The sequence below is a fragment of the Amycolatopsis sp. GA6-003 genome, from assembly GCF_046267895.1.
Taxonomy (GTDB): domain Bacteria; phylum Actinomycetota; class Actinomycetes; order Mycobacteriales; family Pseudonocardiaceae; genus Amycolatopsis.
In genome coordinates this window covers 57672-113563 of record NZ_CP176499.1, presented here as the reverse complement: position 1 = coordinate 113563, position 55892 = coordinate 57672, and the positions used below count along the sequence as shown (strand labels likewise).

General features: G+C 71.4%; 52 protein-coding genes and 1 pseudogene (1 of these 53 only partly in view). 27 read left to right on the top strand and 26 right to left on the bottom strand.

Annotated elements, in window-relative coordinates:
• Window positions 1-63: 63 nt before the first annotated feature.
• A complete protein-coding gene (locus F9C12_RS00525) occupies window positions 64-1341 on the bottom strand; it encodes a threonine/serine exporter family protein (RefSeq protein ID WP_409464295.1) in 1278 nt (425 codons plus the stop codon).
• A 265-nt stretch (window positions 1342-1606) separates the two neighbouring features.
• Between F9C12_RS00525 and F9C12_RS00520 the strand changes: the two genes are divergently transcribed.
• From F9C12_RS00520 to F9C12_RS00510, 3 genes are all read left to right on the top strand, one after another.
• Window positions 1607-3664, top strand: coding sequence for a hypothetical protein (locus F9C12_RS00520; RefSeq protein ID WP_409464294.1), 2058 nt, complete (start codon window positions 1607-1609; stop codon window positions 3662-3664).
• Between the two features lie 26 nt (window positions 3665-3690).
• Entirely contained in the window at window positions 3691-5322 is a 1632-nt protein-coding gene (locus tag F9C12_RS00515) for an ABC transporter substrate-binding protein (protein WP_409464293.1), read from the top strand.
• Window positions 5323-5469: 147 nt separating this feature from the next.
• Complete coding sequence (locus F9C12_RS00510; protein ID WP_409464292.1) at window positions 5470-6042, top strand: hypothetical protein; 573 nt, start codon at window positions 5470-5472, stop codon at window positions 6040-6042.
• Window positions 6043-6140: 98 nt separating this feature from the next.
• Here F9C12_RS00510 and F9C12_RS00505 read toward each other — a convergent pair whose 3' ends face one another.
• The 3 genes from F9C12_RS00505 to cysD all read right to left on the bottom strand — a co-directional run bounded on the left by F9C12_RS00505 (window position 6141) and on the right by cysD (window position 9570).
• Complete coding sequence (locus F9C12_RS00505; RefSeq protein ID WP_409464291.1) at window positions 6141-6734, bottom strand: hypothetical protein; 594 nt, start codon at window positions 6732-6734, stop codon at window positions 6141-6143.
• A gap of 80 nt (window positions 6735-6814) precedes the next feature.
• Window positions 6815-8653 carry an adenylyl-sulfate kinase gene (gene cysC, locus F9C12_RS00500; protein ID WP_409464290.1) on the bottom strand — a complete coding sequence of 613 codons (1839 nt, stop codon included), beginning with the start codon at window positions 8651-8653 and terminating at the stop codon, window positions 6815-6817.
• Window positions 8653-9570, bottom strand: a complete 918-nt coding sequence (gene cysD, locus F9C12_RS00495) for a sulfate adenylyltransferase subunit CysD (RefSeq protein ID WP_409464289.1) — start codon at window positions 9568-9570, stop codon at window positions 8653-8655. The genes cysC and cysD overlap by 1 nt, the downstream gene beginning before the upstream one ends.
• Window positions 9571-9652: 82 nt before the next feature.
• Between cysD and F9C12_RS00490 the strand changes: the two genes are divergently transcribed.
• On the top strand, window positions 9653-10138 hold the full coding sequence (locus F9C12_RS00490; protein WP_409464288.1) for a nuclear transport factor 2 family protein: 486 nt from the start codon (window positions 9653-9655) through the stop codon (window positions 10136-10138).
• Between the two features lie 27 nt (window positions 10139-10165).
• On the opposite strand, the gene F9C12_RS00485 is transcribed toward F9C12_RS00490, so the two are convergent.
• Window positions 10166-11080, bottom strand: coding sequence for a helix-turn-helix domain-containing protein (locus F9C12_RS00485; protein ID WP_409464287.1), 915 nt, complete (start codon window positions 11078-11080; stop codon window positions 10166-10168).
• An 87-nt stretch (window positions 11081-11167) separates the two neighbouring features.
• Between F9C12_RS00485 and F9C12_RS00480 the strand changes: the two genes are divergently transcribed.
• The 4 genes from F9C12_RS00480 to F9C12_RS00465 all read left to right on the top strand — a co-directional run bounded on the left by F9C12_RS00480 (window position 11168) and on the right by F9C12_RS00465 (window position 14933).
• The gene (locus F9C12_RS00480; RefSeq protein ID WP_409464286.1) at window positions 11168-12337 is read left to right on the top strand and encodes a hypothetical protein; all 1170 of its coding nucleotides are present in this window, start codon (window positions 11168-11170) and stop codon (window positions 12335-12337) included.
• Between the two features lie 4 nt (window positions 12338-12341).
• The gene (locus F9C12_RS00475; protein ID WP_409180023.1) at window positions 12342-13121 is read left to right on the top strand and encodes an SDR family oxidoreductase; all 780 of its coding nucleotides are present in this window, start codon (window positions 12342-12344) and stop codon (window positions 13119-13121) included.
• Between the two features lie 10 nt (window positions 13122-13131).
• Window positions 13132-14292 (top strand): sulfotransferase family protein, encoded by a 1161-nt coding sequence (locus F9C12_RS00470; RefSeq protein ID WP_409464285.1) that lies wholly within the window; start codon window positions 13132-13134, stop codon window positions 14290-14292.
• 95 nt (window positions 14293-14387) lie between these two features.
• Window positions 14388-14933 carry a hypothetical protein gene (locus F9C12_RS00465; RefSeq protein WP_409464284.1) on the top strand — a complete coding sequence of 182 codons (546 nt, stop codon included), beginning with the start codon at window positions 14388-14390 and terminating at the stop codon, window positions 14931-14933.
• Window positions 14934-15090: 157 nt separating this feature from the next.
• On the opposite strand, the gene F9C12_RS00460 is transcribed toward F9C12_RS00465, so the two are convergent.
• Complete coding sequence (locus F9C12_RS00460; RefSeq protein ID WP_409464283.1) at window positions 15091-15873, bottom strand: BPL-N domain-containing protein; 783 nt, start codon at window positions 15871-15873, stop codon at window positions 15091-15093.
• Window positions 15874-15956: 83 nt separating this feature from the next.
• On the opposite strand from F9C12_RS00460, the gene F9C12_RS00455 reads away from it, so the two are divergent.
• Window positions 15957-16643, top strand: coding sequence for an endonuclease V (locus F9C12_RS00455; RefSeq protein ID WP_409464282.1), 687 nt, complete (start codon window positions 15957-15959; stop codon window positions 16641-16643).
• Here F9C12_RS00455 and F9C12_RS00450 read toward each other — a convergent pair.
• From F9C12_RS00450 to F9C12_RS00430, 5 genes are all read right to left on the bottom strand, one after another.
• Complete coding sequence (locus F9C12_RS00450) at window positions 16640-16813, bottom strand: hypothetical protein (protein WP_409464281.1); 174 nt, start codon at window positions 16811-16813, stop codon at window positions 16640-16642. The two genes, F9C12_RS00455 and F9C12_RS00450, sit on opposite strands and share 4 nt — an antisense overlap.
• Window positions 16814-16891: 78 nt before the next feature.
• Window positions 16892-17752, bottom strand: a complete 861-nt coding sequence (locus F9C12_RS00445; RefSeq protein ID WP_409464280.1) for an alpha/beta fold hydrolase — start codon at window positions 17750-17752, stop codon at window positions 16892-16894.
• 134 nt (window positions 17753-17886) lie between these two features.
• Entirely contained in the window at window positions 17887-19476 is a 1590-nt protein-coding gene (locus F9C12_RS00440) for a hydantoinase B/oxoprolinase family protein (RefSeq protein ID WP_409180017.1), read from the bottom strand.
• Entirely contained in the window at window positions 19473-21530 is a 2058-nt protein-coding gene (locus F9C12_RS00435; RefSeq protein ID WP_409464279.1) for a hydantoinase/oxoprolinase family protein, read from the bottom strand. Before F9C12_RS00435 ends, F9C12_RS00440 begins: the two co-directional genes overlap by 4 nt.
• A 27-nt stretch (window positions 21531-21557) precedes the next feature.
• The gene (locus tag F9C12_RS00430) at window positions 21558-22895 is read right to left on the bottom strand and encodes an MFS transporter (protein ID WP_409464278.1); all 1338 of its coding nucleotides are present in this window, start codon (window positions 22893-22895) and stop codon (window positions 21558-21560) included.
• A 138-nt stretch (window positions 22896-23033) separates the two neighbouring features.
• Between F9C12_RS00430 and F9C12_RS00425 the strand changes: the two genes are divergently transcribed.
• Window positions 23034-24059, top strand: a complete 1026-nt coding sequence (locus F9C12_RS00425; protein ID WP_409464277.1) for a LacI family DNA-binding transcriptional regulator — start codon at window positions 23034-23036, stop codon at window positions 24057-24059.
• Between the two features lie 146 nt (window positions 24060-24205).
• Here F9C12_RS00425 and F9C12_RS00420 read toward each other — a convergent pair whose 3' ends face one another.
• The 3 genes from F9C12_RS00420 to F9C12_RS00410 form a co-directional block, all read right to left on the bottom strand.
• Window positions 24206-24532: a putative quinol monooxygenase gene (locus F9C12_RS00420; RefSeq protein WP_409180013.1), complete on the bottom strand. Its 327-nt coding sequence runs from the start codon at window positions 24530-24532 to the stop codon at window positions 24206-24208.
• Window positions 24533-24574: 42 nt separating this feature from the next.
• Window positions 24575-25900, bottom strand: coding sequence for an FtsX-like permease family protein (locus F9C12_RS00415; protein WP_409464276.1), 1326 nt, complete (start codon window positions 25898-25900; stop codon window positions 24575-24577).
• 79 nt (window positions 25901-25979) lie between these two features.
• Window positions 25980-26741, bottom strand: a complete 762-nt coding sequence (locus tag F9C12_RS00410) for an ABC transporter ATP-binding protein (protein ID WP_409464275.1) — start codon at window positions 26739-26741, stop codon at window positions 25980-25982.
• Window positions 26742-26806: 65 nt separating this feature from the next.
• Here F9C12_RS00410 and F9C12_RS00405 point away from each other — a divergent pair, with 65 nt between their 5' ends.
• The 11 genes from F9C12_RS00405 to F9C12_RS00355 all read left to right on the top strand — a co-directional run bounded on the left by F9C12_RS00405 (window position 26807) and on the right by F9C12_RS00355 (window position 39102).
• Entirely contained in the window at window positions 26807-27358 is a 552-nt protein-coding gene (locus F9C12_RS00405; protein ID WP_409464274.1) for a TetR/AcrR family transcriptional regulator, read from the top strand.
• A 189-nt stretch (window positions 27359-27547) separates the two neighbouring features.
• Window positions 27548-28573 carry a LacI family DNA-binding transcriptional regulator gene (locus tag F9C12_RS00400; protein WP_409180009.1) on the top strand — a complete coding sequence of 342 codons (1026 nt, stop codon included), beginning with the start codon at window positions 27548-27550 and terminating at the stop codon, window positions 28571-28573.
• Window positions 28570-29523: a carbohydrate ABC transporter permease gene (locus F9C12_RS00395; protein ID WP_409180008.1), complete on the top strand. Its 954-nt coding sequence runs from the start codon at window positions 28570-28572 to the stop codon at window positions 29521-29523. Before F9C12_RS00400 ends, F9C12_RS00395 begins: the two co-directional genes overlap by 4 nt.
• Window positions 29524-29526: 3 nt before the next feature.
• Complete coding sequence (locus tag F9C12_RS00390) at window positions 29527-30354, top strand: carbohydrate ABC transporter permease (RefSeq protein ID WP_409180007.1); 828 nt, start codon at window positions 29527-29529, stop codon at window positions 30352-30354.
• A gap of 38 nt (window positions 30355-30392) precedes the next feature.
• Window positions 30393-31676, top strand: coding sequence for an ABC transporter substrate-binding protein (locus F9C12_RS00385; protein WP_409464273.1), 1284 nt, complete (start codon window positions 30393-30395; stop codon window positions 31674-31676).
• 87 nt (window positions 31677-31763) lie between these two features.
• Window positions 31764-32924, top strand: coding sequence for an ADP-ribosylglycohydrolase family protein (locus F9C12_RS00380; protein ID WP_409180005.1), 1161 nt, complete (start codon window positions 31764-31766; stop codon window positions 32922-32924).
• Entirely contained in the window at window positions 32921-34240 is a 1320-nt protein-coding gene (locus F9C12_RS00375) for an ADP-ribosylglycohydrolase family protein (RefSeq protein ID WP_409464272.1), read from the top strand. The genes F9C12_RS00380 and F9C12_RS00375 overlap by 4 nt, the downstream gene beginning before the upstream one ends.
• A complete protein-coding gene (locus F9C12_RS00370) occupies window positions 34237-35130 on the top strand; it encodes a ribokinase (protein WP_409464271.1) in 894 nt (297 codons plus the stop codon). The genes F9C12_RS00375 and F9C12_RS00370 overlap by 4 nt, the downstream gene beginning before the upstream one ends.
• Complete coding sequence (locus F9C12_RS00365; RefSeq protein ID WP_409464270.1) at window positions 35127-37076, top strand: SUMF1/EgtB/PvdO family nonheme iron enzyme; 1950 nt, start codon at window positions 35127-35129, stop codon at window positions 37074-37076. Before F9C12_RS00370 ends, F9C12_RS00365 begins: the two co-directional genes overlap by 4 nt.
• Window positions 37073-38281 carry a CaiB/BaiF CoA transferase family protein gene (locus F9C12_RS00360; RefSeq protein WP_409180001.1) on the top strand — a complete coding sequence of 403 codons (1209 nt, stop codon included), beginning with the start codon at window positions 37073-37075 and terminating at the stop codon, window positions 38279-38281. The genes F9C12_RS00365 and F9C12_RS00360 overlap by 4 nt, the downstream gene beginning before the upstream one ends.
• On the top strand, window positions 38278-39102 hold the full coding sequence (locus F9C12_RS00355) for an HpcH/HpaI aldolase/citrate lyase family protein (protein WP_409464269.1): 825 nt from the start codon (window positions 38278-38280) through the stop codon (window positions 39100-39102). Before F9C12_RS00360 ends, F9C12_RS00355 begins: the two co-directional genes overlap by 4 nt.
• Here F9C12_RS00355 and F9C12_RS00350 read toward each other — a convergent pair.
• Complete coding sequence (locus tag F9C12_RS00350) at window positions 39099-41045, bottom strand: DHA2 family efflux MFS transporter permease subunit (protein WP_409464268.1); 1947 nt, start codon at window positions 41043-41045, stop codon at window positions 39099-39101. The two genes, F9C12_RS00355 and F9C12_RS00350, sit on opposite strands and share 4 nt — an antisense overlap.
• Window positions 41046-41100: 55 nt before the next feature.
• Between F9C12_RS00350 and F9C12_RS00345 the strand changes: the two genes are divergently transcribed.
• Window positions 41101-41610 (top strand): MarR family winged helix-turn-helix transcriptional regulator, encoded by a 510-nt coding sequence (locus F9C12_RS00345; RefSeq protein WP_409179998.1) that lies wholly within the window; start codon window positions 41101-41103, stop codon window positions 41608-41610.
• 768 nt (window positions 41611-42378) lie between these two features.
• On the opposite strand, the gene F9C12_RS00340 is transcribed toward F9C12_RS00345, so the two are convergent.
• The 6 genes and pseudogenes from F9C12_RS00340 to F9C12_RS00315 all read right to left on the bottom strand — a co-directional run bounded on the left by F9C12_RS00340 (window position 42379) and on the right by F9C12_RS00315 (window position 47669).
• Window positions 42379-42906 (bottom strand): pyridoxamine 5'-phosphate oxidase family protein, encoded by a 528-nt coding sequence (locus F9C12_RS00340; RefSeq protein WP_409467163.1) that lies wholly within the window; start codon window positions 42904-42906, stop codon window positions 42379-42381.
• A 53-nt stretch (window positions 42907-42959) separates the two neighbouring features.
• Complete coding sequence (locus F9C12_RS00335; protein WP_409464267.1) at window positions 42960-43814, bottom strand: MBL fold metallo-hydrolase; 855 nt, start codon at window positions 43812-43814, stop codon at window positions 42960-42962.
• Window positions 43811-44218, bottom strand: coding sequence for a RidA family protein (locus F9C12_RS00330; RefSeq protein ID WP_409464266.1), 408 nt, complete (start codon window positions 44216-44218; stop codon window positions 43811-43813). The genes F9C12_RS00335 and F9C12_RS00330 overlap by 4 nt, the downstream gene beginning before the upstream one ends.
• A 71-nt stretch (window positions 44219-44289) precedes the next feature.
• A pseudogene (locus F9C12_RS00325) lies at window positions 44290-45272 on the bottom strand (zinc-binding dehydrogenase).
• A gap of 120 nt (window positions 45273-45392) precedes the next feature.
• Window positions 45393-46706, bottom strand: a complete 1314-nt coding sequence (locus tag F9C12_RS00320; RefSeq protein ID WP_409464265.1) for an FAD-binding oxidoreductase — start codon at window positions 46704-46706, stop codon at window positions 45393-45395.
• Window positions 46707-46778: 72 nt separating this feature from the next.
• Window positions 46779-47669, bottom strand: coding sequence for a LysR substrate-binding domain-containing protein (locus tag F9C12_RS00315; RefSeq protein ID WP_409186980.1), 891 nt, complete (start codon window positions 47667-47669; stop codon window positions 46779-46781).
• A 92-nt stretch (window positions 47670-47761) separates the two neighbouring features.
• Between F9C12_RS00315 and F9C12_RS00310 the strand changes: the two genes are divergently transcribed.
• On the top strand, window positions 47762-48760 hold the full coding sequence (locus F9C12_RS00310; protein WP_409179993.1) for a DMT family transporter: 999 nt from the start codon (window positions 47762-47764) through the stop codon (window positions 48758-48760).
• Here F9C12_RS00310 and F9C12_RS00305 read toward each other — a convergent pair.
• Together F9C12_RS00305 and F9C12_RS00300 are read right to left on the bottom strand one after the other, a co-directional pair.
• Window positions 48685-49809 carry a hypothetical protein gene (locus tag F9C12_RS00305; RefSeq protein ID WP_409464264.1) on the bottom strand — a complete coding sequence of 375 codons (1125 nt, stop codon included), beginning with the start codon at window positions 49807-49809 and terminating at the stop codon, window positions 48685-48687. The two genes, F9C12_RS00310 and F9C12_RS00305, sit on opposite strands and share 76 nt — an antisense overlap.
• Window positions 49800-50627, bottom strand: coding sequence for an alpha/beta fold hydrolase (locus F9C12_RS00300; protein ID WP_409464263.1), 828 nt, complete (start codon window positions 50625-50627; stop codon window positions 49800-49802). Before F9C12_RS00300 ends, F9C12_RS00305 begins: the two co-directional genes overlap by 10 nt.
• A 96-nt stretch (window positions 50628-50723) precedes the next feature.
• Here F9C12_RS00300 and F9C12_RS00295 point away from each other — a divergent pair, with 96 nt between their 5' ends.
• From F9C12_RS00295 to F9C12_RS00285, 3 genes are all read left to right on the top strand, one after another.
• A complete protein-coding gene (locus tag F9C12_RS00295; RefSeq protein ID WP_409464262.1) occupies window positions 50724-51095 on the top strand; it encodes a winged helix-turn-helix transcriptional regulator in 372 nt (123 codons plus the stop codon).
• Window positions 51096-51226: 131 nt separating this feature from the next.
• Window positions 51227-52435 carry a putative lipid II flippase FtsW gene (gene ftsW / locus F9C12_RS00290; protein ID WP_409464261.1) on the top strand — a complete coding sequence of 403 codons (1209 nt, stop codon included), beginning with the start codon at window positions 51227-51229 and terminating at the stop codon, window positions 52433-52435.
• 173 nt (window positions 52436-52608) lie between these two features.
• Complete coding sequence (locus tag F9C12_RS00285; RefSeq protein WP_409464260.1) at window positions 52609-53910, top strand: phosphatase PAP2 family protein; 1302 nt, start codon at window positions 52609-52611, stop codon at window positions 53908-53910.
• Here F9C12_RS00285 and F9C12_RS00280 read toward each other — a convergent pair.
• From F9C12_RS00280 to F9C12_RS00270, 3 genes are all read right to left on the bottom strand, one after another.
• Window positions 53822-54466 (bottom strand): phosphate signaling complex PhoU family protein, encoded by a 645-nt coding sequence (locus F9C12_RS00280; RefSeq protein ID WP_409464259.1) that lies wholly within the window; start codon window positions 54464-54466, stop codon window positions 53822-53824. The genes F9C12_RS00285 and F9C12_RS00280 overlap by 89 nt on opposite strands.
• A gap of 11 nt (window positions 54467-54477) precedes the next feature.
• Complete coding sequence (locus F9C12_RS00275; protein WP_409179986.1) at window positions 54478-54834, bottom strand: hypothetical protein; 357 nt, start codon at window positions 54832-54834, stop codon at window positions 54478-54480.
• A gap of 88 nt (window positions 54835-54922) precedes the next feature.
• Window positions 54923-55666, bottom strand: coding sequence for a dienelactone hydrolase family protein (locus F9C12_RS00270; protein ID WP_409464258.1), 744 nt, complete (start codon window positions 55664-55666; stop codon window positions 54923-54925).
• 201 nt (window positions 55667-55867) lie between these two features.
• Here F9C12_RS00270 and F9C12_RS00265 point away from each other — a divergent pair, with 201 nt between their 5' ends.
• Window positions 55868-55892 carry the 5' end (the start) of a glycoside hydrolase family 3 protein gene (locus F9C12_RS00265; protein WP_409464257.1) on the top strand. 2612 nt of this gene lie beyond the right edge of the window, so 25 of the gene's 2637 nt are visible here — the first part of the coding sequence; its start codon is at window positions 55868-55870; its stop codon lies beyond the right edge, outside the window.

Genomic DNA, 55892 nt, shown 5'->3' with positions numbered 1-55892 from the left:
GCTAGGTATCGCAGAGCTTTTACCGCAGCGGGCAGTGACGAAGGTCCGGATCCCCGGTGCCAGTCAAACAAGCGGAGCCCCCGGAATCGCCGCCGCAGGTCGCCGCAGCGCCGCGAGTTGCAGCCCGAGCACCACGCCCACTCCGATCGCCGCGGTCGAAGCTATTGCTTCCGCCACCGCGTCCCAGGAACCCGGGACCCGCGCGAAAACCTGCGACAGGCTCAGGTACATCGCGGGCCCGGGCAGTACCGCGCCGGTCAGGCCTGGGATCGTCACCACGGCGGTCGGCACGGCGAGCGTCCGCGCCGCAGCCCCGGCCAGCAGGCCGAGCACTGTGGTGGCGAGGAAAATCGACACCGGAGCCGTCAGGCCGAGCACTGCCCGTCCCGCCCAATTCGCCAGCGACGTAACGATCCCGGCCCCGCAGGCGAGCAGCCACCAGCGCGCCGGGGTGCCCATCAGGATCGCGTTGCCCAGTGCGCCGACCAGCGCGGTCACCGGCACCAAAGCGAGCGGCAGCGCGGCGAGTTGCACCCGGCTGGCCGCGCCGAGGATGTCGAGGCCGTTCGCCACCGACACCACCACCATGACCCCGGTCGCGATCGCGCCGGTCAGCAGCAGCACCGTCACGATCCTCGCCGCCGCCATCAGGTGAAAATCTCCGACCGCGTCTTCCACCAGCGACACCAGCGACAGAATCGGCAGCAGCACCACGAGATTCGCCGCCGACAGGCTCGCCGCCTCGTGCCCGGTGAGCACCCCGAGCGACAGCAACGAAACCGCCACCGCCAGCACAGTGCTCGCCTTGGCCGCGACCTGGAAGAACTCCGCGATGCCGACCGTGCTCAACGCCCACCCGACGCGGTTGGCGGCCACGAACAACCCGGCGGACACCAGCGCGGCGAGCACGGTCCCGTTGGCCTGCAGGCAAATCATCGCCGCGAGCAGGCGCCCGCCGAGCAAACTCACGTACCACGGCCAGGTTGGCCCCGCTTGAGCGAGGATTCCGGCGTCTCGCTCGGCTTCGGCGGGCGAAATCGTACCGGCGGCCGCGCGGACCGCGAGCGCCTCCAGATCTCCCATCCGGCCGATGTCGCGAGCATCGTTCGCCCGCACGCTGCCGAACAACACCAGCGGTTCCCCGCCGCCGGGGCAGCACTGCAGATGAATCGCCCGCACCCCCACCGAAATCCGCGGCTCCTCCACGCCGCCCGCGGACGCCAGCCCGCGGACTGTGCGCACGACGACGGCAGTTTCGATGCCCTGCCGGAACATCTGCATCGCCACCTCGAGCGCGAAGCTCAGCACCCGTCGCGCCCGTTCGCGCTCGTCCACTGCCATGGCCCGCACTTTAAGCAACCGCCCCGACAAGAAAGCGCCCGCGAACGCGGCGCCCGCCAGCCTTCGCCCGATCGTGGCGCCGCCCAGCGCCGCCCGGAGCAGAAGAGCCCGGACAGCCGCTTGCGCGAGCGAGCCCGAGGGTCACACTTTGGAGTGAACCGCCGCGCTCCCTGTGACGCGGCCCACACCTGAACCGATACACCTGCTGCCGCGCCGCCGAGCGCAGCGAGCCGACCAGCGTGTCCAAGACCGGGGGGAACCGCACGTGCTGACCGCCGCAGAACTCTTTGTCCGGCAAGCGTTCCGGCGCCCGGCCGAGGGAACCGCCGTGCCGGAGCCGGTGGTCGCGCTGCTCGGGCCGAAGGGGTCGGGCAAGAGCACCGCGCTGAAAGCGATCGCCGGGGCCTGCGGCGGCACGCTCGTGCACGCCCGGCTCGATTTCCAGGACTCCAAGGTCGCCGACCCGATCGCCGCGGTCGCCTACGTGTCGTTCCTGCTGGCCCGGCACTGGGACAACCTGCCCCGCGACCCGACGTTCCACCGGGTGGGGCTTTCCTTGCTGGCATTGAACGAAACCCTGCCGCAGGACCGGGATCCGGCCCGTGCGCACGTGCTCAAGCTCATCGAAAGCTACCTGCACCAGGACCACGATCAGCAGGTCGCGGACCTGGCCGGCGCGGCGGTCAAGTTCGCGCTGTCGCTGTCCGGCATCGGGACGCAGGTGCCCGGTCCCGCTGTCCAGCACGCGGTCAGCAGCGGGATCGGCGCGCTGCTGCGTCTCGCGAACCGGCGGCGCCGCAGCGTGCGGCAGGCGCTGAAGTGGTTCAGCGGCTTGCTCGAGGGCGCGGACACGATCGACTCGCTGATCGAGCTGAGCCAGCGCAGCACCGATCCGCTGCCGCACGTGATGAACGCGTTCCTGGCCGATCTGTCGCGCAACGCCGACCAGTGGACGACACCGGTGCGGCGGTGCCGGTGCCTGACCCCGCACGGACAGGACGGACCGCACGAGCACGCCTGGGCCCTGTTGATCGACAACGTCGACGCCGCCCCCGCGGGCCGCGAATTCCTCACCGCGTTCGTGCGCGCACGGCAGAATCGGTTGCCCGAGCGCGATCCGCTGCTGATCGTGGCGGCGATGGACCGGTGGTCGTCCGCCTGGGGAACCTGGTGGCGGGAACCGTGGCGGACGAAAGCGGACTGCCCGGACCGGCGGCCGGTCCCGCTGCTGTCCCAGGCCGATTTCAAGCAGTGGACCCAGCATCTGGCCGCCGCCGGCGGGAAGGGCGCGGCTCCGACGCGAGCCTGGTATCCGGTCTGGCTGGACCCGCCCGGCCCGGGAGTGCTGCGCGAACTCGCGCCGGCCCCTCCGGACGGCTGGGAACCGGCCGTCTTCGACGAGTTCGTCCGGCGGCTTTCCGGCGGGCTTCCCGCCGCCGCGCGGGAAATCGGCCGGAGGGCGGGCGAACCGCCGGCCGACGCCGCACCGCCCGCCCGTTCGCTGCTGTTCCGCTCGCACAACGGAATCCCGCTGTGGGAACGCGCGCTGACCTCCTTCCTGCCGAGGTCGCTGCTGACCGACCCGCTGCCGGTCGTCGTTCCGCAGGCGGTCGCGGTGGCGGTCCGGCTCCGCCAGCCCGGGCGGTCGGCCGAGCTGAACCCCGTCGCCTTCCCCGACGCCAACCACATCCTGAGCGCGCTGCGGGAAAACCTGTGGGTCAGCACCTTCGCCGCCCGCCCGTCGCGGCTGTGGCCGGTCGTCGCCGGCGAGGAGGAGCATCCGGCGGTCCTGCACCCGTGGCTGCTCGCCTGCCTGCTGGCGGGCCTGCACGCGCAAAGCGCCGCCGACCGGCATTCGGTGGCCATGACGTGGGCCGACGTGTTCAGCGCGATGGCGGCCGCCTGCGCCGAACCGAGCGGCGACGCGGACCTGGCCCGCCGGCTGTACTACCAGCTCGCCTGCGACAGATTCGACCAGGTCGTCAAGGAGCTGGTGCGGGAGTTCGCCGCCGCCGAGCACGCGGACTGGGTCCGGCTGGTGGACCAGGCGACCGCGGCGCCGTGCCGGTGGCCCGCCCTCGAGCCGGCGGACGAGATCGTCGCGCGGCTCGTCCCGGACGAACGGCCGGGCCGGGAATCGGCCGAGGCCGCGGTCAGCTGCATCGCCGCCCTGCTCTGGATCCACCACGACGCGCACGCCGTGCCGGACCCGGTGCGGGACCGGCGGATCCGCCGGAATTTCGAGCGGCTGGCCGGCAACCATTCGTCCCGGGTGGACACCGACTCGCTGACCGAGGCCGCCGCCCGGTTCGACAGCCAGTAAGCCGCCTCTTCCCCGACAGGAGCGCGATGAGCCGCTTTGAACGATTCCTGCGCTGGTTCACCCACAAGTTCCCGCGCACGGCGAACTGGGTGCTGCGGCGTCCGGTGCTGGCCGCCGGCTCCGCCACGGCGGCGGTCGTGGCGCTCGTCGCCGCGGGCTTCGTCGTGCCCCCGCTGTTCGCCCGGTGCGGGCAGGGCATGTCCCCGGACCCGAGCGGCGCCTGCGTCGGCATCGACCTGGACAGCTCGCAGTTCCGGCAGAACGAACCGCAGCGGATGCGGGAGCTGGAAGCGGCGGTCCGGGCCAACAACGAGGCGGTGACCGGAGACTACGTGTCCGTGGTGCTGTTCCAGGACATGTCGCCGACCGAGGGCGTCGACACCCGGCTCTACCCCGACCTGTATCCGGACATCGAGGGGGCGGTCGCCGGGGTGTGGCGGGCCAACCACACCGCCGCGTTCCAGGGCAGCGTGCCGAAGGTGAAGCTGTTCCTGGCGAACATGGGCAGCCAGTACGCGAGCTGGTCCGAGGCCGTGGACCGGATCGCCGAACACGCCGCCGCCCACCACGTGGTCTCGGTGCTCGGTCTCGGGCAGAGCATGGACAACACCCGCGCGGCGGCGGCGAAACTGACCGGCCAGGCGCATCTGCCGGTGATCGGCGCGACGGTCACCGGGGACACCATGAACCTCACTCCCGAGGGCAAGCTCAACACCGGGTTCTTCCGCACCTCGCCCACCAACACCCATTCCGTGGCCGCCTCCGCCCGCTACATCGCGAGCATCGAACCGGACCAGTCGCGGGTCGCGATCGTGCAGGACAACATCCCCGGCGACGACTACACCCAGACCCTCGGCTCGAGAGCGGTGAAGGAAATGCCCGCCGCGCACCGGTTCCCGTTCACCTCGCCCGGCGCGCTGCCCCCGGGCGGCTCCCGCAGCGACCCGCTGCTCACCCAGTTCGCCTACCTGAACCAGAATCTCTGCTCGGTCGCGCCGACAGTCGTCTACTTCACCGGCCGCGGCACCGACCTCGGGGCGTTCGTGCAATCCTGGACGCAGGGGAACACCCCGTGCGCCAACGGGAAGCTGACCGTGGTCACCGGCGACGACGGCGGTTCCGCGATCAACGAGGCCAATCTCCGCGACGCCGTCCGCGGCGGGCACGTCCGGGTGCTGTTCACCTCGCTGGCCAGCCCGGACGAATGGGGCCCGTGCAACGGCACCGCGGAGCAGGCCGCCTACAACACCTTCCAGGCGGTGTTCACCGGCAAACCCGGCGCCTGCGACGGCCAGCCGGTCCGCGCGGACGACGGCGCGGCGCCGCTGAACTTTTCCGTCTCCGAACTGGGCAGCGGCGAAGGCATCCTCACCCACGACGCGGTGATGGTCGCCGTCACCGCCGCCCGCCGCGCCGCGAACGGCAACGCCGAGACGGTCGTGCGCTCGCCGCTGTCCCAGATCGGCCTCATCGAGGAAATGCGGTGCCAGAACGCCGTTCCTGGCGCGAGCGGGACCATCCAGTTCAGCCCGGATCAGGCGCAGTACGGCAACCCGGTGGAAAAACCGTTCCCGGTCGTGGAAATCAGGGCCGACGGGTCGACCGCGACGGTGTGGAACAAGGCGGTCCCGTCCGCGGCGCCGAAAACGTCCTGCTGAAAACCCGCGCCGCGTAGCGCGAATGCCGCGACGCCTTAGGCTCATAGGCTGATTGTGCTCGCCCGTCCCCGCGCGCAACGATACCCGGACCGCTTCGCGAGGCGCACCACAAAGCGATTATTCCGGACAGAAACGGACGGATTTCCGATGAAACAATCACGGTTCAGATCGCTGCTGGCCGCGCTGGGCGGCGCGGTGCTCGCAGTTTCGCTCATTTCTCCCGCCGCGTCCGCTTCGCCCGCCTCGCCGGCCACCGTCGGCGACCTCGGCGGCATGCTGCTGCGCGAATTCTGCCAGGCCAACGGCTTCGCCGACGTCACGCGCCGCTCCGACGTCTGGTTCTGCGTCGGCAACCACAAAATCGACACGGCCGTGCCGCTGACCGCCGCGTGCCGGTGGCAATTTTCCGACCTGGTGGCGGCCGGTTTCACCGTGACCAACAACGGCGGCCGGTGCTGGGCGAATCCGTCCGCGTACTCCGATGTCAGCGGGATCGCGGTCAACCAGTACTGCAACTCGCTCGGCTATTCCGACGCCACCGTCGGCGACAATGTCGCGTCCTGGCGGTGCGCCGGGCACGGCACCTCGGTTCCGATCGACTTCCACGCCGCCTGCCGCTGGCAAAACCCGGTGTGGGTCGGCAAAGGCTTCATCCTGGTTCCGTATTTCAACAATTACGGAGACCGGTTCGGAATCCGGTGCCTGGCCCTGCTGCGCTAGGGTCGCGGCGACCCCGCCCGGTGCTGTTCGCCCCGCGCGCCGGGCGGGTGCCTCGTCAGGCGGCGTCTCTCTTTCCGGCCGGCCCGCGCCGGACGCCGTCACGCGCCGCGATGCGCCGCCCCGTTGACCCGTTCGACGAGTTCGTCGCGGTATTCCCGCGCCGCCTGGTACTCCGGTTCATCGCCGGTCGCCCGCTTCAGCGCGCCTTCCAGGATCTTCAGCCCCTGGCGTTCGTCGCCGTGCGAATCCGCCTGTCTCGCCGCGTTTTCCATGGCTTTCGCCAGCTTCGTCCGCGCTTCGGGCTCCTTGGCGGCCTGGTTGATCCGGATCCAGTTGCCGCCCGGATCCACGACGGTGAACCCGGTGTAGCGGTCGTTGCGCAGCCGCGGCCGGGTCATCCGCGGGATGCCGGAGACGAGCAGCTTTCCGTGCACGGCCCGCATCCCCGCCGCGAAGGCCTCGAACAGTTCGCTGGTGTCCTCCACGACGACCAGGCAGGTGCTGTACGACTGCGCAGGGTCGTAGCCGTCCATCCCGAAGAAGTGCAGGTTGAAATCTTCCCGCCGCACCGCGAGATGCGAGTACGGGCGGTCCTGCCGCGAGGTGATCTCGAAGCCGAGCATCTCGTAGAACGGCGCGATCTCGTCGATGGAGCGGCAGGGCAGCAGCGGAATGGTCAATTCGTTCGCCATGGCCTGAACGTAAGCGCATCTCCGCCGGGACGGCACATAGGTATTTGCTCGTGCGAACAGCTCCCGTGCCGCTCGGACCCTCACTCCAGGGCGGCGAGAACCAGCGCGGCCATCGCCGCCGGGTCGCCGTTTTCCGGGCGCAGCACCAGGTCCGGGGACCCGGGCCGTTCGTACGGCGCGTCCACCCCGGTGAATCCGGTGATCTCCCCTGAACGCGCTTTCGCGTACAGGCCCTTCGGGTCGCGGTCCTCGCACACTTCGAGCGGAGTGTCGACGAAAACCTCCGAAAACGGCAGCCCCGCCGTTTCGTGCACCGTGCGCGCGAGTTCGCGGTCTGCCTGGTACGGGCTGATCAGCGACACCACCGCCACGACGCCGGCGTCGGCGAACAGCTTGGCGACCTCCGCCACGCGGCGGATGTTCTCGGCCCGGTCCGCCGGGGCGAAGCCGAGGTCGGCGTTGAGCCCGTGCCGCAGGTTGTCGCCGTCCAGCAGGTAGGCGGGACGGCCCGAAGCGACCAGCCTGCGCTCCAGTTCGACGGCCACGCTCGACTTCCCCGACGCGGACAGGCCGGTGAGCCAGATCGTGCGGCCGCGAGTCGCGCGCTCGTCCCGCGACACCGCGGCCGGATGCCAGACGACGTTCGGCGCGGTCGTGCTCGGGCCGGTGATCATGCCCGCGCCGACGGTGTCTCCGGTGTGTTCGTCGACCAGGAGGAAACCGCCGGTCGGCCGGTTGCGCAGGTACGGGTCGAACAGCAGCGGCTGCCGCGTCCGCAGCCGGATCCGGCCGATCTCGTTGAGCGACAACGACTCCGCGGTCTCGTCGCGGTGCAGCGTGGTGACGTCGAGCCGGTAGTCGAGCGCGCGGACCTCGGCCCTCGTCTCGCGGGTGGTGTGCCGGACGAGGTAGTTCGCGCCCGGGACGAGCGCGGCCTGTTCGGAGAACCAGCACACCATCGCGTCGATCTCCTGGCCCACGTGCGGCCGGTTGCCCGGCCGGCAGATCAGGTCGCCGCGGCCGAGGTCCAGTTCGTCGGCCAGTTCGATGGCGACCGCCAGCGACGCGAACGCCTCGGACACCTCGACCCCGCCGGGTCCCCAGATCGCGCGCACGGTCGTGGTGAACCCGGATGGCAGCACCGTGACCTCGTCGCCGGGCTTGAACACGCCTCCGGCGACCGTCCCGGCATAGCCGCGGAAATCGCGGCTGTGCTCGCGAATCACGTATTGCACCGGAAAACGCGCGTCGACCAGATTGCGATCCGAAGCGACGTGCACCTGTTCGAGGTGATGCAGCAGCGAAGTGCCTTCGTACCAAGGCATGCTCGCGCCCCGGTGCACCACGTTGTCGCCGTGCAGCGCGGACATCGGCACGAACGTCAGGTCCGGGGTGTGCAGTTTCATCGCGAACCGGCGGAAGTCCTCGCGGATTTCCTCGAACCGTTCCTGCGACCAGCCGACCAGGTCCATTTTGTTCACGCACACCACCAGATGCCGGATGCCCAGCAGGCTGGCGAGGAACGCGTGCCGGCGCGACTGTTCGAGCACGCCCTTGCGCGCGTCCACCAGGATCAGCGCGACGTCCGAAGTGGACGCTCCGGTGACCATGTTCCGGGTGTACTGCACGTGTCCCGGCGTGTCGGCGATGATGAACTTCCGCTTGGGCGTGGCGAAATACCGGTGCGCGACGTCGATGGTGATGCCCTGTTCGCGTTCCGCGCGCAGGCCGTCGGTGAGCAGGGCGAGATTCGGGTACGCCTCGCCGCGGTCCCGGCTGGTGCGCTCGATCGCTTCGAGCTGGTCGGCGAACACCGTCTTCGAATCGAAGAGCAACCGGCCGATCAGCGTCGATTTGCCGTCGTCCACGCTGCCCGCGGTGGCGAGCCGCACCGTCGTGACCCGGTCTCGCGCGCTCATCAGAAGTAGCCTTCCTTTTTGCGGTCTTCCATCCCCGCCTCGGAAATCCGGTCGTCGGCCCGGGTCGCGCCGCGTTCGGTGACCCGCGTCGCGGCCACCTCGGCCACCACTTCCGCGGGCGAGGAGGCGGTCGACTCGACGCAGCCGGTGCAGGTCGCGTCGCCGATCGTGCGGAAGCGAACCGTTGCCGGACAAGGAACCTCGCCCTCGGCCAGGGTGAGGAACCGGGTGTCCGCGAGCAGCATCCCGTCGCGCTGGACCACTGGTCGGCGATGCGCGTAGTACAGCGACGGCAGAGGCACGTTCTCGGCTTCGACGTACTGCCAGATGTCCAGCTCGGTCCAATTCGACAACGGGAACACCCGGATGTGCTCGCCCTTGCGATGCCTGCCGTTGTAGAGATTCCACAGTTCCGGACGCTGCCGCCGGGGATCCCACTGGCCGAATTCGTCGCGGAAGCTGAACACGCGTTCCTTGGCGCGGGCTTTCTCCTCGTCGCGCCGTGCGCCGCCGAACACCGCGTCGAAGCCGTTCTCGCGGATGCCGCGCAGCAAAGTCGTGGTCTGGAGCCGGTTCCGGCCCGCCTTCGGGTCTTCGACAACTCGGCCCGCGTCGATGTCGTCCTGGACGCTCGTGACCAGCAGCCGCAACCCGTAGCGCTCGACGGTTTCGTCCCGGAACCGGATCACCTCGTCGAAATTGTGCCCGGTGTCGACGTGCAGGACCGGGAACGGCACCGGCGCGGGCCAGAACGCTTTCGCCGCGACGTGCAGCATCACCATCGAGTCTTTGCCGCCGGAGAACAGCAGCACCGGCCGTTCGAAGGTCGCCGCGACCTCGCGGAAGACGTGCACTGCTTCGGCTTCGAGCGCACCGAGGTGGCTCAGCTCGTAGGCCGGGGGTGCCTGGGTCGCCATCGGATCCGCCCTTCCGGGGTTCGAGGACAGAAAAGTAGAACAGGTTCTTGCACTCGGTCAAGCGGCGGGGGAGGCTGAACGGATGGACCTCGTCGCACTCGAAGAAATCCGCCGGGTGAAATTCCGCTATCTGCGCTGCCTCGATCTGAAGCGCTGGGACGAGATGGCCGAGACGCTGACGGCCGACGCCCGCGTGCACTACGGGACGCCCTCCTACGGCGAACCGCTGAACTTCGACAACCGCGACGCGCTGATGGAGTTCCTGCGCACCGCCGTCGGCCCCGGCATCACGACGATGCACTTCGCCGGGCATCCGGAAATCGAGATCGACGGCGACCTCGCGACCGGCCGGTGGCTGTTCCAGGACAAAGTGATCGTCGCCGAGCACCGGGTGGTCATCGAGGGAGCCGCGTACTACGAGGACACCTACCGGCGCGAGAACGGCGAATGGCGGATCAGCAGCACCGGGTACGAACGGCTGTACGAAACGCTGGTCTCGATGAAGGACCAGCCGGGGTGGAAGCTGACAGCGAACCGGTGGGGCCAGTCCTCGGTTTCGGGTCCGTGACGGGAATCCTGAAGGACTCAGCTTTCTTCAGGATTCCCCGCACAGACGGCAAGCCTGCGCCCAGCCGGGACGGACGCCGCCCGCCTCTGCCGTGACCGCGTCCGCGACGGCCGCCAAAGCCGCGCCCCGCCGGGCGATTTCGGCACCCGTGATCGGTTCCCCGACCGACAGCGTCAGCACCAGTTCCTGCCGCCCCGACGCGTCGAAGGTCGGGGCGGCCAGCAGGCTCACCGCGTGCTTCTTCCGCGGTTCGAGGTCCGCGCCGAGGTAGACCCGCTCCCCCAGGCTCGACACCAGCTCGCCGACCAGCCCGCGCACCTCGGGCGGCAGATCTCCCGCCGCCACGCCGGCCATCAGCGTGTAGAGCCGGCGGCCCGCGGACGTCAGGCTTTCCACCAGATACCCGTGTTCGCGGCACTCGGCGACCACCCGGCGGAGGTACGCCTCGTCCAGCCGGACCGGGACCGCGGGCGGCGTGGCGAGCCAGGCGTCGAAGGCGGAATCCGTGTCCCACAGCACGTACATCAGCCCGACCGGCGGCGCGAACGGGTACGTCTCGCCGAGCCGCACCTTCCCCGGCCCGGCGCTCTGCAGCATCAGGATCCGCCCGTCCACCACCGCCGACGCGGTGCACGTCGCCTGGTACCGGGCGCTGACGTCTTCCAGGTGCGCGCGGGCGATTTCGCTGGCGCCGAAGCCTTCCGCCGCCGCGCGCCCGGCCGCGATCATCGCCGGACCCAGGCGGTAGGTCGTGGTCCGGGGATCGCGGACCACGTACCCGGCCGCGGTCAGCTCGGTGAGGATGCCGAGGCAGGTCGGCTTGCTCAGGCCCAGTTCGCGGGCCAGCGCGGAAAGCCCGAAGCGCCGGCCCGGCCGGGCCGAGAAATAGTCCAGCAGCCGCACGACCCGTTCGGTCGGCGGCGAGCGCCGGGCAACCGCCATTGACCCATCCTTAGAACGCGTTCTAGTCTCAACCGACACCGAACGTACCACTCCGGTACGGATTTGGACCAGCGTGAGGAGTCTCCGGTGCTGACCGAACCGCTCGCCGGCGCGATCGCCGAAGCCGAAAAGATCATCGCCGAGGCCCCGCACGTCCGGACCGAACAGGACCTGATCGAGGGCTACGACTACCTCGCGGGCAGCATCCGCGCCTCGGTCCAGGCGGCGTGGGCCTACGACCGGGACTTCCCGTACTTCACCCTCTCCACCGGCCCGTACACGAAAATGGGCCTGGACAACCCGGACACCCTGTATTTCAACGCGAACATCCGCGAGGACCGCGAATACGTCGTCACCGGAACCCGCGGCACCACCGCCGACCTGAGCTTCCAAGTCCTCAACGGCGACTACACGCCGGTCGAGGTGCCCGACAGCGTGACCGCGTTCGACGACCGCGACATCCCGATCGCCGCCGACGGTTCCTTCGAGATCCGCTTCGGCCCGGCGAAACCCGATCCCGAACCCGGCTATTTCGTGCTCGGCCCGGGTTCGTCGATGCTCGTCGTGCGCGAGGTCTACAGCGACTGGGCGACCGAACGGCGCGGGACGATCCAGCTCCGCTGCGCCGACACCACCGGCCAGGCCCCGCCCGCCCCGACCCGCACGGCGATGGAGAAACGGTACGGCGTCACCGGGAAGATCCTGCTCAGCCGGCTGCGGACGTTCCTCGCCTTCCCGAAGTGGTTCTACCTGAACCTCCCGGTGAACACGATGACCGAACCGCGCAGCACGCCCGGCGGCCTGCCCACGCAGTACTCCTCGGCCGGGCACTACGAACTCGCCGACGACGAGGCCATGATCGTCACCGTGCCCCGTTCCGACGCGCCGTACCAGGGCATCCAGCTCGGCAGCACCTGGTATGTCTCGCTCGACTACGTGCACCACCAGACCAGCCTCACCGCCGACCAGGCCCGGGCCGACCCGGACGGCAAGCTGCGGTTCGTGATCAGCGAACGCGACCCCGGCCTCGCGAACTGGCTCGAACGCACCGGGCACGACCGCGGCTACGTCCAGATCCGCTGGCAGCGGCTTTCCCGGGAGCTGACCGCGGCCGACGGGCCGGAGGTCGAGGTCGTGAAGTTCGCCGAACTCCCCGACCGGCTGCCCTACCACTCGCGGGCCCGCGTGACCCCCGGGGAATGGGCACAGCGGATCGCCGCGCGACAGGCCGCGGTGGCGGCCAGGATGCTGGGCTGAGGCCATGGACCTGCTGACCGGCAAAGTCGTTCTCGTGTCCGGAATCGGCCCGGGGCTGGGCCGCTCCCTCGCGCTGCGGTCGGCGGCGGCCGGGGCCGACGTCGTCCTCGCCGCGCGCACCGAATCCCGGCTCGCCGAAGTCGCCGCCGAGGTCGAAGCGCTCGGCCGACGCGCCGTTTCGGTGCCCACCGACATCACCGACGACGCCTCGGCGACCAAGCTTGTCGAGACCGCGCTCAGCGAGTTCGGGCGACTGGACACCTTGGTGCACAACGCTTTCGCGATCCCGCCGATCACCGACCTCGCCGAAGTCGATCTCGACGCGGTGCGCGCGGGCTTCGAAACCAACGTGCTCGCCGCGCTCCGGCTCACCCGGCTCTGCACCTCCGCGCTCGCCGAAAGCGCCGGTTCGGTCGTGATGATCAACTCGGCGGTGCTGCGGCATTCACGGCGCACTTTCGGCGCGTACAAAATGGCCAAGGCGAGTTTGCTCGCGCTCGCGCAAAGCCTCGCTTCGGAACTCGGCCCGCGCGGAATCCGGGTCAATTCCATTGCCCCGGGCTACATCTGGGCGGACTCGCTCAAGTGGTATTTCGCTTACCTGGCCAAGGAACGCGGCGTGCCCGCCGAGCAGGTGTACGCGGAAACGGCGGAGACGATCGACCTGCGCCGCCTCCCGGAACCGGACGAGATCGCCGACACCGTCGTGTTCCTCGCGTCCGCGCTCGCTCGCTGCGTCACCGGGCAATGCCTCGACGTCAACGCCGGCGAATACCACCACTGAGGGGAAGAGCATGCGTCCAGGACGAGACAGCGTCGGCACGGTCGAGGACCTCCACGCGTCCGCCACGAAACTCACCGGCCTCGACGATTTCGGCGACGGCGAATACCTCGAAGGCTTGCGCGTCCTGCTCGATTCCTACGCCGCCGAAGCCGATTTGACTCCGTATGGCAACAAAGTCCACCGTGCGTTCCTGCGCGGGGCTCTGGTCGCGCGGCTGCTGAGCGAAGCCGCGTGGAAGCGGAATCCGCAGTACGCCGACGTCCCCGTCGAGCGGCCGATTTTCGTCACCGGCCTGCCGCGCACCGGAACCACGGCACTGCACCGGCTGCTCACCGAAGACCCGGCGCACCAGGGTCTCGAAGTGTGGCTGACCGAAGTGCCGCAGCCGCGCCCGCCGCGCGAAACGTGGGCGGACAACCCGGTCTTCCAAGCGATTCAGGCCGGATACGAACAGCACCACGTCGAGCATCCGGAATTCATGGGCCTGCACCACATGTCGGCGGACCAGGTCGAAGAATGCTGGCAGCTGCTGCGGCAGTCGATGAAATCCGTGTCGTACGAATGCCTCGCGCACGTGCCCGGCTACTCGCGCTGGCTCGACGGGCAGGACTGGACCGGCGCCTACCGCAGGCACCGGCGCAATCTGCAGCTCATCGGCCTGCCCGACGCCGGCCGCCGCTGGGTGCTCAAGAACCCGAGCCATCTGTTCGCCCTCGACGCGCTGCTGGAGGTCTACCCGGACGCGCTGGTCGTGCAGACGCATCGCGCGCCCAGCACCGTCATCGCGTCGGTGTGCAGCCTGACCGAGCAGGCTTCGGAAGGCTGGTCGGACACCTTCCGCGGCGAGATCGTCGGACGCAGCCAGCTCGACCTCTGGGCGCGCGGTGCGGAGCAGTTCGCGGCCGCCCGCGCGCGGCACGACCCCGCGCAGTTCTGCGACGTCCGGTACGAGGACTTCGTCGCCGACCCGATCGGCACCGTCGAAGGCGTCTACCAGCACTTCGGCCTCGACCTCGGTCCGCGGGCGCGCGAAGCGATGACCGCGTTGCACCAGCGGAGCCGTACCGGGGCCGCGAAACCGAGGCACCGCTACGACCTCGCCGATTTCGGCCTGACCGCCGGGGAGGTCGACGAGCGGTTCGCCGGATACCGCGCCGCGCCGCGAAGTTGAGGCCGTTTCGAGACCGGCATCTTCGGCGAACCGGGCACGCGGCCGCGGGCCGCCCCCTAGGATCTGCCTGACTTTTCCTTGAGCGGAGAGCAGGTATGACGACCCTCACCAACACGATCCTCGAGATTCTCCCGCTGGCGTTGCTGCTCATCGTGGGGCTGTTCGGCCTGATCCTCTCGATCGGCCGGCGCTCGCGCGGCGGCTCCGGGATGATGGTGGCCGCCTTCGTGGTCATGCTCGTCACCACGGGGCTGAACATCGCCTGGCGGCTCATGCTGACGAACGTCGCGTCCTGGATGGCTGCGGACCACCTGAGCAGCGACGAGATGTCGACGATCTTCCTGGCCGTGGGCATCCCGCTCGGCCTTCTCGAAGTGCTGTCGTGGCTGCTGGTCGTGCTCGCGGTGGCGAAGGGCGGCCGCGCTCCCCAGCCCGGGTTCGCGCCCGGCGGGTACCCGATGGGCGGGCAGCCGGGGTATCCGCAGGCCGGGTACGGCCAGCCCGGGTATCCGCAAGCCGGGTACGCGCAGCAGGGGTACCCGCAGCCGGGGTATCCGCAGACCGATCCCGGTCAGCAGTCCGGGTACTCCCAGCCGCCGCAGCCCAACCCGGGCGAAGGCCCGCAGCAGCCGCCGAACTGACGCGGTCAGACCGCCGCGGTTGGGCCGCCAGCGATTTTCAGTTTCGCTGAAGAGCCCGAGCGGCGTGCCGGTCGCCGGTCTTGATCTCCGCCGGGGTCGCGGTCTTCGTGATCTTCAACGCGGGCAGCGGTGGAAACAGCGGCGCGTTTCCCTTTCGCTACCGCGAGACAGTGGCCTGAATCAGGTCGTACGCGAGGTCCATCCGGATGCCGTCCGGATTGGTGAGCCCCTTCTCGTCGTACCAGGAGGCGTCGGCTTCCGGATGCGGCCCGCTGACGCCCACGCGCCCCTTGCCGTACGGAGCCACGACCACCGCGGCCGCGCCGTTCGAGTACGTCGCCAGCACCGTCGCGTCGGCCCCGTCGTCGAGCCGGAACGCGGGCCCGTCCTGGAAATACAGGTGCCGCGGCTTCCCGCGCCAGCTGACCTCGATGACGGTGTCGCGCTCGTCCGGGACCGTCGAGCCGGGGGAACCCGCGTACCCGTGCGAGTCGCCGGGCAGCAGGCCGAAGCCCGGATCGCGGCCCGCCAGATAGCCGCCGAAGCACAGTCCGAGGTAGCTGCCGCCGCCCCGGACCCAGTCGCGCATCGCGGCGGCGGACGCGTCCAGATCCTGCCAAGTCCGGTCGAGGTCCTGCCCGCCGCCCGGCTGGACGTACAACTGCGCCTGGGCCAGCACGGCCGCGGTGAGCGGCTTCCCCGTGCCCGGCCCCACGTACTCGACCCGGTAATGCTGCGGCGCCCGGCGCAGCAGATCAGCCACCGCGGGCCCGCACTCCGCGCATCCCTGCGGCCCGTTGTACACCAGCGCGAGCGGCGCTTCCGCACTCCGCACCGGCGGTTCCGGCTCGGCTTCCGGCCGCCCGCACCCCACCGCCAGCAGCGCGGCGGCGAGAAGCCCGCACAGCACCCGACGCCGCTTCCCGGCAGCACCGGACATCGTTCCCCCCTGTGCCGACCCGTCCCTGTCCGTTAGCTTCCCATAGGGTTTCCCCTCCGAGCACCGCATCCCCGAGGACCTCCATGCCCGCCTGGCCCGCCACCGAGGCCGCCGCCGTCGCCGAACAACACCGGCTGCGCGCCCTCGTATACCCGACCGGCCCGGCCCCCGCCGACGGTGCCCTAGTCGCGGGTGTCGACGTCGCTTATGACGACGAACGGGACGTCGTTGTCGCAGCCGCCGTGCTCGTCGATTTCGGCACTCTGGAAACGGTGGAGGAAACGACCGCGACCGGACCGGTCAGCTTCCCGTACGTGCCGGGTCTGCTCGCCTTCCGCGAACTCCCGCCGGTCCTGGACGCCCTGGCCGCCCTCCGCCGCCGCCCGGACCTGGTCCTCTGCGACGGCTACGGTCTGGCCCACCCGCGCCGCCTCGGTCTGGCCAGCCACCTGGGCGTCCTGACCGGCCTCCGGACGGCCGGGGTCGCCAAAACGCCGTTCACCTTCACGCACGAGGCACCCGGCCCGGCGCGCGGTGACTGGTCCCCGCTGCTCGACGGCGCGGAGGTGGTCGGCCGCGCTTTGCGTACGCAGACCGGGGTCAAGCCGGTCTTCGTGTCAGTGGGCCATCGGATCGGCTTGGCCGAAGCCTGCGAGGCGACGCTGGCGCTGACACCGGACTACCGGCTGCCGGAGACGACCCGCCGAGCGGATTCCCTCTGCCGACGGACGTTGGCGGAAGCTGGTCCGCATACCGAAGCCCGGAGCTAGCCGCCGCACAGCCAGCGGCTGACGACCGCGAAAACCTCCTCGCCGAGCCCACACATCGGCTCGACGCGGTGCAGCAGCACTACCTCCCGGGCAGCAAACGCGAACCCGGCGAGACCGATCCCCAGACCCTCGTCCGCGAAATCCGCGCCGAAATCCTGCTGTTCGCACACGAGAACGCATCGGCAGCCGTGACGCTGGCACACGGCTGCAGCACGGAGCCCGCAATCGACCACAGTGGACAGCGCCGATCAGGGCTGCGAAGCCGCCAAAGCCGCAGTCCGCTCGATAATGCCAGCCAAGACCGCCGCCGCCTCTTCCGGAACCCAGTGGCTGACCCCGGACAGGATCTCCAGCCGGTAGGCACCCTCGACGTACTCCCCGGCCAGTTCCGCGCTCCGGCGCGACAGTGCCTGGTCCCCGTCGCTCCACACGTGCGTCGTCGGGGCCGTCACCCGGGCCCGGAGGCTCGACGGGTTCAGCAGGAGCATCGCGCGGTACCAGTTCAGGCCGCCGGTCAGTGCGCCGCCGAGCAGGATTTCGCGGTGCACGTCGGCGATCTGCGCCGGGGTCATCCCGGTCGCGGCGAGGGCGCGGTCCAGCAGCCGCGGACGGCGGCGCAGAACGAATTCGGGCAGCCACGGCAGCTGGAAGAAGAGCATGTAGGACGAACGGACGAGCTGGTCGCTGGTCAGCATCGCGCGCAGGAACGCGCCGGAATGCGGCACCGACACCGTCGTCAGCGACCGGACCAGCTCCGGGTGCCGCGCCGCGGTCGACCAGGCCGCGTTGGCTCCCCAGTCGTGCCCGGCCAGATGCACCGGACCGGCCCCGGCGGCGGCGATCAGCGCGGCCGTGTCGGCCACGAGGCGGCTCGACCGGTACGCGAAGCGGCCCCGGGGACGCGCACGCCGCGAGTAGCCCCGCTGATCCGGCACGAGCGTGCGGAATCCGCGCTCGTTGAGCAGCGCCGCGACCTCCGACCACGACGTGCCGGTCTGCGGGAACCCGTGCAGCAGGACGACCGGCTCGCCGTCCAGCGGGCCGGTGTCGCGGACGTCGAAGGTCAATCCGTCGTGGTCGAAAGAGCCGACGCGGCTGGCGGTGGGCACGACGGGCCTCCACGCGGCGAACAGCGACCGTCAGGGCGGGGCCGCCGGCCGTCCGGACGAGCGTAACTAACTCCGAGTAAGTTGCCGAAGAGTCAACCAGCTGTCCAGCGCCCGCCCGGCGGCCCCGGATCCCGTTACGCCCCAGCGGTTTCCGGAACCCCGTAGCCCCCTCCCCCGCCGGACTCGCACCGCAGCACGTCCCCCCGCCGCACCCGCAGGCTGTTCACCTTCAGCATCTCCCGGGCCTCCGGCGTCCCGGGGTTCAGCACCACCCGCGGCGGCGCGCCCGCCGACCCGCCGAAAAGCCCCCACGCGGGCGTCACCGAGCGTTCCCACCACAGCGACAGGTCTTGATCCGCCTCCATCACGTACTCCCGGATCACCCCGTCTCCCCCGCGCCAGCGCCCCGCGCCGCCCGAACCCGCGCGGATGCGGTATTCGTTCACCCGCACCGGATACAGCGTTTCGACCACCTCGACCGGCAGGTCCCGCAGCGAACCGTTGACGTTGTTGATCAGCGCCGTCTCCCCGTCGCCGCCCTTCCAGGCGCCCCAGCCGCCGACGGTCGCCTCCAGCGTCACGAACGGCTCCCCCGTCCGCGGATGCTCGCCGGCGAACTGCACGATCATCGAATCGCCGTAGCTGGCCGCCGCGACGCGGTCCGGCATCGCGGGCGCGAGCGCGGCCACCACGAGATCGATGAGCATGCCGAGGCTCGAGTAGTAGTACTGGCACGCCGCCGGCTCCCGCGCGCCGAGCATCGACCCGTCGCGGACCTGCACGTCCAGCGGCGCGAACGAACCGCCGTTCAGGCTCACCTGCGGCGAGATCAGCAGCTTGTACCCGACCCGCGCGGCCGAAATCGCCTGGGAGCGGCCGCAGTTGACCGGGCCGGTGGCCTGGTCCGCGCAGTCGGTGAGGTCGATCGTCATCGATTCGCCCTCGACGATGACCCGCACGCGCACCTTCAGCGGCGTGTCCGGGTCGATCGCGTCGTTGTCCAGATACCCAGTCGCCTCGTACTCGCCGTCCGGGATCGCCGCGATGCGTTCGCGCTCCAGCCGTTCGGTCTGGGCGAAGATCTGCTCGCGCGCGGCGTCGACGGTTTCCGCGCCGTAGCGGGCGAACAGCTCGCCCAGCCGCCGCACCCCCATCCGGGCGCAGGCGATCTGCGCGCGCATGTCGCCGAGGGTCACGTACGGGAAGCGCACGTTCGTCTCGATCAGCCGGAGGATGTCGGCGCATTCGACGCCGCCCGCGACGATCCGCGTCGGCCCCATCCGGAGACCCTCTTGGTAGATGTTCGTGGAATCCATCGAACCGCCGGGATCCTTGGAACCCATGTCGATCCAATGCGCCCGCGAAGCCGCGAAGCCGACCAGTTCCTCGCCGACGAAAATCGGCGCGTACACCGTGCAGTCGTTGAGGTGGGTGCCGCCGATGTAGGAGTCGTTGAGCACCCACACATCGCCGGGCTGCCAGACGTCCGCGCCGAAGAGCTCCTCGGTGTGGCTGGTGCAGATCTCCAGGTTCCCGAGGAAAATCGGCAGCCCGGACGACTGGCCGAGCACGCGGTGGTTCCGGTCCAGCAGCGCCACGGCGCAGTCCTTGCCCTCGTAGATCGTCGGCGTGTACGACGACCGGATGAGGGTCATGTTCATGTCCTCGGCCGCCTGGATCAGCGCCGAGCGGATGATTTCGGTGGTGACAGGGCTGATGCTCACGCGTGCTCCTCCTGCAGGTGGTCGGCGGCCGCGAGGGTGACGACCAGGAAGCCGTGGTCGTCCACGGCTAGTTCGGCGTCCGGCGGGACGACCGTGGTGGCGGTTTCCTCGTGCACGATCGCGGGTCCGGACAACCGGCTGCCGGGAGCGAGCGACGAACGCGCCACGATCGCGGTGGGCACCGGCTTTCCGGCGAACACGACGTCGCGGACCACCGGCTCCGGTCGTCCGGCACTCGTTTCGGCGGACGCGGCGGAACGGTCGACCACGCCGTGGCCGGTGGTGCGCAGCGCGACGAACTGCACCGGCGCGCCGGGGGTGGCGTGGCCGTAGCGCTGGTGGTGGATCTCGGCGAACCGCGCCTCAATGGCGGGCAGGAATTCCGGGCTGTCGACCGGATCGTCGTCCAGGATCGGCACGGTCAAGGTGTAGTCCTGGCTTTCGTACCGCATGTCGACGCCGTGCGTCACCGACCGCCGTTCCTCGGGAATTCCCTGTTCCCGCAACGCTTCCAGGGCCTGCTCGCGCAGCGAGTCGAGAGCGGTGCGCAACGCGCGGGTGTCGAGCTCGCTTCCGTTGGCGAAGAACTGCATGGTGAAGTCCCGCCGGACATCGGCTTCGAGCATGCCCCACGCGGAGAACGCTCCGGGGAACCGCGGCACGATCACCTCGGTGATGCCGATTTCCCGCGCGATGAACGCCGCGTGCATCGGTCCCGCGCCGCCGAACGCGAGCAGCGCGAACTGGCCCGGCTCGCGGCCGTGCTCGACGGTCAGGGTGCGGATCGCCTGCGCCATCTTGGCGTTTCCGACGTCGCAGATCCCGGACGCCAGCTCGACCGGGTCCATGCTGAGCTGCTGTGCCAGCGTCGCGACCGCCTTACGCGCGGCGTCGAGGTCGAGCGGCATGCCGCCGCCGGCGAACGACTCCGGATCGACCCGGCCCAGCACGCAGTTCGCGTCGGTGACGGTCGCCTGCGTGCCGCCGCGGCCATAGCACGCCGGACCGGGCACTGCGCCCGCCGATTCGGGGCCGACGCGCAACGCGTCGCCCTCGGCGTAGGCGAGCGAACCGCCGCCGGCGCCGACGGTGTGCAGGTTGACGAGCGGCATCAGCAGCGGGAAACCCTCCGCCTCGCCGTCCGGCGAAACGTCGGCCGCGTAGTCCATCACGAGCGAGACGTCGAACGAGGTCCCGCCCATGTCCACGCAGATCAGGTCCGGACGGCCGAGCAGCTTCGCCGCCGCGACGCCGCCCATCGTGCCGCCGACCGGGCCGGACAGCAGCGTCTGCAGCGGATGCCGCCGCGCGAACCCGGCGTTGACCAGCCCGCCGGAGGACTGCATGACGTGCACCGGGACGTGCAGGCCCTTCTCGGTGAACCGCGCCTCGATGCGGTCGAGGTAGCGATGCACCGACGGGCCGGTGTAGGCCTCCAGCACCGCCGTCGACGTCCGCTCGTACTCCCGCCATTCCGGCGCGACCTCGTGGGAAAGCACGACCAGCGCGTCGTCGCCGAGTTCGGCGCGCAGGATCTCCCCCGCGCGGCGCTCGTGCCCGGAATCCAGATAGGAGAACAGGAAACACACCGCGACGGCCTCGAAACCCTCTTCGCGCACGCGTTTCGCGACCAGCCGCACGGCGTCCTCGTCGAGCGGTTCGAGTTCCGCGCCGGTCGCGTCGAGCCGTCCGGCGACCTCCGCGACCGCTTCCGGGCCGACGAGCGGCTCGGGCTTGCGGTAGTGCAGGTCGAACAGCCGGTTCCGGTTGCCGCGCGCGATCCGGTAGACGTCGCCGATCCCCTTCGTGGTCAGGATCAGCACCTTCGCGCCGCGCCGTTCGAGCAGCGCGTTCAGGCCTTGCGTGGTGCCGTGCACGAAGAACTCGATCTCGGCGAACGGCAGGTCGAATCCTTCGAGCGCGCCGAAAACGCCGCGCGCGAGGTCGTCGGGGGTGGTGAGCACCTTGCCCGCGCGCAGCCGCTGCGTCGCGCCGTCGTGGACGACCACGTCGGTGAAGGTGCCGCCGATGTCCATGGCGACCCGGTAGGTCATGAGAACTCCTTGTCGGATAAGGGAAACTCAGGTGAGCGCGCGGCCCTCGGTCTCGGGCAGCGGAAGGACGGCGAGAAGCGCGACGACGAGGAAGGCCACGATCGACGCGACGGTCAGCGAGGACGCGACGCCGTGGTCCATCATCGCGCCGATCACCGGCACGGAAACCGTGTTGGCCAGCAGAATCGCCGAGGTGGACCAGGAGTAGCCGACGCCGCGCAGCCCGGTCGGCAGCACCTCGGCGGACCAGGTGTTCCAGATGCCCCACGCGCCGAGCGAGAAGAACGCGAGGATCAGGTTGCCCGCGTACAGCTGCGTGGAACCGGTGGCGAGGCCGAACAGCACGCCGCCGATCGCCGAGGCCAGCGCGAACAGCAGGAAGATCCGCTTGCGCCCGTGCCGTCGGGTCAGCCACGCGGCGAGCAGGTAGCCGGGCACGGACACGACCTGGGTCACCGCGACGAACCACACCGCGCCGGACACGCTCAGCCCGCGGTTCTGCAGCAGCACCGGCAGCCACGTCTGCAGACCCCAGTAGCCCCAGCTGAACGTGAACGACGTGAGCAGCATCGGCAGGAACCGCCGCCGCACCGGCGAGCGGAACAGGTTGCGCACCGCGCCCGCCTTGCGGTCGGCGTCCTCGACGGAAAACGTGGTGTCCGCCGGGATTTTCGCACCGAGACCGCGCAGCACGGCGGTGGCTTCCGCGTGCCGGCCGCGCCGCGCGAGCCAGTACGGCGATTCCGGCACCCACCGCAGCACCGCGAACGCCCACAGCCCGGCCAGCGCGGCGACCACGGCGACCGCGCGCCAGCTGACCGTGCCGAGCGACTGGCTCACGCCGATGCACAGCAGCGTGCCGATCGGAAATCCGATGCTGAGCGCGACCGCGCCCTGGCCGCGCCGGGCGGTCGGCAGCAGTTCGAGGAAATACGGGAACGTGACCGCGTAGACCCCGCCGAACGCCACGCCGGACAGGAACCGCAGCACGACGAACGGCCAGAACGCCGGCGAAAGCCCGGCGGCCAGCGCGAGCACCGCGTAGATCAGCAGGCTCGCCACCGTCACGCGGCGGCGGCCGAGCCGGTCGATCAGCCCGCCCCACAGCAGCGCGCCGGGCACCATGCCGAACGCGACCGCGGACAGCGCCCAGCCGAGTTTCGTGTTGTCCACGCCGAATTCGTCCGCGATCCCGTTCGACACGTAGACCAGCCCGACCTGTTCCCAGGCCTCGACCACGAACGCGAAGAACAGCACCGATCCGGCGAGCCAATGCCGTCGGGTCAGCCCCATCCCGGTGCAGACGTCGCCGACGGTCGGCGCGGCGGCGGTAGTGGGCGGGGCGGGCTCGTGCGGGGCGGCCATGGCGCCTCCTATCATCATCAAAACGTTTTGATGAGCTTTCGCGGCATCAAACCCGCGCGCCGGTGCGGTGTCAAGCCCTCGCCGGCCGGGCGGTGGGCGATACTGGGCCGTCCGGAGGCAGGGCGGAGGGGAACCAGAGTGGACACCGACGGCGGCAAACGGCCGGTGACGATCCGGGAGGTCGCCGAACGCGCCGGGGTCTCGATCAGCACGGTTTCGCACGCGCTTTCCGGGCGCCGGCCGATTTCGGCGGCGACCAAGGCGCGGGTGCGCGAGGCCGCCGCGGAGCTGGGCTACGACCCGAACCCGAACGCGCGCTCGCTGCGCACCGGCCGGTCCGGGCTGGTCGGGCTCATCCTGCGGCCGCGCTACGCGGTGGCTGGCACGCCGGACCGCGCCGAAACGTTCAACCGGCTCGTCGGGTCGGTCGCGACCGAGATGCTGCGGCGCAAAACCGGGCTGATCCACGTGCCCGACCTGCACGATCCGGCGGTGGCGAGCGTGCCGATGGACGGCTGCATCGTGGCCCACCCCTACGGCGGCGACACCGCGCTGGCCGAACTGCTCGGCCGCGGCCTGCCGGTGGTGACGGTCGAGGAGGATCCGGAGCAGCCGGATTTGCCGTGGGCCGTGCGGCTGGACTACCCGCCGGTGGTCGAAGCCCTGCTGGACCACCTCTACGACCAGGGCGCGCGGGACGTGCTGCTGCTGTCGGGCACCGAGGACAACGCCTGGAACCGGCGGCCGCGCGAAACCTATCTGGCGTGGTGCGAGCGGCGCGCGCTGCCGCCGCGGACCGCCTTGCTCAGCGAAGGCCTGACCCCGGGGGACGTGCCCGAACTGGTGCAGCCCTTGCTGTCCGGCGCGGACCGGCCGGACGCGATCGTGGTCGCGACGAGCGATTTCGCCCCGCTCATCGCCGACGCCGCCGCCGCGCTGGGCCTGCGCGTCCCGGACGATCTGCTGCTGGCCGCGCTGACCGACAGCGAACACGCCCGCACGAGCACGCCGCCGATCACCGCGATGGACCTGACCCACGAAGCCTTGGCCGAACGCGCCGTGGAGCTGATGCTGGCCCGGCTGTCCGGGGCGGAAACGCCCGCGGGGCCGGTGTTCCGGACTCCGGAACTGCGGCTGCGGGAATCAACCCGGCGCCGGGGATGACGCCGGGTTTCCAGACGGAGGTGCCGCCCACGCAAAACACCCGGCTGGGACACCCCAGCCGAGCGTCTCGCTGAACTCCTCCCCGTTCCGGACAACCGCCCGCGGGGCAACCGCCCCGCGAATCCACCCCGAGCCGGGGTTCGCCGCTAGTCGACCGGGGTGACCTCGGCCATTTCCGACCAGGCCGCGCCGTCGAGGTTCTGGTAGTTGATCTCGGGCTTCTTCGCCACGACCGTCGACATGAACGGGAAGAACTCCTGCGCGTGCCGGGTGGCGACGTGCGCGTCCCCGGCGGCGCTGTCCGCGAAGACCTCGACCAGGACGAATTCGTTCTCGTTCTTGCCGTTCTGGTAGTAGTCGAACGAGACGTTGCCCGGTTCGCCGCGCACCTGCTCGGTGTAGCGCTCGATGCCTTCCAGCCATTCGGCGCGTTTCTCGGGGCGGATCTGTGCTTTGAGGACGATCAAGATCATGGGCCCGAGTATCGCAGGAACCCGCCGGGGGGCGCAGATCCGCTACGCGGCCACCGCGGCGGAACGGATCGCCCGCGCGCCGGCCACCGCCGTCACCAGCAGCACCACTCCTCCCCCGAAAACGGCGCTCCCCGCGAACGGCCAGACGCTGAACGCCGCCGCCGCGCCGCCGGTTTTGACGATCGAGAACGGCAGCACGCACAGCACCGAACCCGCCACCGCGACCGCGATCGCCAGCAGTGCCGCGGCGGCGGTTTCGCGCAGGAGCATCCCGCGGACCTGCCGGACGGTCGAGCCGATCAGCGACAGCGTCGCGAATTCCGTGCGGCGGTCGCCGATCGCGGCCACCAGGTTGTTGGTCAGCGCGATCGCCATGAACAGCGAGATCAGGACGACCACCAGGTAGTTGATCGACGCCAGCACGTCGGCAGTGCTGCCGGGGACGCTGTGCCGGTTTTCGATGCCCTGCATGGCCAACGTGCCGGCGGAGACGCCGACCAGCAGCGTCAGGAAGGTGACGATCGGGCGCGCTCGCTCCGGAGCGGCGCTCAGGTTCACGCCCGCCAGATGCGCCTCGGCGTTCTTCGCCCCGCGTGAAAGACGGCCGGTGATCCGGTTGGCCGCGGCGATCAGTTCCGGGGCCAGAATCGCGAAGCCGATCGAGCACAGCACCACGGCGGGACCGGTCAGCCCGGTCGTCGCGATGGTGTCCGCAGGCAGCGCGAGCACCGAACTCGCCGAACCGAAACCCGCGGCCAGCAAGGCGATCGCGGCGATCCGCCGGGGCCGCGCCGACCGGACCCGGCGCGGGCCGGACTCTTCTTCCACCGGGCTGCGCCGGGCCGGGCCGCGGCTGCCGATCCACGCCGCGAGAACCGCGGCCAGCAGCACCACCGCGACCCCGAGCAGCGGCAGCACGATGCCGGGCGCGAAGGAGGTGCCCGGCGCGGTGAGCCCGGTGGACCGCACGCCGGTCAGCAGCAGGAGCCCGAGCAGGTAGCCGAGTCCGAGGCCGGGCAACGCGGCCACGAGGGCGATCGCGAGGGTTTCCGTCGAAACGAGCACGCGGATTTGCCGGGGCGCCGCGCCGATCAACCGCAAGCCGCCGATCTCGCCGGACCGCGCGGCGAGCGTGACGCTGATCGTCGACACCATCGCGAACACGACGATCGCCACCACCCAGCCGCCCAGGATGAGCGGGAACTGGGTGAGGAATCCCCGGTCGGCCGGGGCCGTGCTCTCGGCGAGCCCGGTGCCGAGCAGGGCCGTCATCGCGACCACGAGCGCCATCCCGACGAGTGCGACGAGACCGGTGGCCACTGCGGCGGCGCGGTGGTGGCCGAAGAGCCGCAAGGCGAGTCTCAGCATGTCAATCCTCCTTTGGATGCGTTGCCAGCAAACAGAATCTCGCCAGTCACGATGGTTGCCGCTGGATTTCCGCGCCGGGTCACCGAGCACCCACCGCGTTCGCCGCCCGCTCGGCGGACTCGACCAGCACCGCCATCCGGTTCGCCACCGCCGCCGCGGTCGGCCGGGACAACTGGTCGACCACCAGGCCGTCGGCCAGGAACAGCACCGCGTCGGCATAGGACGCGGCCACCGGGTCGTGCGTCACCATCACGGTCGTCTGCCCTCGGTCGGCCAGCTGCCGCAGCAGGCCCAGCACTTCCCGCGCGCTGCGGATGTCCAGCGCGCCAGTCGGTTCGTCGGCGAACACCACCTCCGGACCGGTCACCAGCGCCCGCGCCACGGCCACGCGCTGCTGCTGCCCGCCGGAAAGCTGGCCCGGCCGGTGTCCCCCGCGCTGCGCCAGGCCGACCTGCGCGAGCAACGCCGCGGTGCGCTGCGGGTCCGGTCCGCGACCGTCCAATCGCAACGGAAGCTCGATGTTCTCCTCCGCGGTCAGCGCGGGCAGCAGATTGAACTGCTGGAAGACGAAGCCGATCCGTTGCCGCCGCAGTGCGGCCAGCTGCGGTTCCTCCAAAGCGGACAGATCGGTGCCGTCCAGTTCGACGGTGCCTTCCGTCGGCGTGCGCAGGCCGGCCGCGCAGTGCAGCAAGGTCGTTTTCCCGGAGCCCGACGGGCCCATGATCGCGGCGAAGGCGCCGCGCGGGACGTCCAGGTCTACGCCCCGCAGTGCGTCGACCGGGCCGCCTTCCCCTTCGAAGCGGCAGCGCAGCCGCCGGATGCGGATCGCGGGTGCGGTCATCTCGAGTCCTCCCAGAGTGATGAACGGTCGTTTAAAACGAACGTTTACCTGATACGGTAGCACGCGTGGGACACCGCGAGAACCTGATCACCGCCGCCCGGGAATGCCTCCTCAAAGCCGGTTACGCGCGCACTACGGTGCGCGACCTCGTCGCCGCCTCCGGGGCCAACCAGGCGTCGATCAACTACCATTTCGGCTCGAAGGAACAGCTGCTCACGCAGGCGCTGTCCGGCTTGAACACCGAATGGGGCGAGATGCTGTTCGCCGTCCTCTCCGACCCGGCCGACGAGAACGCCGGGCCGGAGCGGCGCTGGGCGCGGATCATCGAGTCCATTCAGGAGCACCGCGAGCTGTGGTTCGTGAACTTCGAGAGCGTCAGCTACCTCCAGCACGACGAGAAGGTGCGGAAGATCAACGCCGAAGGCCAGCAGCTGGCTCGCGTCGCGCTCGCGCGCGCCTTCGGCGATCTCGGACCGGACGCCGAGCCGAAGGACGTCCACGCGGTCGGCGCGCACTACTACTCGCTGCTGGTCGGGACTGCCCTGCAGTGGCTGACCGATCCGGACCATGCCCCCTCGGCGGCCGACGTCGTCCGCGCCGACCGCCGATCCCGCTGAACCGCCGCTAAAACCCGCGCACGTCACGCTGACGTCACAGATCCCCGCGGCCCGCAGCAGCTCCGTTGACACGTCCGCCATCCGGGTGACATGATCCGGGCACCGCTTGGAAACGTTTCCAGGCCATTGAGAACGTAGCTTGGAAACGTTTCCAACAGCGGTTTCCGCGATGTCCGACCGGGAGGGACGATGACGTCAACCCGAGCCACGCTGATCCAGGTGGCCGAGCGCGCCGGCGTGTCGCTGGCTTCGACCTCGCGCGCGCTGCACGGGACCGGCGCGAGCAAAGCGATGGTCGAGCGCGTGCGCGCCGCCGCTGCCGAGCTCGGGTACAGCGCGGACGCGATCGGGCGGTCGTTGCGGCTGAAGAAGACTTCGCAGATCGCGTTCGCGGTGGCGGACATCGGCAACCCGGTCTACGTCGAGATCATGCGCGGCATCCACGAAGTCCTCGCCCCGCACGGGTACCGGGTCGTGGTGATGTCCACCGGGGACACCGCGGCGTCGACCGCCGAGCTGATGCGGAGCCTGCACGGCGGGTTCGTCGACGGCATGATCGTGATCCCGCTGCGCACCGACGACGAGCTGATCGAGCAGATCGGCCGCGCCCCGGTTCCGGTCGTGGTGATCGGCCGGGCGATGAGCGACCGCGGGATCAGCTCGGTCTCCACCGATTCCGCGGCCGGGATCGGCGCGGCGGTGCAGCACGTGGTTTCGCTGGGCCGCCGCCGGATCGGATTCCTCAACGGGCCGCTCGACACCACGCCGGGCTCCTCGCGGCAGCGCGGGTTCGACGAGGCAGTGTCCGCGAAGGGCTTCGCCGCGGAGACGGCCGTCGAGGTCGCGGCCGATTTCACTGTCGCGGCGGGGATCGAAGCCGCCCGGAAGCTCCTCGACCGTCCGCAGCGGCCGGACGCCATCGTGGCGGCGAACGACCTGCTCGCCATCGGCGCCATCCGCGCCGCCCGCGAACGGGGGCTGGGCATTCCGCGCGACGTCGCCGTCACCGGGATGGACGACACCGAACTCGGGCAGGTTTTCCTGCCCCGGCTGACCAGCGTGTCCCTCGGCTCGGCCGAGCGCGGGCGCGCCGCCGCCCGGCTGATGCTCGGGCTCGCCGAGGACGCGGACGCCCCGGCGCGGCAGATCTCGGTCGGGACCGAGCTGTTCGTCCGGGAGTCCACTGTGGACCAGAACGTGGAGGACGCGGAATGACCACCGCGATCGAGCCGCGGCGAGCGGCCCCCGCTCCCCCGCCGCGCCCGAAGAAGACCACCCAGGCGCGCACCCGGCGACGCGAGGCGATCGCGCTGGTGATGCCTTCGCTGATCCCGATCCTGGTGCTGTCGGTGGCCCCGCTGGTGATCGGCATCGTGCTGGCCTTCACCGACACCCGGCTGGTGCGGCATCCGGACTTCGGCTTCGCCGGGATCGACAACTTCGTCCGGCTCGGCGGCAACTCGCTGTTCTGGGACTCGCTGCGGATCGGTCTGATTTGGACGGTCGGCGTGACGGTCCTGCAGCTGGCCGCGGCGATGGGTCTCGCACTGCTGCTGAACTCCGGGCTCAAACTGCAGGGCCTCACGAGGGTGCTCGCGCTCATTCCGTGGGCAATGCCGCCGGTAGTCGTCGCGATTATGTGGCAGATGATTTATTCGGCCAACGGCGGTCCGCTCAACGCGTTCCTCGGCAGCATCGGCCTGCCGGACGGAATCAACTGGCTCGGCGATTTCACCACCGCATTGCCCGCGGTGATCGTGGTCGGAGTCTGGGTCGGCATGCCGCAGACCACCGTGACGCTTCTGGCTGGCCTGCAACAGATCCCGGCCGAACTGCACGAGGCGGCCGCCGTGGACGGAGCCGGGGCGTGGCGGCGCTTCACCGCGGTGACCTGGCCGAGCATGCGCCCGATCGTCAGTTCCATCACTTCCCTGAATTTTATCTGGAATTTCAATTCGTTTTCGCTCGTTTACGTGCTCACCGCGGGCGGCCCGGGCGGCAAAACGATGGTTCCCGTGCTGTTCGTGTACCTCGAAGCGTTCAAGAACCGCGAAATCGGCTACGCCGCCGCGATGGGGCTGGTCCTCGTCCTCGTGGTCGTCGCGCTGCTCGCGATCTACCTGCGGTCGCAGTTCCGCGGCGACCGCCCGGAAAGGGGGCGGTGATCGATGCGCTGGTCCGTGCGCCCCGCGCAGTACCTGGCTCTCGTGCTGTACCTGTTGTTCCTCGGCTTTCCTTTGCTGTGGCTGATTTCCGCGTCGGTGAAGTCGTCGGCGGAGCTGAACTCGCTGTCGGTCAACCTGATCCCGAGCGAGTGGCATTGGGACAACTACGGCGAAGCGCTCTCCCGTCAGGGCCTGCTGCATTCGGCGTTCAACAGCCTGCTGGTCGCGCTGGCCAGCACCGTGCTGGCGATCCTGATCTCAGTGCCCGCCGCCTACGTGCTGGCCCGGCTCAAGGGCAAGCTGCGGATCGCGGGCGTCACCTGGATCCTGGTCAGCCAGGTGTTCCCGGTGGTGCTGGTGATCCTGCCGCTGTTCCTCGTGCTGCGGACGCTCGGCCTGGCCGACAGCCTGGTCGGGCTGACGCTCGTGCACACCACCTACATCCTCCCGTTCGCGCTGTGGATGCTGCAGGGCTACGTCGCGGCGATCCCGGTGGAGCTGGAGGAGGCCGGGGCGATGGACGGCGCGAACCGGTTCACCGTGCTGCGCACCATCGTGTTCCCGCTGCTGGCCCCGGGCGTGGTCGCGACCGCGATGTTCAGCTTCGTGTCGTCGTGGAACGAGTTCTTCTTCGCGCTGGTGCTGCTGCAGACGCCGGAGAACTACACGCTGCCGATCACGCTCACCATGTTCATCGGCGGCGAGGGCAAGGTCGCCCTCGGCCCGCTGGCCGCGGGCGCGGTGCTCGCGGCGATCCCGAGCATCGCCTTCTTCAGCCTCCTGCGGAAGAGACTCACCGGCGGCCTCATGGCCGGGGCGGTGAAGGGATGAGCCCCACCCCATCGGAAACCCCTTCGAAAGGTCGGTCGATGAAGACACGACGCGCGGCAGCCGCCGCCAGCCTCGCCCTCGCCAGCCTGCTCGCCGCCGCGTGCGGCAGCGGCGCGGACAGCGGCGGCGGGGACGGCGGCCCGGTCACCCTCACCTTCCAGTCCCTGTCGGACCAGCCCGCCGCGATCGCCGCCACGAACAAGATCGTCGGGGCGTGGAACCAGGCGCATCCGGACACGCAGGTGAAGGTCGTCCAGGCCGGCTGGGACAGCGCCTACGACAAGCTGATCACCCAGTTCAACGCGGGCACCGCGCCGGACATCGTGCACTACGAGGCCGCCGGGATCGGCCCGTTCGCGACCGACGGCTACCTCGCCGACCTCTCCCCCTATCTGTCCGAGCAGAAGCGCGCGGACATCCCGAAGGGCGTGCTCGACTCGGTGACGGTCGACGGCAAGGTCGTCGCCTACCCGACCGAGCTGCAGTCCTATGTGGTCTTCGCGAACAAGAAGCTGCTGGAGCAGTCCGGCGCGCAGCTCCCGGCCGGCGAGACGATGACGTGGGACCAGCTGCGCCAGCTGGCCAAGGCCGCCACGAAGGACGGCAAGTACGGCCTCGGCTGGGGCCTGTCGAGCCCGACCGCGACGTTCGTGGCGATGGCCCCTGGCTTCGGCGGCAAGTACTTCGAGGGCACCGGCGACCAGGCGCAGATCAGCGTCGGCCAGGGCGAAATGGCGCTGCCGCAGCTGGTGCACGACATGAACGCGATCGACCACTCGATCCTGCCGGTGACGCTGACGCAGTCCGGCGGCAAGGCGCTCGCGCCGTTCTACGCCGGCCAGGTCGCGATGACCGTGCAGGGCTCGTACCAGGCGGCGAACATCGAGAAGGACGCGCCGAAGGACCTCGACTGGATCGCGCTGCCGCCGATCGCCGGCCCGGCCGGACCGGCGCAGGCGGCGAACCCGCAGACGCTGTCGGTCAACAAGGACTCCAAGCACGTCGAGCAGGCCGCGAAGTTCCTGGAGTACTTCACCAGCACGGAGAACCTCGCCGCGCTCAACGAGGCGGACACGCTCATCCCGGCGAGCAACTCCGCTCGGGAAGCGCTGGACAAGAAGCTCGGCGCGAAGAAGGGCTGGAGCACCATCCTCGCCTCGGGCAAGTACCTGACCTCGGCGCCGTATCTGTTCGCCGGCAAGTACGCGCAGTGGAAGGACACTGTCGCGACGCCCGCCTACCAGCGTTTCCTGGCGAACCAGATCGACGCGAACACGCTGGCCCAGCAGCTGAAGGACGGCTGGAAGAGCGTCGGCAAGTGACGACCGCGCCGGGGTCCTCGGTGACCCCGGCGCACCACAGGCGCGGGCAGGAACCGCCCGCGCCGGGCAACGAAGGGACGCAAGCCGGTGACCTGGCTGGAGGACCGCGCGGTGGCAGTGATCACCGGCGCGGCAGTGGGGGACGCGCTCGGCGGCGCGACCGAAGGGTGGACGCCCGAGCAGATCGAGGAGCGCCACGGCGGCCGGGTGGCCGGGATCGTTCCGCCGTGGTATCCGAACTGGCGGGACGCGCGCCCGATCGCGCCGTACCACAAGGGCGACGGGCACATCACCGACGACACCTTGATGACCCGCGCGCTCGTGGAGGTCTACGCGAAGCGGCGCGCGCATCTCGACGCGTACGCGATGGCCGAGGACCTGGTGCCGCTGATGATCGGCGAACCGCGCTGGGTTCCGGAGCTGGAGTCGACGGCGCTGTTGCTGCAGCGGGTGTTCCTCGCCGAGAAGTGGATTGTCGCGAAGCTGCACTACGGCCACGCGGACCCGCGCGAGGCGGGCGTCGGCAACATCGTGAACTGCGGTGCGGCGATGTACATCGCGCCGGTCGGGGTGGTGAACCCGGGCGATCCGCAGGCCGCGTACGCGGAGGCGATCGACCTGACCGCGCCGCATCAGTCGAGCTACGGCCGGGAAGCCGCCGGGGTGCTGGCCGCGATGGTCGCCGCTTCGGTCGCGCCGGGCGCCTCGATCGGCGACGTCGTGCAGGCCGCGCTCGCGGTGTCGCACGACGGGACTTTGGCGGCGCTGCAGGCGGTGGTCGAAGCCTTCCAGGGGTGGAACGCCGCGCCCAAGACCGACGACGAAGAGCGGGCGCTCGCCCGGAAGATCCGCGAGGTGGTCGCGCCGTTCGATTCGGTCGGGCCGGAGTACCGGCAGATGTCGATGGACGCGCGGCGGCCGTCGCGGACCAAGGCGATCGAGGAGCTGCCTGCCGCGCTGGGCTTCGTGCTGGGCCACCAGGGCGATTACCGCGGCGCGGTGCTGGCCTCGGTGAACTACGGCCGGGACGCGGATTCGATCGCGTCGATGGCGGGTGCGCTCTGCGCCGGGCTCGGCGGCGCGGCCTCGGTGCCGGACGAGTGGATCGACCCGATCGGCGAGGCCAGCAGGATGGATCTGCGCGAGACCGGGCGGCTGCTCGCCTCGGCCGCGGCGGACATCGTCAAGGCCGACCGGGCTCGGGCCCAGGCTCGGCTCGCCGCCCTCGACGCGCTGGCCGCGGCATGAGGCTGACCTGGGCTCAACCCGAAGACCTGCTCGCGCACGAGTTCGTCCAGTCCGCTGTGGAGGGCAAGGACGTGGCCTCGGTGCGGGAGCGCTGGGTCGCCGCCGGCGGCGACCCGGTGCCCGCGGCGAGCGGGGCAGGACCGCGGCCGGCGCCCCCAGCGTTGCGGGCGCTGGCCCGGACGCTGCTGGACGAGCTGTCCGCGCTTCCGGCGGCTCCGGCGCCGGGGGAACCGGACGGCTGGGACGAGATCGTCGCGCTGCTTCCGGCCGCGCCGGTCCTCCCCGAGGTTGCGGCTGATCGCACGCTCGGCGCGTGGACCGGCCGGGCGGCCGGGTGCCTGCTCGGAAAGCCGGTGGAGAAGATCCCGCGCGAGGGCATCGAGGAGATCCTGCGCGCGACCGGACGCTGGCCGCTGGACCGGTGGTTCACCGCGGTCGGGCTGCCGGACGACGTCGCCGCGCGCTGGCCGTGGAACCGCCGGTCGGCACCGACTTCCCTGGAGGAGAACATCTCCGGGATGCCGGAGGACGACGACCTCAACTACCCGATCCTCGCTCTGACGCTGCTGGAACGGCACGGCCGCGAGTTCGCCACCGACGACGTCGCGCAGCTCTGGCTCGAGCAACTGCCGGCCGGGCGGGTGTTCACCGCCGAACGCGCCGCGTACCGGAACCTGCTGGACGCGCGCCCGGTGCCGGAGACCGCGACGCACCTCAATCCCTTCCGCGAGTGGATCGGCGCGCTGATCCGGACTGACGTCTTCGGCTGGGTCTCCCCCGGCGACGTCCGCGAAGCCGCGCGGCTCGCTTGGGTCGACGCGCGGCTCAGCCACACCCGCAACGGCATTTACGGCGCGATGTGGGCGGCTGCGCTGGCGTCGGCGGCGATGGTGTGCGATTCCGTCCACAGTGTCCTGGACGCGGCGGAAACCGTTCTGCCCCCGGGCAGTCGGCTTGCCTCGGCGGTCCGGTTCGGCCGAGAGGCCGCTGCTTACGAGGACGGGCTGGACCGGTTGCACGCTCGATACGGCGAGCTGCATTGGGTGCACGTGCTCAACAACGCGGCGGTGATCGCGTACGCGCTGGCCCGCGGCGACGGCGACTTCGGGCGGAGCATCTCGCTCGCGGTCACGGCTGGCTGGGACACGGACTCCGCGGCGGCGACGGTCGGCGGCGTGGTCGGTGCGCTGGCGGGCGTGGACGGGATCGGCGAGCAGTGGACGAAGCCGCTCGACAACCGGATCGCGACGTCGCTGCCCGGAGGCGAGCAGCGGATCACCGACCTTGCCGCGCGAACGGCCGGGGTGGCGCGGTGACCGGGCGAGTTGTCGTGGTCGGGTCGGCGAACGTCGATCTGGTGGTCGACGTGCCGCGGCAGCCGGGCGGCGGCGAAACCGTGCTGGGCGGCGATCTTCGGCGCAGCCCAGGCGGCAAAGGGGCCAACCAGGCTGTCGCGGCGGCACTCGCGGGCGGGGCGGAGACGACGTTTCTCGGCGCTTTCGGCACCGACGACGGCGCGGAATTTCTGTTGGCATCGTTGAATAAGGCCGGAGTGCGGACCGATCTGGTGTCGCGTGTGGACAGTGCGACCGGGACCGCGTTCATCATGGTGTCGCCGGACGGCGAGAACTCCATTGTGGTCGCTCCCGGGGCCAACTCGCGGCTCTCTCTCGGGGAGGCGCAGCTGGAGCGGATCGCCGCGGCGGACGTCGTGCTCGCGCAGCTGGAGATTCCGCTCGAGGCCGTGGCCGCTGCGGCTGCGGCCCGGCGGTCTGGTGCGCGGATGGTGCTCAACGCCGCGCCGTCCCGGCCGCTGCCGGAGCTTGATCTGGACGTGCTGATCGTCAACGAGCACGAAGCCGCCGACCTGACCGGGGTCTCCGCGGCGCCGGAGGAATTGGCTCGGATTCTGCGGCAGCGCGCGCCCTCGGTGGTGATCACGCTCGGGGCGGCCGGGTGCGTCGTCGCTGAGCGGGAAATCGTGCAGCTGCCCGGTTTTCCGGTGTCCCCGGTGGACACCACGGGCGCTGGAGACACGTTCTGCGGCGTGCTCGCGGCAGCGCTCGCCGAGGGTCGTCCGCTCCGCGAAGCCGCCGAACGCGCCGGGGCCGCCGCTGCGCTCGCGGTCACCCGGCCCGGCGCGCAGTCCGCCGTGCCGACCGTCGCAGAGGTGACCGAGTTCGCTGCCGGAGGAAAAGCCCGATGACGTACGTGTTCGACCCGCTCGTCCCGCGCCCGATCGACCGGCCGGCCGAGGTCCCGCTCGGCGCGCCGCTCTCCCCCGAGCAGCTCGCGGCACTGGACGAGGCCAAGATTTTCGTCGGCCCGGCGGACCCCGCCGACCGCGAGGAATGGCGGGCGCGGCTGCGGCAATGGCGTGCCGACTCGCACCGGCGGCACAGGTACCACGGCCGCGCCTACGACCGGCCGGAAGCCGCGTGGGCCGCCGGATGCCACACGGTCGCGCAGGTCTGGCTGTGGGACGAGTTGCTGTATTCGTTCGAGGAGCGCCGGTTCACGCCGGAGCGCTTCCTCGCCGACGCGCACCAGCGGTTCGGCGGCCTCGACGCGGTCGTGCTGTGGCACGCGTACCCGGTGATCGGCCTCGACGACCGCAACCAGTGGGATTTCTACCGCGACGTGCCCGGTCTCCGCGAGCTGGTCGATACGTTCCATTCGGCGGGCGTGCGGGTGTTCGTGGACTACAACCCGTGGGACGTCGGCACCCGCCGGGGCAAGGACGACGCCGCCGAATTGTCGGCCGTGCTGGCCGATTTCGGCGCGGACGGAGTCTTCCTGGACACGCTGAAGAAGGCCGATCCGGCGCTGGTCGAACAGCTCGAACGCGCGCGGCCCGGGGTCGTGCTGGAGGGCGAGTCGAAGCTGCCGGTCGAGCGGATCGAGGACCATTCGGCGTCGTGGGCGCAGTTCTTCGCCGATTCGCCGGTGCCGGGCGTGCTGCGTTCGCACTGGTACGAGCGGCGGCACATGCAGCACCACGTGCGGCGGTGGCACCGCGACCACACCGAGGAACTGCAGTCGGCGTGGCTGAACGGCGTCGGCGTGATGGTGTGGGAAGTCGTGTTCGGCGTGTGGGTCGGCTGGTCGCGGCGGGACGCGGCGACGGTGCGGCGGATGGTGACGGTGCAACGTGCGGCGGGCGACCTGCTGCGCGAAGGCGAGTGGACGCCGTTGGCCCCGCTGACGCCGGAAGCCGAGGCGGCCGGGGTCTACGCGTCGCGCTGGGAACTCGGCGACTGGACACTGTGGACAGTCGTCAACCGCGGCGACTCGGATTATCTCGGGCCGGTCGTCGACGGGCCGGTGCTCGATCTGTTCACCGACGGACGGGTGCCCGCGCGCGGGATTTCGGCGTTGCTCCGGGTCGCCGACGGGGCGGAGGAGCCGTCGTGGCTGGCGCGAGTGGCGACCCTGCCGCACGATCCGGACGCGCGGTTCCCGCATCGGCTCGCCGTGCGGGTGGAGCCGCAGCCGTCGAGCGGCATTCCGGACGCTGATGCGATCATCGTGCCCGCCGGACCGTATGTGCTTACGGTGCGGTACCGCGGCCGCGAGACCGGGATGTACCAGGGCGCGCCGTATGTGGACGAGTGGAAGCCGCTGCCGCCTCGGCTGCACGACGCCCGGACGCTGCAGCGGGACGGTTCGCTGGCGTCGCCGGTCGCGGTCGCGGCCAGCGAGGTGACCAACGGCGAGTTCGCGGAATTCCTTGCCGCTACTGGATACCAGCCGGTCGTGCCGCATCGGTTCCTCGCGCACTGGGTCGACGGCCGGCCGCTTGCCGAGGACGAGCCGGTGACCTTTGTCGACCTCGACGACGCCCGGGCGTACTGCGCGTGGCGGGGCGGCCGGCTGCCGACCGAGGACGAATGGCAGCTCGCCGGGGAAACCGGCGGCCTGCGGCGCGGCGCGCCCGCGGTGTGGAACTGGACCGAAAGCGAACATTCCGACGGGAGGACCCGGTTCGTGATGCTCAAGGGCGGCAGCGATTACCGCGCCGAGGGTTCCGAGTGGTACGTCGAAGGCGGCCGGCACGCGCCGGACTACAGCGTGAAGCTGCTGCTGCCGGGGCTGGGCTTGGCGCGCGGCGCGACCGTCGGATTCCGCTGTGCGTGGGACGTGCCGCGATGACTGTGTCGAGGGATGCTTCGGCCGGGGCGCTGGCGGGGTTGCGGGTGGTGGACGCGTCGACGTTGTTCGCCGGGCCGATGGCCGCGATGCACCTCGGCGACATGGGCGCCGAGGTGGTCAAGGTCGAGCACCCGGCGCGGCCGGACCCGGCACGGACGCACGGGGTGGCCAAGGGCGACGTCAACCTGTGGTGGAAGACGTTGGGGCGCAACAAGCGCACCGTCACGGCGAACCTGAGCAGCGACGGCGGGCGCGAGGTGTTCCTGGCCCTCGCCGAGACCGCGGACGTGGTGATCGAGAACTTCCGGCCGGGCACGCTCGAACGCTGGGGCCTCGGGTACGAGGAGCTGTCCGCGCGCAACCCGGGGCTGGTGCTCGCGCGGGTGACCGGATTCGGCCAGTTCGGGCCGTACTCGCCGCGCCCCGGCTTCGGCACGCTCGCCGAGGCGATGAGCGGATTCGCCGCGGCCACCGGCGAACCGGACGGGCCGCCGACGCTGCCGCCGTTCGGGCTCGCCGACGGAGTCGCGTCACTGGCCACCGCGTACGCGATCATGGTCGCGCTCGCCGGGCGAGCCGCCCGCGGCCGCGGCCAGGTCGTGGACGTCGCGATCATCGAGCCGATTCTCGCCATGCTCGGCCCGCAGATCACGCGATGGGACCAGCTCGGCACGGTCCAGCCGCGCACCGGCAACCGCTCCACGAACAACGCGCCGCGCAACACCTACCGCACGAGCGACGGGCAGTGGGTGGCGGTGTCGACGTCGGCGCAGTCCATCGCGGAACGCGTGGTGCGCCTGGTGGGCCGCCCGGAACTGGCCGACGAGCCGTGGTTCGCCACCGGCGCGGACCGGGCGGCGCACGCGGACGAACTGGACGAGGCCGTCGGCGGCTGGATCGCGCGGCACACGCGCGACGAGGTCGTGGCCGCGTTCGAGGAAGCGCAGGCCGCGGTCGCGCCGATCTACGACGCGGCCGACATCGTGGCCGACCCGCAGTTCCGCGCGCTGGGCACGATCCACGAGATCGAGGACCCGGAACTGGGCACGACGCTGATGCAAGGACCGCTGTTCCGGTTGTCGGACAACGACGGCGTCATCGGCTTCACCGGCCGCCCGCACGGCGCGGACACCGACGAGGTGCTCGGCTCGCTCGGCTTCAGCGCGTCGCGGATCGCCGAACTGCGTGCGGAAGGAGCGGTATGACGCCCGCACTGACCCTGCTCTACGTCCCGGCCGACCGACCCGACCGCGTCGCCAAAGCGCTCGCCTCGGACGCCGACGTCGTGCTCGTCGACCTCGAAGACGCCGTCGCGCCCGCGCAGAAGGACATCGCACGCGACAACGCGGTCCGGCTCTTGGCCGACGTCCCCGCTTCGCGACCGGTGCAAGTGCGGATCAACCACCCGGACACGCCGTGGCACGCGGCGGACGTGGCCGCGGTCGCCGGGCTGCCGGTGTGGGTGGGCGCGCGGCTGCCGAAGGTCGAGAGCCCGGTGGACGTCCAGGCGCACGCCGATGCCTTGCCGGAGCGGGAATTGCACCCGCTGATCGAGTCGGCGCTCGGGGTGGAACGGGCGCTGGAGATCGCGCTCGCCTCCCCGCGGACCGCGTCGCTCGGGCTGGGCGAGGCGGATCTGCGGTCCGACCTGCGGCTGGCCGACGAAGCCGGGCTCACCTGGGCCCGCAGCCGGGTCGTGAACGCCGCCCGCGCCGCGCGGCTGCCCCCGCCCGCGATGTCGGTGTACGCGAACGTCCGCGACCTCGACGGGCTGGCGGAAAGCTGCCGGGCCGGACGGGCGCTCGGATTCCGCGGCCGGACGGCGATCCATCCGGCGCAGCTGCCGACGATCCGCGCGGCTTTCCTGCCGACGGCCGAGGAAGTCGCCAGGGCCCGGGAGGTGCTGTCCAGAATGGACGGTGCCACCCAGGCCGGGGTGGGCGCGATCGCCCTCGCCGACGGGACGTTCCTCGACGTCGCGATGCGGGACCAGGCCTTGGCGGTGCTGGCGCTCGTCTCCGACTAGGACTTGTCCGCGGAAACCAGCCGCAGCAACGGATCGAAGCGGGCCGGGCCCTCGGCGGTCAGCTGCACCGGCTCCGCGACCGGCTGGTATCCGGTCACGACGACGGTGTACTCGCCGGGGAACAGGTCGTCCACGGTGTAGTGGCCCGCCTCGTCCGTGACGGTCACCCGCTGGACTTGTCCCTCGGCGTCCAGCACCGCGACCTGAGCGCCGGGGAACGGGCCCCGGACGGCGTGCACGGTGCCGGTGAGCCGGACCGAGCGCGCCAGTTCGACGTCCTCGCGCACCGGTTCGGTGCCTACCTGCACATGGCGGGCCACCGGTTCCCGGCCGGGCGCCTGGACCAGCAGCAGATACGAGCCCGCCGGGGCGTCGAGGGCGAACGCGTGGTCCGCGCCGGCGGTGGTGCGGCGTACTTCGTGAGTCTCCAGGGAGGTCAACGACACTGCGGCCGTTTCGTCGGCCGCGAGACCGCTGACCGCGCCGGAAACCGCCGCGGGTCGCGGGGCGCGGCGGCTGGCGCGCGTCCGGGACAGCAGGATGTCGGCGATCCCGAACAGCAACGCGAGCACGACCAGCGCGGTCGAGCCGATCAGCCCGAGCGCGGTCGCGGAGTGGTAATCCCCGTGCGAACGCCCGAGTTCGCCGAAGAACAGCGACCCGCCGAGCGCGGTGCCGACCGCCGAACCGATCCGCTGGCCGGTCTGCAGCACTCCGGCCGCGGTGCCGCCTTCCGCGGGCGGGACCTCCTCCAGGGCGAGCGTCGAGTTCGGCGAGATCACCAGCCCGCTGCCGAAGCCGCCCACGAACAACGGCCCGGCCAGCACGAACGCGGTGTTCGCGCCGGAGTAGTCGCGGACGAGCCACGCGGTCGCGGCGAGCCCGACCGCCACGAGCAACGTCCCGAGCACGACCATCGGCCTGCCGAACCGGTGCACGAGCCGCCCGCCGATGGCCGGCGAGATCGCCGAGCCGATCGCGAACGCGAGCATCGCCGCGCCGGCCTGCAGCGCGGTGTAGCCGAGGCCCTGCTGGAAGAACAGCGTCAGGACCAGGAAAATCCCGGTGAACCCGGCGAAGTAGACCATGCCGAGCGCGGAACCCATCGAGTAGCTGCGGACGGTCAGCAGCTTGAGGTTCACCAGCGGATGCTTGCCGCGGCTGCCGAGCCAGCGCTCCCACAGCACGAACAGCACGAGCAACCCGGCCGCGACGCCCATCAGCCACCAGCGCGGCGCGGCGGCCTGTTCCTCTTCCTCGATCAGCGGCAGCATCACCAGCACGACCGCCACGCCGAGCACCAAGCTGCCGACCAGGTCCGGCGTCCGCTTCCGGCCGCTGCGCGCGTCCTTCGGCAGCAGGCGCAGCCCGAACAGGATCGCGACGATGCCGATCGGCAGGTTGACGTAGAACACCCACCGCCAGCCCTCGTCGACGCCGATGCCCTGGATCAGCAGCCCGCCCAGCACCGGCCCGATCGCGGTGGACAGCCCGACCGTCGCCCCGAACGCGCCGAACGCCTTGCCCCGCTCGCGGCCGGAGAACAGCTGCTGCATCAGGCCGATGATCTGCGGATTCAGCAACCCGCCCGCGACGCCCTGCCCCAGCCGCGCGACGACGAGCCACGTCGCGTTCGGCGCCGCCCCGCACAGCACGCTGGCCGCGACGAACAACGCCAGCCCGAGCAGGAACATCCGGCGGCGCCCGTAGTCGTCGCCGAGCCGTCCCGAGGGCACCAGCGCGAGGCCGAAGGTGAGCGCGTACCCGGAGACGACCCACGAGACGTCCGCGGGCGTCGCGCCGATCCCGTGCTCCATCGAAGGCAGCGCGACGTTGACGATGCTGACGTCGAGCAGCGTCATGAACCCCGCGATCAGGCACACCCACAAGGCGCGCCAGCGCTGCGGATCGGGCTCGGGCTCGGGCTGAGGAGAAGCGTGCACTAAACGTCCTGATTCGAGACCGGTAAGATAATTACTGGTGTTAGAATACTCGCCCATGCCAGCGGAGCGGGACCACGTCGACGGAGTGATGGCGCAGATCACCGGCGTGCGCGCGGAAGACCGGGTCAGCAAGGCGCTGAGCTTCCGCCTGCTGCGCGCGGCCCGCCTGCTGGAAACGGAACTGCGCCGCGAATTCGACGCCTTCGGGGTCGGCCTGTGGGAAGTGGAACTGCTGGGCGCGCTCAAGCGAGCCGGTCCCCCGTATCGTCTTTCGGCCGGGCAGCTGCTGGCCAGCATGCGCCTGACGTCCGGCGGAGTGACCAAACGCGTCGCCGGACTGGAACGCAAAGGCTGGGTGAGACGCGACATCGACCCGGCCGACCGGCGGCAGATCCTGGTGAGCCTGACGGAGGAAGGACTGGCGCGGGCGCAGGAGGTGTTCGGCATGAAGACCCAGACGGAGGCCCGGCTGCTGGGCGTCCTGTCGCACGCGGAACAGGACCGGATGAACGACGACCTGCGGGCGCTGCTGCTGGAGTGGGAGGGACCGGAGGAACGGGCTTGAACCTCCCGGCGGTTTGCGCTGCGGGACGCGCCCCGCTCGTTTCCGCCTCCGCGGCCGAGCCCACCTGACCGAGGGGATTGATCGCGCGACGCGGCTCCGCATGCCGCCGCCGAACCCGCCTCACGCGCCAGGCCGACGGGTTCGATCGCCCGGCAACGCATGCCGCGGCCGAAGGTCGCGATCCTCCGATCCCGCAGCCGAACCCGCCGACCGCGCGGCCCGGCCGACGGGCTTCATCACCCTGCAGCGTAAGCCGCCGCCGAACCTGACGGACCGACAGGTTCGAGCATCCGGCAACTCGTGCGCAGCCGAATACCCCGTTCACTCCAACCCCGCTGCCGAGCCGCACGGCCCGACCGACGGAATTCCTTCAGCGCATGGCCGCAGCCCCACCCGTCAACCACGCTCAGGCCTGACAGATGCGATCGTCTGGCAACTCGTGCGCAGCCGACCACACCTTGCTCACCCCGCCCAGGCCGTGCCCGCCGACCGCACGGCCAGGCCGACGGGGTCGATCGCTCCGCAGCGCATGCCGCCCCCTCCCGACGTCCGCTCCCCTGCGGACGAGCCCGCCGACCGTGCCGGGACCGGCGGCGCGGCTGGCGGTTTCGCTCAGGCCAGCGAAATCCCCAACCGACACCGCCCTGCCGAGGCCGTCCCCGCGACAAGCCGGGCAATCGCAGGACCGCCCCGGATGTCCGGTCGCGATAACAAGCGATTCCGCACTGCGTAGTTCCGCAGCCGCCGAGGCAAAGGCAGGCACCGCGCTCACTCGCCAGCGAACTCGCAGCACGTCGCCCCGTGTGGTTCCGCCGAGGCGACTCCCACCGCGCGGCGCAAGGCAAGCCGGTACAGGTGCCACGGCGGCGGGCCCGCGCTGGGGGCGCTGAACGGCGCCGTCAAGGCGTCCCCCGTCGCGGTCGCCGGCCAGCCGCCGGAGCGGTAGACCTCGGCGAGGCGGGTCACGGTGTCGGTGTCGGTGACTCGGCGGGCATCGCCTTCCAGTATCAGGTCCAGGCCGCGCAGGCGGACCGAAATGCTGCACGCCGGGTTCGCCGCCAGGTTGCGGGAGCGGCGCGTGCCCGGGCCGCCGACGAAATACAGTGCGTCGTCCACCCAGACCGCGCCGACGCCCGCCGAGTGGGGGCGGCCGTCCGGGCGGACGGTCCCGACGAAGAACGTCAAGTCGGCGGTCGGGGTGTCGGTCGCCAGGACGGCGCGGGCGCGGGTCCAGGGCAGCGGGGCGTGGCCGTAGCGGTCGAGGTTGCGGGTCGAGGTCGGTTCGCAGTCAGTCATGCCCATGCGTCGAACAGGGTCCGGCTGAATCGACACCGCCGGAGAACAAAAGGTCAGCCGCCTCCCCACGGGACGGGGCGGTAGCGGAAACCGGCGCCGTCCCGGTCGATGCGTCCGGGGCCGAAGTGGGCGGGCAGGACCAGGGCGTCCCGTTCGACGGCCAGTTCGCACAGCCTTCGCCGGGACTCCGCCGCGACGGCGGGGTCCGCGTCGCCGCCTTGGGCCAGTGCCAGGTTCGAGAACTGGAACGGATGGTGCAGCACATCCCCGCTCGCCAGCGCGTGCCGGCCGCCGCCGCTGAGTTCGGCGATCAGGTGGGCGCTGGTGTGGCCGGGGAACGAGCGCAGGGTGACGCCGTCCGTGACCTCGTACGGGAGGTCGATCAACTCGACCAGCCCGGCCTCCACCACCGGGAGCACGCTGTCTTCGAACGTCCGGGCCAGGTCGGCCGCCACACCGTCTTCGGGAGCCGACGCGTGCACCTCTTGAAGCCAGGCGTACTCGTCGGCCGGGATCAGGTACCGGGCGCGCGGGAAGGTCGGGTCCCACGCACCGTCGACCAGCCGGGTGAAGCCGCCGCAGTGGTCCGGGTGCAGGTGGGTCGCCACGACGACGTCGACGTCCTCCGGCACGACGCCGACCGCGGCCAGGCGGTCCAGGTACGGCGTGTCGAACTGGTGGTGCGCCAGCAGAACCGGGCGTTCCTTGGCGTTGCCGTTCCCGGCGTCCAGCAGCACGGTCTGGTCCGGCGTGCGCACCAGGTACGTGGTGATCGAGAGGTCGAGATCGCCGCGGTGGTCCCCCAGTTCCTCCGGGGTGACCGCCGGGAACAGCTCGGCCGGGGCGAAAGGCCAGTGGTCCAGTTCGGTGACCGGATCGATCCGGAGCGGCCCGAGCGTGACGGTCATCGCGGCACCGCCGCCATCGCCTCGATTTCCACGGCCAGCTCCGGCTTCGCGAGCGCCGACACGACGATCAGCGACTGCGTCGGCCAGTCGCTCTCCGGGAACCACCGGCTGAACACGTCGCCGGTCGCCGCGCGGAACCCGGGCAGGTGCTCCGCGCCGGCGACCATGCTGAACACCTTCACCAGATGCTCCGGCCCGGCGCCCGCCGCGGCGAGCACGCGTTCGATGTTCGCCAGCGCCTCGCGCGCCTGCGCTTCCGCGTCCGGCCCGGCCAGCGTGCCGTCCGGGCGCGCGCCGATCTGCCCGGCCACGACGACCAGATCGTGGCCTGCGGGAATCTGCGCGACGTGGCTGTAGCGGCCTATCGGGGCCGCGACCGTCCCGGGATTCCAGCGCTTGCTCATCAGATCTTCCCCTCCCTCGGTTCCTGCCCACAGTCCACCACGGGGCACCGACAAAAACTCACCGCCCCGCCTCAGCCGAGCGAAACCACCAGCTTGCCGAACTGGTCCCCGGACGCGAGGTCGGCCAGCGCACGCGGCCCGTCGGCCAGGTCGTAGACGCGGTGCACCACCGGCCGCACGCGGTGTTCGGCGACCAGCTCGACCATCTGCGAAAACTCCCGCGCGCTGCCCATCGACGTGCCCAGCAGGCTGATCTGCCGGAAGAAAGCTCGCGCAGCGAAAGCTCGACGTCCGGGCCGGTGGTCGCGCCCAGCGTCACCAACCGGCCGCCGGAGCGCAGCACGGACAGGCCCGCATCGAACGTCGCCGAGCCGATGCTGTCCACGACCAGGTCCACCGGTTCGCCGAGTTCGGCGGCCCAGTCGCCGCTGCTGCCGATCGCGCGTTCCGCGCCCAGTTCCGTTGCCCTGGCGAGTTTTTCGGGGCTGCGCGAGGTCACGCTGACCGTCGCGCCCGCGGCTTTCGCCATCGCGAGAGCGAACGTCGCGACGCCGCTGCCGATGCCCGGCAGCAGAACGTGTTCCCCGGGTTTCAGCCCGCCGCGAGTGAACAGCGCGCGGTAGGCGGTGAGCGCGGCCAGCGGCAGCGCGGCGGCCTCGGTCCAGCTCAGATGTCCGGGTTTCGGCACGACGTTGCCTGCCGGGACGACGACGTATTCGGCGAGCGTGCCGTTCGTCGGCACCCCGAGGATGGCGGGGATTTCCGGCACCTCGTCCGGCTCGGCCCAGCCGAGGGACGGGTTGACGACCACCTCGGCGCCGACCTCGACGCCGGCGCCCGCTCCCGCCTCCGCGACCACCCCGGCCCCGTCCGAGCCCAGGACGGCCGAGGGGTCCGCCGGACCGCGACTGTCCACGATGAACAAATCCCGGTGGTTCAGCCCGGCCGCCTTCAGCCGGACCAGCACTTCCCCCGGACCGGGCCGCGGCGCCGGAACCTCCGCGACCCGCACCCCGCCGGCTCCCGCCGCGCCGCCGTGGACCACCGCCCGCATCGCTTTTGTTGTCACGTCCGCGAACCTAACAGGCGCGTCCGGACGGGGCCGCCCCGGCGCGAATCCCGTCACAGCGGGGAATTTTCCGCCCCGGACGCGGCGCGCGCGCCCGGGCGGAGGTCACCCCAGCGGGATGGCGCGGAAAACCCCGTCCGGGTCGTAGCGGTGTTTGATGTCCCGCAACCGGCCGGTGTTGCGGCCGAACGGGTCCGCTGAAGGCACATCGGGCCCCAGCAGGTTCGCGTACGCGCCGGGCAACGCGTAGGGGGCCAACGCCGCCGAGGTGGCATCCGCCCAGGCCCGGTCGTCGATGCCCTCCCCCATCCCGAGCACCTCCACCAGCAAATGGTCCTCCCGCAGCGGAAACGCCGTCTCCGCCGCCGAAATCCGGGCCGCGGCCCCGTGGAAGTGGTGGATCGACAGCCCGGACAGCGGCGACGTCCGCGCTTCTGCCTGCGCCGTCAGCACCGACACGACCTCCGGAGTGAACGCCGGAACCGACCGCGTGCGAATGGTGACCGAGCGGCCGCCGGGGAACATCGCGTCCCGGCGCGCGATCTCCGCCGCGTAAGACGAGACCGTCTCGATCTGCGCGGCGAGCGGCGTCCCGAGCCGGGCAAGGAAACCGTCGGGATCGGCGGGGCCGCACCACGTCGGCCAGACCAGCACGGACAGCGAACCGTCGGCGCCGGCGACGACGCCGGTCTGCACGGTGAGTTCGTCCGGCGCGTCCGCCTGGATTTCCGCTGCCGCGGCGAAAACCCGGGCCGCGTCGGGCGCCGGGTACCAAACCGGGCCGGTCGTGATCGGCGCCGCGGCGTGCAGCCGGACTCCGAGCGACGTCACCACGCCGAAGTTTCCGCCGCCGCCCCGCAACGCCCACCACAGATCCGGCAGCCGCGAAGCGTTGGCGAGCACGACTTCGCCGTCCGCGAGCACGATCTCGGCACCGAGCAGATTGTCCGCGGCGAGCCCGTGCTTGCCCAGAAAAGGACCGTATCCGCCGCCGAGCGACAGCCCGGCGAATCCGACCGTGCCGATCGTGCCGACCGCCGCCGTCAGACCGTGCACCTCAGCCGCGGCGAGCACGTCGTTGGCTTGGGCGCCGCCGCCGACCACCGCAGCCCGCCGTCCGGGATCGACCGCGACCCGGTTCAGCGGCCGCAGATCGAGCGTGATTCCGCCGTCCACGACAGCGCGTCCGGCCCAGTCGTGCCCGCCGCTCCGCACGGACAACGGCAGCCCCAATTCGCGCGCGGCGCGCACCGAGGCTTGGACATCGGCCGTGCTCCGGCATTCCACCACCACCGCCGGCCGCGCGACGACGGCCGCGTTCCACAGCGCCGCCGCCGATTCGTACTGAGGGCCGGACGCATGCACCTGCTCGGCAGGCACTCGGGTTCGCAAGGCACGGGCGGCATCCTCGGCAGTCATCGGCGGCTCCCCTGCTCGTCGAGTCCGACTCTAGGGCCGAACCGGCCGGAAAGGGCAGCCGCGCAAGAAGATTCAGCGGTTCACATATGCCGCCGACGCCTCGCCGAGCGCCTCCAGCGCCGCTCGGACCCCGCCGTGTGTCTCCTCGCCGGACCGGCACGCGGCGATGATCGTGCGGTTCAGCACCGGCCGCGTCGCGAGCATCCGGACGCCGTCCGGCACCGGTCCGCGGGCCAGCCGCGGGACGAGCGCGGCGCCGACATTGCCCGCGACGAGCGCCAGCTGCGTGACGTAACTTCCGATGGTGCAACTGATCCGCGGCTCCAGGTCCTGCGAACGGAGCACGTGCACGAGCCATTCGTAGCAGCCGGACCGGCCCGTCCAGCCGATCCACGACACGTCGTCCACTTCGGAGAGATCGACCGTGCGGCGGTGCGCGAGCCGGTGCCCGGCGGGCAGCGCGAGATCGGCGACGTCGGAGAAGAGCGTGACCTGCGTGATTCCCGGCGGCACCACGGTCGGCCGGTCCGCCCAGCTTTCGAACACCGCCACGTCGAGGTCGCCGGCCAGCACCTTCGGCAGCGTCTGTTCGGCTTCGCCCTCGCCCAGCGTCACGTCCAGCCTCGGGTGCTGTTCGGTCAGCATCGCGAGCGCGGGCGGCAGCAGCGCGTGCACACACGTCGCGATCGACCCGATCCGCAACGGCCCGAAGACGTCCTCGCGCAGCCGTTCGAGATCCGTGCGCGCTTCGGCCAGCTGTGCCAGCACGCGTTCGGCGTGCCCGGCCAGCACCTGCCCGGCGCGCGTGAGCCGCACGGTCCGGCCGCGCGGCTCCAGCAGCGCCTGGCCCGCTTCCCGTTCCAGCTTCGCCAGCTGCTGCGACACCCCGGACGGCGTGACATGCAGCGCCGCCGCCGCGCGGGCGACCGAGCCGTGCTGCGCGACCGCGTGCAGGGCACGCATCCGATCCACACTGAACACGGTAGAAATGCTACCGGATTTTCGCCACAAACATTCACTTGTCCTTGATAGTTAGCGCCCCCACGATAGAAGGCATGCCCACCGAATCCGCCCCGTTGCCGGCCGCCGGTCCGATCGCCGCGCTCACCGGCCGCGCCGACCCCCGGCTGCTGGCCGCGGCCGGCTGCCTCTGCATCGCGCTGACCTCGGTGCTCATCAAGGTTTCCGGGGCCAGCGGGGCGACCAGCGCGTTCTGGCGCTGCGCCCTCGCACTGCCGCTGCTGGCGCTGCTGGCGTTCAGCGAGGCGCGCCGGACCCGCGTGCGCGCGAAGATCCTGCTGCCGCTGCTGGCCGGGCTCGGCCTCGGTCTCGACTTCGTCCTGTGGGGCGAGGCGATCCCGCGGGTCGGCGCGGGCGTCGCGACCATGCTGCTTTCGGTGCAGGTGGTGATCGTGCCGCTGCTCGCGTTCGTCTTCCTCAAGGAGCGGCCGGACCCGCGGTTCAAGTTCGTCGCGCCGACGCTGATCGGCGGCATCGTGCTCGCCGGCGGCGTGTTCGGCTCGGCCACGACCGGCTCGAACCCGGTGCTGGGCCTGGTTTTCGCGCTCGCCGCCGGAGCCGGCTACTCGGGGTACCTGCTGCTGCTCCGGCTCAGCAGCAGCCCCGCCACGCAGGTTCGCTCGCTGTCGCTGGCCACCGTGTCGGCGGGCTTCGTGTCGGTCGTGCTCGGCCTGCCGTTCGGCCGTCTCGACCTGACGCCGAGCCTGCCCTCGCTCGGCTGGTTCGCCGCGCTGGCCGTCGTCGGACAGGTCGTCGGCTGGCTGCTGATCGCCGGTGCGCTGCCGCGGCTGGCCGCCTCGACCGGCGCCACGATGATGCTGCTGCAGCCGGTCGGCGCGGTCGCCTTCGGATTCCTGCTGCTGAGCGAACGGCCGGGCGTGCTGCAGCTCGTCGGCTGCGTGATCGTGCTCGGCGCGGTGTGCTTCGCCGGTCGCGGCGCGGCGAAGAAGCCCGCGGTTCAGCCGTCGGCCAAGCTCAGCCCGACCGCGTCGAGCAGCCCCCGCGCCATGTCCCTGAACTCGTCGCGACGGTGATCGACCAGGCCGTCCCCGCCGAGCAGCGCCGCGGCCAGCTCGTCGACCGGCCAGCAGACCAGCTTGCCGTGCCGTCCGAGCAGCAGCCCGACCTCCCGGATCCGGTACAGGTCGGCGACGTCGAGCCAGGCGTACAGCAGGATCTGCCACAGCCAGCGCCCGGCGCGGTCCGGATCGCCGACGGTCAGCACGGTTTTCACGTCCAGCAGCGTGCCGTCGGCGATCCCGTCCTCGGGGTCGAGCTTTCCGAGCAGAAGGTCGCCGTCCGCCCAGCCGGGCACGATGGTCGGCCCGGCGATCCCGAGCGGGCAGCCTTCCGGCGGTGCGCCGCCGAGCCGGCGCAATTCCCACAGCGCACCGTTGTCGTGCAAGCGTTTCGCGAGTTCCGCCAGTTCGGTCACCTGCGCGTCGGCGGGCAGCGCGCGCAGGTCCGCGATCGTGCCGCCGCCGTCGACGACCCGGGCGAGCCGGGGGTCGATGCGCCCGGAACGGTAGATGTCCTCGCACGCCGACAGCACCCAGTTCGTCCGTGCCAGCCCGGCCTCCGCGCCGGGTCCGCCGAGCACGCCGGGCGGCGCGTGCTGCGCCTGGTAACGGCGCGCGCGTTCCAGCAGTTCGCCCCACAGCTCCTCGGCGCCCGGGAGCGCCCCGGCATCCGGCAAGCCGTCGCCTAGGTCGAGCCAGGTCGCGGCCGCCGGGCGGATGCCGAGCGCCCGCGCCCGGTACTCCGGCGGAAGCTCGTCGTGCGTCGGGTACCGGGCGGCTTGCGCGTGCGCCCACGGGCCGCTGCCCCACTGCGCGCGCACGATGCCGAGCAGCGCGTAGTACGGCGGCGCGGGCTGCACGAGATCCGCGATCCGCTGGCCGAACGCGCCGCCGATCTCGGCCCAGTGCTGGCGCGGCGGGCGCGCGAGCGCCGGACGGACCGGCCGCACGCCGTTCGTCGCCTCCTCGACCCGGCGCGCGGCCGCGGCCGTGCCGGTGAAGACCCGGGCGCACCAGCGCGCGAGCTTCCCTCTCGGGTCGGCCAGCTCGGAGGTCAACGACACCCGGCCAGTATCTCCCGGGACAGGAACGGCAGCAGCAGATCGAGGAATTCGCGCGGACGGTCCAGCGGGACCAGATGCCCGCAGTCCGGCAGCAGGTGGCCGGTCAGGTCGTCGGCGAGCGGGCGCAACTGCCGTTCCAGCGCGTCCCCGACCGGATTCGCGCCGATGGCCATCGTGGGGACGATCAGCCGCTTCGCCGCCGCTTCGGTCAGCTGGCGGGCGCTCTCCGGCAGCGCCCGGTAGTACTCGAAGGCGCAGCGGAGCGCGTCGGCGCCGGTGTACGCCTCGGCGAACGCCGCCTGGATTTCGGGCGGCACGCCGCGGCCGAGCGTGCCCTGCTCGAGGAACCAGCCGACGTACTCGGCCTCATGTCCACAGAGGACAGTTTCGGCCAGGCCGGGCGCCGCGTGGAAACCGAACCACCACGGCGGGCCGGCCGGGAAACCCCAGGGCAGCGACTCCATCAGCACCAGGCGGCGCACCCGCTCCGGCTGCCGCAACGCCAGCAGCAACGCACCCGGCACCGCCAGGTCGATCGCCACCACGTCGGCGTCCGGCTCGCCCAGCGCGTCGAGCAGGCCCGCGAGGTCGGCGGCGATCGTCCCGGCGTCGAACCCGCTCTCCGGACGGCTGCTCGCACCGAGCCCGCGGAGGTCCGGCGCGATCACCCGGCGCTGCTCGGAGAGCGCGGGGAGCACCTTGCCCCACAGCTGCCAGGTGTGCGGAAACCCGTGCAGCAACACCAGCGCGGGCCCCTTCCCGGCGACGGCGACGTTCAGCCGGACCCCGTTCGCTTCGACCCGCCGCACCGCGTCCATCGGACCTCCTGTGGTTACCATTGGTTACCAGCACACGGTAGGTAATTCCAGCAGTGCCGCCAAGACGGCACTTTCCCGACAGGTGGTAAGCCCGAGGTGACCCCCTCCGCCCGCGGCGATCTGTTCGACCCGGCCTGTCCGACGCGGCGGCTGCTCGACCGGATCGGGACGAAGTGGACGTCGATGACGGTCAAGATCCTCGCCGAGGCCGCGCCGGACGAGGTGCGCTTCGCCGACCTCCGCCGCCGCATCCCCGGGGTCTCGCAGAAAATGCTCTCGGTGACCCTGCAGAGCCTCGTCCGCGACGGCCTCGTCACGCGGCGGGTCGAGGACACGGTGCCGCCGCGGGTGCATTACCGGCTCACCGCACTGGGCACGTCGCTGGAATCGGCGCTCGCGGTCTTGCGCACGTGGGCCGAAGATCACATGCCCGAGGTCGACCGGGCCAATCAAGAATTCGAACGGTAATTCTCCGCACGCGGAATCGCCAGGGCATCCGCCGCGGCACAGAGCGACGCCGCACCCGCCACTGAGAAAATTCCGCACGCGGGCGAGTCGGTCAGCCATCGCGAAGCGAAAACAGCACACACTCACTCGCCGTGGAGCAGCCAACCGAACCGGACCGCACCCCCGCACGGCACGCGATCGGGCAGTTTTTCGCGCATCCGCTCGCGTCGTTCCGGATCATTGCCGCGATCTGGGCGCTGCTGACGCTGCTCGGCGCGGTGATGGCGCTGTCGTCCTCGGCCGCCGCGGCCGACCCGGCCGCCGGAACCGGCGTGTACCAAGGGTTTTTCCGGCATCTGATGTTCGTCGCCCTCGGCACGGCCGCTTTCGTGCTCGGCCTGCGCGTCCCGTTTTCCCGGCTGCGCAAGGCCGCCACTCCGGCGCTCGCCGCCGCTGCCGTGCTGCTCCTTCTGGTGCTGACCCCGCTGGGTTCCGACCACGGCGGCGCGCAACGCTGGCTTTCCGCCGGGCCGATCACCTTGCAGCCAGTGGAAATCGCGAAGGTCGCGCTGGTGTTCTGGGGCGCGCATCTGCTGGTGTCGAAACAGAAAGTACTGCACCATTGGCGGCACCTGCTGGTGCCGCTGATCCCGGTGACGCTCGCGTTGTGCGCCCTGCTGCTGGCCCAGCCGAATCTCAGCGGCACGGTCACTCTCGCATTGATCACCTTGGGTTTGCTGTGGTTCGCCGGCGCGCCGAAACGCCTGTTCGCCGCTATTCTCGCCGGCGGCCTCGCCGGAATCGTCGCACTCGCCCTTTTCGCCAGTTATCGTCTCGCGCGCATCCTTTCTTTTCTTTCCCCGAATCCCGACGCGAGCGGCAGCGGTTACCAGGCACAACAGGCGCAGTACGCGCTCGCCGACGGCGGCTGGTTCGGCGTCGGGCTCGGCCAGGGCGCGGCGAAGTGGAGCTATCTGCCAGACGTCCAGAACGACTTCGTCTTCGCGCTGGTCGGCGAGGAACTCGGGTTCGCCGGCTGTCTCGTGGTGCTGGGGCTGTTCGGCTGTCTCGCGGTGCTCGGCCTGCGCACCGCGGCACGGGTCGCCGATCCGTGGGTGCGGCTGGTCGCCGGGACGACCACCTTGCTGCTGGTCGCGCAGGCGCTGATCAACATCGGCTACGTCGCGGGCGCGCTGCCGGTGACCGGCGTGACGCTGCCGCTCGTGTCCGCGGGCGGGACGTCGCTCGTGGTCACCATGCTGCAGTTCGGCATTCTCGCCCAGGCCGCGCGCGAGGAACCGGCCGCGCGGGCCTTCCTCGACGGACTGCGCGACAAGGGCTCCGGTACAGTCCGAGCATGATCAACAACGTCGGGCCGCCACGCCCGGCGCCGCGCAGGCTCCTGATCCGCCCCGGAGAGTCCCCGCGGACTCACGGGGCGTCGCGGACCCTCCTCCCCCGCTCGGTACGCTCGTGACCTTCGGGTGAACGCGAGATGGCCGCCAGGCGAACCGGCGGACCGGAGAGGGGTTGTATGGCGACCACGGCCGGAGCTTCCAGCAGCGAGACGTACGACGCGATCACCCATTTCGGCCTGGCGATGCCCGGCTGGGTGCAATCCCTCGTGCTGGCGTACACGCACTACGGCCTGGTCCTCGTGGCCCCGTTCTTCGCCTGGCTCTGGTGGCGGGCGCGCGCGACCGGCTCGCCCGAGCGGATGGCGGCGGCGCTGCTCGTCCCGGCGGCGACGGTGGTCGCCTACGTGCTCAGCGAAATCGTCAAGGCCTTCGTGCACGAACAGCGGCCGTGCCGGGGGCTGCCGCCGGAGGCGATCGTCGGCGCCTGCCCGCCGCCGGGCGACTGGTCGTTCCCCAGCAACCACTCGACCATCGCGGCCGCGGTCGCGCTCGGCGGGGCCTTCGCCTGGCGCAAGGGCGCGCCGTGGCTCGCGGCCTTCGCGGCGACGATGGGCTTCTCGCGGGTCTTCGTCGGGGCGCACTATCCGCACGACGTGCTGATCGGGCTCGCGCTCGGGGCCGGGATGGCGTTGCTCCTGCAGCGGTACGCGCTGGGTCCGGCCGCCGGGCTCGTGCGGCGGTTCTCCGGGAAGGTGCCGTTCGGGTTGCTGGGCACGGTGGCAGACGCGCCGGTTTCCCCCGAACCTCCCGCGGCCGGTCCGGACGGCACGACGATCCGGGCCGCCGGTTCTCTGCCGCCGCGGCCGGTCGATCGTGCCGCGGACGCCCCGCCGGCCCCGCCCGTGCGCCGGGCCCGTCCCGAGGGCCAGCCCGCGCGCCGCGGCACTCCGCCGGAACCGCGCGCCGCCGGCGACCGGCCCGTCCGGCCGGCTCCGGATGCGCCGCGACCCCGGGCCGCGAGCACCGCGCCCAGGCGGCAGAATTCGCAACCGATCCGCACCGCCGCACCGCAGACTCGGACAGCGGAAGCAGGACGGCAGAACTCCCAGCCGATCCGCACCGCCGCGCCCCGGCCCGACGCGCCCGCACCCCGGCGGCAGAACTCGCAGCCGATTACCGCCGCCGCTCCGCAGCCCCGCGCCGCCGACGCCCCGCCGCCGAGTCCGGGCCGTCCACCCGCCCAGCCGCCGGCTCGAAGCACCGCGCAGCCGCCGGCCCGTCCGGCGCGCACTCAACAGCCGCGTCCGGCCGGTCCGCCGCAGGGCCGCGCCGCGGGTTCGCCGCCGCCGCGGCCGGCGAACCAGGCCCAGGCCGGTCCGCCGCCGGAGGTCAGCCCGGGAGATCGCCCGTCGCGGCGAACTCCAGGCGCTTCGCGACCGACACCGCCTGGTCGGCGAAACGCTCGTAGAAACGCGTGAGCAGGCTGAGCGCGACGGCGATCCGCTGGTCCTGCGTCCAGTCCGGCGCGGTCACCGTCGCCATCACGCGGGCGTGCAGTTCGTCCACGCGCTCGTCGGCGCGGCTCAGTTCGGCGTAACCGCCGCGGGCGTCGCCGTGCACGAGCCCGGCGAGCCGGGCCGCCATCGCGGAGGTGACCTCGCCGAGTTCGGCGAACACCGGCTCCAGGTCCGCGGGCACGGTCTGCTCCGGGTGCCCGCGCCGCGCGGTGCCCGCGATGTGCGCGGCGAGGTCGCCCATCCGCTCGAGCTTCTCCGCGCAGTACACCGCGGCCAGCACGGCACGCAGGTCGCCGGCCACCGGGGCTTGCAGGGCGAGCAGCGAATACGCCTCGTCCTCGCAGGTCGCGCGCTGGTCGTCGAGGTCGGCGTCGCCGCTGAGCACCTGCTCGGCCAGCGGCAGGTCCGCGGTCAGCAGCGCCCGGGTGGCCCGGCGCATCGCCTCGGCCGCCGCCTCGGCCATCGCCGCCAGACGCCCGTCGAGCTGTTTCAGGTCGTCCTGGAAGCCTTCGCGCATGCCGGGCGACTTTACCGGCGGCCGGCCGGCAGGCCCGCGCCGGCCAGCGGCCAGGCCTGTTCGGGCTCGGCCAGCTCGTAGCTGTGGCTGCCCTCGTGCCCGCCGGGCACCCGGCAGAAAACGCCCTCGTCGGACTCCGCGCCGCACAGCGCGCGCGTCTCCAGCACGCGGCGGCCGGGCCACCAGCGCAGCCACATCAGCGGCTCCTCGCCGCGTCCGCCGACCGGGGTCGCGTGCTCGTGGCCGTGCCCGGCCTCCAGCTCGCAGAACAGCTCGGGCTCCGTCCCGCGGACCGCGACGCTCCGCAGGACCGAGCGCTCGCGCCCGGTCAGCTCCACCGGTTCGCGGCACAGCGCACCTTCGGCCATGCGGCCAGCGTAAACGGCCGCCGCCGATTCCGCGCGCAGGGCCCGGCCGCGAGCGCGTCCCGCGTGCCGGTCCCCGCTGCTTCGCAGGTCAGCGCACCCGATCGAGAAGCGCGAACAGGTTCTCCCAGTGCCGCTTCTCGCCCTCGGCGTGGTAGGCCGCCGTGTCCGACATCGTGAACCCGTGCGAAGCGCCCTCGTAGACCTCCGACCGGTAGGTCACGCCCGCCTCGTCGAGGGCGTTTTCCAGCGTCTTGATCTGCTCGGCGGTGATCGACGGGTCCTGGTCGGCGTGCCCGAAGTACACCTCCCCGGTGATCGAGCCGACCCGCAGGTGCGGGCTGTCCGGCTGGTCGGTGGCGAGCCGTCCGCCGTGGAACGACGCGATCGCCTTGACCCGGTCCGGGAACGCCTCGATCACGCGCAGCGCGTTCGTGCCGCCCATGCAGTAGCCGGTGATCACGACCGGGCCCGGCGCGACGCCGTCCTGCGCGGCGAACCAGTCGAGGTATTTCTCCGCGTCCCGGGCGATCGCCTCGGTGTCCAGCGCCTCGATCAGCGGCATCAGCTTGCCGAACACCTCCCCGCGCCGCTCCGGGTCTTCCAGCGCGGCGAAGTCCACCAGCGGCGTCCGTCCGCCGCGGTAGAGCAGGTTCGGGGCCAGCACGGCGTAGCCCGCCTCGGCGATGCGGTCGGCCATCTCCTCGATCCGCGGCCGGAGCCCGAACGCGTCCGGGAAGAGCAGCACCCCGGGGTGCGGCCCGCCGTCCGGCACGGCCAGGTACGCGTCGGCGGTCCCGTCGGCGGCCGGAACGTCCGGCTTTTCCTTGCGCATCCGCTTTGTCCTCCAGTGATTCCATTCCGTCCGGGATCAATCTATCCCCGCCGGCCGGCGCGCCGCCGCGCCCGGCGGATGTCCCGTTTCCTGTCCGGTCACTGGACTGAACCACTGCGGTCGGCGGATTGACGGAGTCCGGTTTGCCCGGTCAGGATCACCGGGCCCGCTCCGGGCCGCCCTCCGCAGAACGGACTGTCGATGGCCAGACCTCCCCGCTCCCCGC

What these genes read in the sequence shown, in the direction of transcription:
- F9C12_RS00525 (WP_409464295.1), bottom strand. Translation starts at nt 1,341, where the DNA reads ATGGCAGTGGACGAGCGCGAACGGGCGCGACGGGTGCTGAGCTTCGCG.
- F9C12_RS00515 (WP_409464293.1), top strand. Translation starts at nt 3,691, where the DNA reads ATGAGCCGCTTTGAACGATTCCTGCGCTGGTTCACCCACAAGTTCCCG.
- F9C12_RS00510 (WP_409464292.1), top strand. Translation starts at nt 5,470, where the DNA reads ATGAAACAATCACGGTTCAGATCGCTGCTGGCCGCGCTGGGCGGCGCG.
- F9C12_RS00505 (WP_409464291.1), bottom strand. Translation starts at nt 6,734, where the DNA reads ATGGCGAACGAATTGACCATTCCGCTGCTGCCCTGCCGCTCCATCGAC.
- cysC (WP_409464290.1), bottom strand. Translation starts at nt 8,653, where the DNA reads ATGAGCGCGCGAGACCGGGTCACGACGGTGCGGCTCGCCACCGCGGGC.
- cysD (WP_409464289.1), bottom strand. Translation starts at nt 9,570, where the DNA reads ATGGCGACCCAGGCACCCCCGGCCTACGAGCTGAGCCACCTCGGTGCG.
- F9C12_RS00490 (WP_409464288.1), top strand. Translation starts at nt 9,653, where the DNA reads ATGGACCTCGTCGCACTCGAAGAAATCCGCCGGGTGAAATTCCGCTAT.
- F9C12_RS00485 (WP_409464287.1), bottom strand. Translation starts at nt 11,080, where the DNA reads ATGGCGGTTGCCCGGCGCTCGCCGCCGACCGAACGGGTCGTGCGGCTG.
- F9C12_RS00475 (WP_409180023.1), top strand. Translation starts at nt 12,342, where the DNA reads ATGGACCTGCTGACCGGCAAAGTCGTTCTCGTGTCCGGAATCGGCCCG.
- F9C12_RS00470 (WP_409464285.1), top strand. Translation starts at nt 13,132, where the DNA reads ATGCGTCCAGGACGAGACAGCGTCGGCACGGTCGAGGACCTCCACGCG.
- F9C12_RS00465 (WP_409464284.1), top strand. Translation starts at nt 14,388, where the DNA reads ATGACGACCCTCACCAACACGATCCTCGAGATTCTCCCGCTGGCGTTG.
- F9C12_RS00460 (WP_409464283.1), bottom strand. Translation starts at nt 15,873, where the DNA reads ATGTCCGGTGCTGCCGGGAAGCGGCGTCGGGTGCTGTGCGGGCTTCTC.
- F9C12_RS00455 (WP_409464282.1), top strand. Translation starts at nt 15,957, where the DNA reads ATGCCCGCCTGGCCCGCCACCGAGGCCGCCGCCGTCGCCGAACAACAC.
- F9C12_RS00435 (WP_409464279.1), bottom strand. Translation starts at nt 21,530, where the DNA reads ATGACCTACCGGGTCGCCATGGACATCGGCGGCACCTTCACCGACGTG.
- F9C12_RS00430 (WP_409464278.1), bottom strand. Translation starts at nt 22,895, where the DNA reads ATGGCCGCCCCGCACGAGCCCGCCCCGCCCACTACCGCCGCCGCGCCG.
- F9C12_RS00420 (WP_409180013.1), bottom strand. Translation starts at nt 24,532, where the DNA reads ATGATCTTGATCGTCCTCAAAGCACAGATCCGCCCCGAGAAACGCGCC.
- F9C12_RS00415 (WP_409464276.1), bottom strand. Translation starts at nt 25,900, where the DNA reads ATGCTGAGACTCGCCTTGCGGCTCTTCGGCCACCACCGCGCCGCCGCA.
- F9C12_RS00410 (WP_409464275.1), bottom strand. Translation starts at nt 26,741, where the DNA reads ATGACCGCACCCGCGATCCGCATCCGGCGGCTGCGCTGCCGCTTCGAA.
- F9C12_RS00400 (WP_409180009.1), top strand. Translation starts at nt 27,548, where the DNA reads ATGACGTCAACCCGAGCCACGCTGATCCAGGTGGCCGAGCGCGCCGGC.
- F9C12_RS00395 (WP_409180008.1), top strand. Translation starts at nt 28,570, where the DNA reads ATGACCACCGCGATCGAGCCGCGGCGAGCGGCCCCCGCTCCCCCGCCG.
- F9C12_RS00390 (WP_409180007.1), top strand. Translation starts at nt 29,527, where the DNA reads ATGCGCTGGTCCGTGCGCCCCGCGCAGTACCTGGCTCTCGTGCTGTAC.
- F9C12_RS00385 (WP_409464273.1), top strand. Translation starts at nt 30,393, where the DNA reads ATGAAGACACGACGCGCGGCAGCCGCCGCCAGCCTCGCCCTCGCCAGC.
- F9C12_RS00375 (WP_409464272.1), top strand. Translation starts at nt 32,921, where the DNA reads ATGAGGCTGACCTGGGCTCAACCCGAAGACCTGCTCGCGCACGAGTTC.
- F9C12_RS00365 (WP_409464270.1), top strand. Translation starts at nt 35,127, where the DNA reads ATGACGTACGTGTTCGACCCGCTCGTCCCGCGCCCGATCGACCGGCCG.
- F9C12_RS00360 (WP_409180001.1), top strand. Translation starts at nt 37,073, where the DNA reads ATGACTGTGTCGAGGGATGCTTCGGCCGGGGCGCTGGCGGGGTTGCGG.
- F9C12_RS00355 (WP_409464269.1), top strand. Translation starts at nt 38,278, where the DNA reads ATGACGCCCGCACTGACCCTGCTCTACGTCCCGGCCGACCGACCCGAC.
- F9C12_RS00345 (WP_409179998.1), top strand. Translation starts at nt 41,101, where the DNA reads ATGCCAGCGGAGCGGGACCACGTCGACGGAGTGATGGCGCAGATCACC.
- F9C12_RS00340 (WP_409467163.1), bottom strand. Translation starts at nt 42,906, where the DNA reads ATGACTGACTGCGAACCGACCTCGACCCGCAACCTCGACCGCTACGGC.
- F9C12_RS00335 (WP_409464267.1), bottom strand. Translation starts at nt 43,814, where the DNA reads ATGACCGTCACGCTCGGGCCGCTCCGGATCGATCCGGTCACCGAACTG.
- F9C12_RS00330 (WP_409464266.1), bottom strand. Translation starts at nt 44,218, where the DNA reads ATGAGCAAGCGCTGGAATCCCGGGACGGTCGCGGCCCCGATAGGCCGC.
- F9C12_RS00320 (WP_409464265.1), bottom strand. Translation starts at nt 46,706, where the DNA reads ATGACTGCCGAGGATGCCGCCCGTGCCTTGCGAACCCGAGTGCCTGCC.
- F9C12_RS00315 (WP_409186980.1), bottom strand. Translation starts at nt 47,669, where the DNA reads ATGCGTGCCCTGCACGCGGTCGCGCAGCACGGCTCGGTCGCCCGCGCG.
- F9C12_RS00310 (WP_409179993.1), top strand. Translation starts at nt 47,762, where the DNA reads ATGCCCACCGAATCCGCCCCGTTGCCGGCCGCCGGTCCGATCGCCGCG.
- F9C12_RS00300 (WP_409464263.1), bottom strand. Translation starts at nt 50,627, where the DNA reads ATGGACGCGGTGCGGCGGGTCGAAGCGAACGGGGTCCGGCTGAACGTC.
- F9C12_RS00285 (WP_409464260.1), top strand. Translation starts at nt 52,609, where the DNA reads ATGGCGACCACGGCCGGAGCTTCCAGCAGCGAGACGTACGACGCGATC.
- F9C12_RS00280 (WP_409464259.1), bottom strand. Translation starts at nt 54,466, where the DNA reads ATGCGCGAAGGCTTCCAGGACGACCTGAAACAGCTCGACGGGCGTCTG.
- F9C12_RS00275 (WP_409179986.1), bottom strand. Translation starts at nt 54,834, where the DNA reads ATGGCCGAAGGTGCGCTGTGCCGCGAACCGGTGGAGCTGACCGGGCGC.
- F9C12_RS00270 (WP_409464258.1), bottom strand. Translation starts at nt 55,666, where the DNA reads ATGCGCAAGGAAAAGCCGGACGTTCCGGCCGCCGACGGGACCGCCGAC.